General features: G+C 71.9%; 56 protein-coding genes and 1 pseudogene (2 of these 57 only partly in view). 22 read left to right on the forward strand and 35 right to left on the reverse strand.

What is annotated here, in order from left to right; translation table 11 throughout:
- Positions 1–10, reverse strand: partial view of a 3-methyl-2-oxobutanoate hydroxymethyltransferase gene (panB, locus tag B0I32_RS22375; RefSeq protein WP_106242513.1) — the start only. Its footprint begins 830 nt before the window's first position; 10 of the gene's 840 nt are visible here — the first part of the coding sequence; its start codon is at positions 8–10; the stop codon falls past the left edge of the window.
- Between the two features lie 144 nt (positions 11–154).
- On the opposite strand from panB, the gene B0I32_RS22380 reads away from it, so the two are divergent.
- The 3 genes from B0I32_RS22380 to B0I32_RS22390 all read left to right on the forward strand — a co-directional run bounded on the left by B0I32_RS22380 (position 155) and on the right by B0I32_RS22390 (position 4,320).
- Positions 155–1,489: an MFS transporter gene (locus B0I32_RS22380; RefSeq protein WP_106242516.1), complete on the forward strand. Its 1,335-nt coding sequence runs from the start codon at positions 155–157 to the stop codon at positions 1,487–1,489.
- A gap of 543 nt (positions 1,490–2,032) precedes the next feature.
- On the forward strand, positions 2,033–3,595 hold the full coding sequence (locus tag B0I32_RS22385) for an MFS transporter (protein WP_106242518.1): 1,563 nt from the start codon (positions 2,033–2,035) through the stop codon (positions 3,593–3,595).
- Between the two features lie 122 nt (positions 3,596–3,717).
- Positions 3,718–4,320, forward strand: a complete 603-nt coding sequence (locus tag B0I32_RS22390; protein ID WP_106242520.1) for a TetR/AcrR family transcriptional regulator — start codon at positions 3,718–3,720, stop codon at positions 4,318–4,320.
- Positions 4,321–4,416: 96 nt separating this feature from the next.
- Here the strand turns inward: B0I32_RS22390 and B0I32_RS22395 are convergent, their stop codons facing one another.
- Positions 4,417–5,271: an ABC transporter permease gene (locus B0I32_RS22395; RefSeq protein ID WP_245955957.1), complete on the reverse strand. Its 855-nt coding sequence runs from the start codon at positions 5,269–5,271 to the stop codon at positions 4,417–4,419.
- Entirely contained in the window at positions 5,268–6,218 is a 951-nt protein-coding gene (locus B0I32_RS22400) for an ATP-binding cassette domain-containing protein (protein WP_106242525.1), read from the reverse strand. Before B0I32_RS22400 ends, B0I32_RS22395 begins: the two co-directional genes overlap by 4 nt.
- 50 nt (positions 6,219–6,268) lie before the next feature.
- Between B0I32_RS22400 and B0I32_RS22405 the strand changes: the two genes are divergently transcribed.
- Positions 6,269–7,021 (forward strand): TetR/AcrR family transcriptional regulator, encoded by a 753-nt coding sequence (locus B0I32_RS22405; RefSeq protein ID WP_106242527.1) that lies wholly within the window; start codon positions 6,269–6,271, stop codon positions 7,019–7,021.
- 274 nt (positions 7,022–7,295) lie between these two features.
- On the opposite strand, the gene B0I32_RS22410 is transcribed toward B0I32_RS22405, so the two are convergent.
- Both B0I32_RS22410 and B0I32_RS22415 read right to left on the reverse strand, forming a co-directional pair.
- On the reverse strand, positions 7,296–7,655 hold the full coding sequence (locus tag B0I32_RS22410) for a hypothetical protein (protein ID WP_219911955.1): 360 nt from the start codon (positions 7,653–7,655) through the stop codon (positions 7,296–7,298).
- A gap of 75 nt (positions 7,656–7,730) precedes the next feature.
- Positions 7,731–8,129: a MerR family transcriptional regulator gene (locus B0I32_RS22415; RefSeq protein ID WP_106242531.1), complete on the reverse strand. Its 399-nt coding sequence runs from the start codon at positions 8,127–8,129 to the stop codon at positions 7,731–7,733.
- A 79-nt stretch (positions 8,130–8,208) separates the two neighbouring features.
- On the opposite strand from B0I32_RS22415, the gene B0I32_RS22420 reads away from it, so the two are divergent.
- A complete protein-coding gene (locus B0I32_RS22420; RefSeq protein ID WP_106242533.1) occupies positions 8,209–8,838 on the forward strand; it encodes an SDR family NAD(P)-dependent oxidoreductase in 630 nt (209 codons plus the stop codon).
- Between the two features lie 369 nt (positions 8,839–9,207).
- On the opposite strand, the gene B0I32_RS58930 is transcribed toward B0I32_RS22420, so the two are convergent.
- Positions 9,208–9,687 carry a GNAT family N-acetyltransferase gene (locus tag B0I32_RS58930; RefSeq protein WP_219911956.1) on the reverse strand — a complete coding sequence of 160 codons (480 nt, stop codon included), beginning with the start codon at positions 9,685–9,687 and terminating at the stop codon, positions 9,208–9,210.
- A 67-nt stretch (positions 9,688–9,754) separates the two neighbouring features.
- On the opposite strand from B0I32_RS58930, the gene B0I32_RS22430 reads away from it, so the two are divergent.
- Positions 9,755–10,378, forward strand: coding sequence for a hypothetical protein (locus B0I32_RS22430; protein WP_106242535.1), 624 nt, complete (start codon positions 9,755–9,757; stop codon positions 10,376–10,378).
- Here the strand turns inward: B0I32_RS22430 and B0I32_RS22435 are convergent, their stop codons facing one another.
- From B0I32_RS22435 to B0I32_RS22460, 6 genes are all read right to left on the reverse strand, one after another.
- The gene (locus tag B0I32_RS22435) at positions 10,379–11,467 is read right to left on the reverse strand and encodes a DNA alkylation repair protein (RefSeq protein ID WP_146178270.1); all 1,089 of its coding nucleotides are present in this window, start codon (positions 11,465–11,467) and stop codon (positions 10,379–10,381) included. It abuts the gene before it with no gap.
- Positions 11,468–11,666: 199 nt separating this feature from the next.
- Complete coding sequence (locus B0I32_RS22440; RefSeq protein ID WP_106242541.1) at positions 11,667–12,173, reverse strand: SRPBCC family protein; 507 nt, start codon at positions 12,171–12,173, stop codon at positions 11,667–11,669.
- Positions 12,170–12,568: a metalloregulator ArsR/SmtB family transcription factor gene (locus B0I32_RS22445; RefSeq protein WP_106242544.1), complete on the reverse strand. Its 399-nt coding sequence runs from the start codon at positions 12,566–12,568 to the stop codon at positions 12,170–12,172. The genes B0I32_RS22440 and B0I32_RS22445 overlap by 4 nt, the downstream gene beginning before the upstream one ends.
- A gap of 560 nt (positions 12,569–13,128) precedes the next feature.
- Positions 13,129–14,904, reverse strand: a complete 1,776-nt coding sequence (locus B0I32_RS22450; RefSeq protein ID WP_106242546.1) for an NAD+ synthase — start codon at positions 14,902–14,904, stop codon at positions 13,129–13,131.
- Positions 14,905–14,956: 52 nt separating this feature from the next.
- The gene (locus tag B0I32_RS61435) at positions 14,957–16,387 is read right to left on the reverse strand and encodes a BTAD domain-containing putative transcriptional regulator (RefSeq protein ID WP_106242548.1); all 1,431 of its coding nucleotides are present in this window, start codon (positions 16,385–16,387) and stop codon (positions 14,957–14,959) included.
- Between the two features lie 136 nt (positions 16,388–16,523).
- Complete coding sequence (locus B0I32_RS22460) at positions 16,524–17,717, reverse strand: MDR family MFS transporter (RefSeq protein ID WP_106242551.1); 1,194 nt, start codon at positions 17,715–17,717, stop codon at positions 16,524–16,526.
- Positions 17,718–17,776: 59 nt separating this feature from the next.
- Here B0I32_RS22460 and B0I32_RS22465 point away from each other — a divergent pair, with 59 nt between their 5' ends.
- On the forward strand, positions 17,777–18,739 hold the full coding sequence (locus B0I32_RS22465) for a DUF5937 family protein (RefSeq protein WP_106242554.1): 963 nt from the start codon (positions 17,777–17,779) through the stop codon (positions 18,737–18,739).
- A gap of 50 nt (positions 18,740–18,789) precedes the next feature.
- Here the strand turns inward: B0I32_RS22465 and B0I32_RS22470 are convergent, their stop codons facing one another.
- A complete protein-coding gene (locus tag B0I32_RS22470) occupies positions 18,790–19,971 on the reverse strand; it encodes a terpene synthase family protein (RefSeq protein ID WP_245955958.1) in 1,182 nt (393 codons plus the stop codon).
- 8 nt (positions 19,972–19,979) lie between these two features.
- On the reverse strand, positions 19,980–20,525 hold the full coding sequence (locus B0I32_RS22475; RefSeq protein WP_106242556.1) for an EF-hand domain-containing protein: 546 nt from the start codon (positions 20,523–20,525) through the stop codon (positions 19,980–19,982).
- Positions 20,526–20,681: 156 nt separating this feature from the next.
- Here B0I32_RS22475 and glnA (B0I32_RS22480) point away from each other — a divergent pair, with 156 nt between their 5' ends.
- Complete coding sequence (gene glnA / locus B0I32_RS22480; RefSeq protein ID WP_106242559.1) at positions 20,682–22,043, forward strand: type I glutamate--ammonia ligase; 1,362 nt, start codon at positions 20,682–20,684, stop codon at positions 22,041–22,043.
- Here glnA (B0I32_RS22480) and B0I32_RS22485 read toward each other — a convergent pair.
- A complete protein-coding gene (locus tag B0I32_RS22485; protein WP_146178271.1) occupies positions 22,025–22,732 on the reverse strand; it encodes an AAA family ATPase in 708 nt (235 codons plus the stop codon). The genes glnA (B0I32_RS22480) and B0I32_RS22485 overlap by 19 nt on opposite strands.
- A 491-nt stretch (positions 22,733–23,223) precedes the next feature.
- On the opposite strand from B0I32_RS22485, the gene B0I32_RS22490 reads away from it, so the two are divergent.
- Positions 23,224–23,937 (forward strand): PaaI family thioesterase, encoded by a 714-nt coding sequence (locus tag B0I32_RS22490; protein ID WP_106242561.1) that lies wholly within the window; start codon positions 23,224–23,226, stop codon positions 23,935–23,937.
- A 75-nt stretch (positions 23,938–24,012) separates the two neighbouring features.
- Here the strand turns inward: B0I32_RS22490 and B0I32_RS22495 are convergent, their stop codons facing one another.
- Positions 24,013–24,873, reverse strand: coding sequence for an alpha/beta fold hydrolase (locus B0I32_RS22495; protein WP_106242563.1), 861 nt, complete (start codon positions 24,871–24,873; stop codon positions 24,013–24,015).
- Positions 24,874–24,926: 53 nt separating this feature from the next.
- On the opposite strand from B0I32_RS22495, the gene B0I32_RS22500 reads away from it, so the two are divergent.
- On the forward strand, positions 24,927–25,610 hold the full coding sequence (locus B0I32_RS22500) for a type 1 glutamine amidotransferase (protein WP_106242565.1): 684 nt from the start codon (positions 24,927–24,929) through the stop codon (positions 25,608–25,610).
- Between the two features lie 25 nt (positions 25,611–25,635).
- Here B0I32_RS22500 and B0I32_RS58935 read toward each other — a convergent pair whose 3' ends face one another.
- The gene (locus B0I32_RS58935; RefSeq protein WP_219911957.1) at positions 25,636–25,953 is read right to left on the reverse strand and encodes an HXXEE domain-containing protein; all 318 of its coding nucleotides are present in this window, start codon (positions 25,951–25,953) and stop codon (positions 25,636–25,638) included.
- 91 nt (positions 25,954–26,044) lie between these two features.
- A pseudogene (locus B0I32_RS61715) lies at positions 26,045–26,221 on the reverse strand (HXXEE domain-containing protein); the annotation flags it as partial.
- Between the two features lie 87 nt (positions 26,222–26,308).
- On the opposite strand from B0I32_RS61715, the gene B0I32_RS22510 reads away from it, so the two are divergent.
- The gene (locus B0I32_RS22510) at positions 26,309–29,353 is read left to right on the forward strand and encodes a bifunctional [glutamine synthetase] adenylyltransferase/[glutamine synthetase]-adenylyl-L-tyrosine phosphorylase (RefSeq protein WP_106242568.1); all 3,045 of its coding nucleotides are present in this window, start codon (positions 26,309–26,311) and stop codon (positions 29,351–29,353) included.
- 54 nt (positions 29,354–29,407) lie between these two features.
- Complete coding sequence (locus tag B0I32_RS22515) at positions 29,408–30,415, forward strand: hypothetical protein (RefSeq protein ID WP_245955959.1); 1,008 nt, start codon at positions 29,408–29,410, stop codon at positions 30,413–30,415.
- A gap of 12 nt (positions 30,416–30,427) precedes the next feature.
- On the opposite strand, the gene B0I32_RS22520 is transcribed toward B0I32_RS22515, so the two are convergent.
- The gene (locus B0I32_RS22520) at positions 30,428–31,783 is read right to left on the reverse strand and encodes an aminotransferase-like domain-containing protein (protein WP_219911958.1); all 1,356 of its coding nucleotides are present in this window, start codon (positions 31,781–31,783) and stop codon (positions 30,428–30,430) included.
- A 155-nt stretch (positions 31,784–31,938) separates the two neighbouring features.
- On the opposite strand from B0I32_RS22520, the gene B0I32_RS22525 reads away from it, so the two are divergent.
- The 6 genes from B0I32_RS22525 to B0I32_RS22550 all read left to right on the forward strand — a co-directional run bounded on the left by B0I32_RS22525 (position 31,939) and on the right by B0I32_RS22550 (position 37,006).
- Positions 31,939–32,832, forward strand: coding sequence for a substrate-binding domain-containing protein (locus tag B0I32_RS22525; RefSeq protein ID WP_219911959.1), 894 nt, complete (start codon positions 31,939–31,941; stop codon positions 32,830–32,832).
- Positions 32,829–33,641: a deaminated glutathione amidase gene (locus tag B0I32_RS22530; protein ID WP_219911960.1), complete on the forward strand. Its 813-nt coding sequence runs from the start codon at positions 32,829–32,831 to the stop codon at positions 33,639–33,641. Before B0I32_RS22525 ends, B0I32_RS22530 begins: the two co-directional genes overlap by 4 nt.
- Positions 33,634–34,608, forward strand: coding sequence for an ABC transporter substrate-binding protein (locus tag B0I32_RS22535; protein ID WP_106242577.1), 975 nt, complete (start codon positions 33,634–33,636; stop codon positions 34,606–34,608). The genes B0I32_RS22530 and B0I32_RS22535 overlap by 8 nt, the downstream gene beginning before the upstream one ends.
- Positions 34,605–35,645 carry an amino acid ABC transporter permease gene (locus tag B0I32_RS22540; RefSeq protein WP_245955960.1) on the forward strand — a complete coding sequence of 347 codons (1,041 nt, stop codon included), beginning with the start codon at positions 34,605–34,607 and terminating at the stop codon, positions 35,643–35,645. The genes B0I32_RS22535 and B0I32_RS22540 overlap by 4 nt, the downstream gene beginning before the upstream one ends.
- A gap of 11 nt (positions 35,646–35,656) precedes the next feature.
- Positions 35,657–36,409, forward strand: a complete 753-nt coding sequence (locus B0I32_RS22545) for an amino acid ABC transporter ATP-binding protein (RefSeq protein ID WP_106242580.1) — start codon at positions 35,657–35,659, stop codon at positions 36,407–36,409.
- 69 nt (positions 36,410–36,478) lie between these two features.
- Positions 36,479–37,006 (forward strand): GNAT family N-acetyltransferase, encoded by a 528-nt coding sequence (locus B0I32_RS22550; RefSeq protein WP_106242582.1) that lies wholly within the window; start codon positions 36,479–36,481, stop codon positions 37,004–37,006.
- A 226-nt stretch (positions 37,007–37,232) separates the two neighbouring features.
- On the opposite strand, the gene B0I32_RS22555 is transcribed toward B0I32_RS22550, so the two are convergent.
- Positions 37,233–37,727, reverse strand: a complete 495-nt coding sequence (locus B0I32_RS22555; RefSeq protein ID WP_106242585.1) for a nitroreductase/quinone reductase family protein — start codon at positions 37,725–37,727, stop codon at positions 37,233–37,235.
- Between the two features lie 91 nt (positions 37,728–37,818).
- On the opposite strand from B0I32_RS22555, the gene B0I32_RS22560 reads away from it, so the two are divergent.
- A complete protein-coding gene (locus tag B0I32_RS22560) occupies positions 37,819–38,445 on the forward strand; it encodes a TetR/AcrR family transcriptional regulator (RefSeq protein WP_106242812.1) in 627 nt (208 codons plus the stop codon).
- A 23-nt stretch (positions 38,446–38,468) separates the two neighbouring features.
- On the opposite strand, the gene B0I32_RS22565 is transcribed toward B0I32_RS22560, so the two are convergent.
- Positions 38,469–38,867 carry a hypothetical protein gene (locus tag B0I32_RS22565; RefSeq protein ID WP_106242587.1) on the reverse strand — a complete coding sequence of 133 codons (399 nt, stop codon included), beginning with the start codon at positions 38,865–38,867 and terminating at the stop codon, positions 38,469–38,471.
- Positions 38,868–38,986: 119 nt separating this feature from the next.
- Positions 38,987–39,817, reverse strand: coding sequence for a LysR family transcriptional regulator (locus tag B0I32_RS22570; RefSeq protein WP_106242814.1), 831 nt, complete (start codon positions 39,815–39,817; stop codon positions 38,987–38,989).
- Positions 39,818–39,901: 84 nt separating this feature from the next.
- Between B0I32_RS22570 and B0I32_RS22575 the strand changes: the two genes are divergently transcribed.
- Positions 39,902–41,146 (forward strand): MFS transporter, encoded by a 1,245-nt coding sequence (locus B0I32_RS22575; RefSeq protein WP_106242589.1) that lies wholly within the window; start codon positions 39,902–39,904, stop codon positions 41,144–41,146.
- A gap of 39 nt (positions 41,147–41,185) precedes the next feature.
- Here B0I32_RS22575 and B0I32_RS22580 read toward each other — a convergent pair whose 3' ends face one another.
- The 4 genes from B0I32_RS22580 to B0I32_RS22595 all read right to left on the reverse strand — a co-directional run bounded on the left by B0I32_RS22580 (position 41,186) and on the right by B0I32_RS22595 (position 45,215).
- The gene (locus tag B0I32_RS22580) at positions 41,186–41,692 is read right to left on the reverse strand and encodes a ribonuclease FAU-1 family protein (protein ID WP_106242591.1); all 507 of its coding nucleotides are present in this window, start codon (positions 41,690–41,692) and stop codon (positions 41,186–41,188) included.
- Positions 41,693–41,747: 55 nt separating this feature from the next.
- A complete protein-coding gene (locus B0I32_RS22585) occupies positions 41,748–42,413 on the reverse strand; it encodes a hypothetical protein (protein ID WP_106242593.1) in 666 nt (221 codons plus the stop codon).
- Between the two features lie 236 nt (positions 42,414–42,649).
- Complete coding sequence (gene glnA, locus B0I32_RS22590; protein WP_106242596.1) at positions 42,650–44,074, reverse strand: type I glutamate--ammonia ligase; 1,425 nt, start codon at positions 44,072–44,074, stop codon at positions 42,650–42,652.
- 94 nt (positions 44,075–44,168) lie between these two features.
- Positions 44,169–45,215, reverse strand: a complete 1,047-nt coding sequence (locus B0I32_RS22595; RefSeq protein WP_146178272.1) for a hypothetical protein — start codon at positions 45,213–45,215, stop codon at positions 44,169–44,171.
- A 77-nt stretch (positions 45,216–45,292) separates the two neighbouring features.
- On the opposite strand from B0I32_RS22595, the gene B0I32_RS22600 reads away from it, so the two are divergent.
- Both B0I32_RS22600 and B0I32_RS22605 read left to right on the forward strand, forming a co-directional pair.
- The gene (locus tag B0I32_RS22600; protein ID WP_106242601.1) at positions 45,293–45,754 is read left to right on the forward strand and encodes an RDD family protein; all 462 of its coding nucleotides are present in this window, start codon (positions 45,293–45,295) and stop codon (positions 45,752–45,754) included.
- 62 nt (positions 45,755–45,816) lie between these two features.
- Positions 45,817–46,437, forward strand: a complete 621-nt coding sequence (locus tag B0I32_RS22605; RefSeq protein ID WP_245955961.1) for a TetR/AcrR family transcriptional regulator — start codon at positions 45,817–45,819, stop codon at positions 46,435–46,437.
- 13 nt (positions 46,438–46,450) lie between these two features.
- Here B0I32_RS22605 and B0I32_RS58940 read toward each other — a convergent pair whose 3' ends face one another.
- The 9 genes from B0I32_RS58940 to lipB all read right to left on the reverse strand — a co-directional run.
- The gene (locus B0I32_RS58940) at positions 46,451–46,786 is read right to left on the reverse strand and encodes a hypothetical protein (RefSeq protein ID WP_219911962.1); all 336 of its coding nucleotides are present in this window, start codon (positions 46,784–46,786) and stop codon (positions 46,451–46,453) included.
- Positions 46,787–47,372: 586 nt separating this feature from the next.
- Entirely contained in the window at positions 47,373–48,137 is a 765-nt protein-coding gene (locus B0I32_RS22615; protein WP_106242606.1) for a class I SAM-dependent methyltransferase, read from the reverse strand.
- A complete protein-coding gene (locus tag B0I32_RS22620) occupies positions 48,137–48,817 on the reverse strand; it encodes a DUF4191 domain-containing protein (RefSeq protein ID WP_106242608.1) in 681 nt (226 codons plus the stop codon). The genes B0I32_RS22615 and B0I32_RS22620 overlap by 1 nt, the downstream gene beginning before the upstream one ends.
- 358 nt (positions 48,818–49,175) lie before the next feature.
- On the reverse strand, positions 49,176–50,132 hold the full coding sequence (locus tag B0I32_RS22625; protein WP_146178273.1) for an alpha/beta fold hydrolase: 957 nt from the start codon (positions 50,130–50,132) through the stop codon (positions 49,176–49,178).
- Positions 50,108–50,494: a VOC family protein gene (locus B0I32_RS22630; protein ID WP_106242613.1), complete on the reverse strand. Its 387-nt coding sequence runs from the start codon at positions 50,492–50,494 to the stop codon at positions 50,108–50,110. Before B0I32_RS22630 ends, B0I32_RS22625 begins: the two co-directional genes overlap by 25 nt.
- A 226-nt stretch (positions 50,495–50,720) precedes the next feature.
- Positions 50,721–51,701, reverse strand: a complete 981-nt coding sequence (locus B0I32_RS22635) for an AraC-like ligand-binding domain-containing protein (protein ID WP_106242614.1) — start codon at positions 51,699–51,701, stop codon at positions 50,721–50,723.
- Positions 51,702–51,982: 281 nt separating this feature from the next.
- A complete protein-coding gene (gene lipA / locus B0I32_RS22640; RefSeq protein WP_106242817.1) occupies positions 51,983–52,912 on the reverse strand; it encodes a lipoyl synthase in 930 nt (309 codons plus the stop codon).
- Positions 52,913–52,995: 83 nt separating this feature from the next.
- Positions 52,996–53,988, reverse strand: coding sequence for a M48 family metalloprotease (locus B0I32_RS22645; RefSeq protein ID WP_106242617.1), 993 nt, complete (start codon positions 53,986–53,988; stop codon positions 52,996–52,998).
- Between the two features lie 246 nt (positions 53,989–54,234).
- Positions 54,235–54,735, reverse strand: the 3' portion of a protein-coding gene (lipB, locus tag B0I32_RS22650) for a lipoyl(octanoyl) transferase LipB (protein ID WP_106242620.1). It continues 192 nt past the right edge of the window; only the last 501 of its 693 coding nucleotides appear in the window; its start codon lies beyond the right edge, outside the window; it ends in the stop codon at positions 54,235–54,237.

Genomic DNA, 54,735 nt, shown 5'->3' on the forward strand with positions numbered 1-54,735 from the left:
AAGAGGACATGAGTAACCCTCCAGAACCGTCTCGAGGCGCCCCAGCGGCGTCCCCGGACACATTTCCGATGATGTCACGTGGGCTCACGGGCGAAAACCAGTGGCGAAACTGTCGGTGCCTCTTGCCAGAATCAGTGCGGAGGTAACAAACACCATGGCTCTCGCCCCTTACCGGCGCCTGTTCAACATTCCCGGCGTCCCCACGCTGCTCCTGGTGGGGCTGCTCGCCCGCGTGCCGGCCACGGCCACGGGCATGGCGCTGACCCTGCACGTGGCCGAGGTGATGGGCCTTCGCTACGGCCCGGCGGGGGTGGTCGCCATGGCCAGCACGATCGGCATGGCGATCGGCTCGCCGCTGGCGGGCAGGTTCGTCGACCGACACGGCCTGCGTCCCGTCCTGACGGTCACCACGGTGGCGCAGGCGGCCTTCTGGTCGTGCGCGTGGGCGCTGCCGTTCCCCGCCCTGGTGGCGGCGGCGGCGCTGGCCGGGCTGCTGGGGCTGCCCGTGTTCAGCGTGACCAGGCAGTGCCTGGCCGCCATGGTGCCGGTCGAGCAGCGGCGCACCGGGTTCGCGCTCGACTCGATGCTGGTCGAGCTGTCCTACATGGCCGGGCCCGCGCTCGCCGTGGCGGGCATCACGACGCTCGGCAGCGGCGTGACGATGACGGTCATCGGCGTCGGCATGTCCGCGGCCGGCCTGGCGCTGATCGTGCTCAACCCGCCTGTCCGCTCGGCCGAGGAGCTCGCGCAGGCCGGGGGCGGCAAGGCGCGGGTGCCGCGCCGTCAGTGGCTCACCCCCGCCTTCGTGGCGCTGCTCGGCACGGCGGCCGCGGCCACGTTCGTGCTCACCGCGACCGAGCTGTCCCTGGTCGCCACCATGAACCAGGCGGGCCAGACCGCGTGGGTGGGGCTGGCCGTGGCCATCTGGTGCGTCTTCTCGCTCATCGGCGGTTTCGTGTACGGCGGCCTGTCCAGAGGGCTGTCACCCCTGGGCCTGATCGCCGCGATGGGGCTGGCGACCGTTCCCGTGGCGCTGGTCGGAGGCGGATGGCACTGGCTGATCCTGGCCCTGCTGCCGGCTGGGCTGCTCTGCGCGCCGTCCCTGTCCGCCACGGTCGACGCGCTCACCCGATGGGTGCCCAGTCAGGCGAGGGGCGAGGCGATGGGCTTCCACGGCACCGCCCTGCTGATCGGCGGCGCGGCCTCGGCGCCGATCGCGGGCGCCGTCATCGACGGGATGGGGCCGGAGTGGGCGTTCGTCGTGGCCGGGCTGACCGGCGTGGCCATGGTCCTGGTCGCGCTCCCGTTCTGGCGCCGCCGCCCGGCCCCGGCCACCGTCATCGCTCCGCCCGCTGAGACCGCCGACGTGGTCGACGTGGCGGAAGCGGCCGAGCCGGTGGCCCACCCGGTGCCGGCGGTCCCGGCCGCCGGAGAAGCCGTCGCGGCGACCGCGGCGGCGTCAGCGGCGGTGCCGTCGCCGCGCGATTGACCGTCGTCGGGTCGTCGGGTCGTCGGGTCGCCGGGTCGTCGGGTTGTCAGGCGGGTCGTCGGGGTCGGCGAGTGGCTGTGGTCGGTGAGCGGCTCTGTGGTCCGACAGGTCCGACGAGTCCGCGGGTGCTCGGCCTGTCCAAGGTGCTCGTGCGGTCTGCGGTGACGATGTGGTCAACGTCACCCGAGAGTTGAGACGACTTTCGGCGTCGTCGTCGTTGGAGCACAGTGGGCCCGGCGCGGCTCGCTCTCAGACGCGCCGAGGCCGGGCGAGCTGACGGACGAACAGCCGTTCGCGGGTGCTGCCCGTGCGGCAGGTGCTGGTCGGCGGGGTCATCGGAGGCCTGGCCGCGCGGCGGGGGACACCGGCCACCGGAGACAGGGGAATGCGCCTGACCTGGGCGGATACAGGCTCACCTCAGGTGTCGGGCCCTGGACGGCGAGAGTTCACCCAGGGTTTACGAAACGAGACCGTTGCGTATCGGAATAGCTTGCGATACGGTGACGTTGCGAAACTTAGTCGTATCGAATTTAAGGACTCTCCATGGAAGTCAACACGGGGCATCCACGCCGATGGGGAATCCTCGGCGTGCTGGTGTTCAGCCTGCTGGCGGTCGTCCTGGACAACACGATCCTCAACGTCGCGATGAAGACCATCGCTGACAAGACGGTCGGTCTGGGCGCCACGCAGAGTGAGCTGGAATGGGCGATCAACTCCTACACGCTGGTGTTCGCCGGATTGCTGTTCACGTTCGGGGTGATCGGTGACAGGACCGGCCGCAAGCGCATGTTGTTCATCGGCATGGCGCTGTTCGGCCTGGCCTCACTGGCCAGTGCCTACTCTCAGGATCCGACGCAGCTGATCCTGGCCAGGGCGGCGATGGGCATCGGCGGTGCGGCGATCATGCCGGCCACGCTGGCGATCATCTCCAACGTCTTCCCGCCCGCTGAGCGGGGCAAGGCGATCGGGGTGTGGGCCGGTGGCGTCGGGATCGCGGTGGCGATCGGGCCGATCACCGGCGGGGTGCTGATCGAGCACTTCTGGTGGGGCTCGGTCTTCCTGGTGAACGTGCCGATCGTGGTGATCAGCATGATCCTCATCGCGACCGTCGTGCCCGAGTCGCGCGACCCGAAGCCGTCCAAGCTCGACCCGGTCGGCGTGGTGCTGTCGATCATCGGTCTGGTGGCCGTCGTGTACGGCATCATCCGCGGCGGCGAGCTGGCCACCGTGGCCAGCGCCGAGGTGCTGGTGCCCACCCTGTTCGGCCTGGCGGTGCTGGGTTTGTTCGTCTGGTGGGAGCGGCGCATCGACCACCCGGTCTTCGACGTGCGCAGCTTCGTCGACGCCCGGTTCAGCACGGCCATCGGCCTGATGGGCATCATGTTCTTCGCGATGATGGGCGGGATGTTCTTCCTCACGTTCTACCTGCAGATCGTGCTGGGGTTCACGCCGATCCAGGCGGGCGCGCTGATGATCCCGTTCGCCGCCGCTCAGCTGATCTTCGCGCCGCTCAGCCAGCGGGTGAACGAGCGCTTCGGCGCCAAGCTGTCGGCCGGCGTCAGCATGGGCGTGGTGGCGCTGGTGCTGGCCAGCTACGCGTTCATGGACCAGAACACGCCCGTAGTGCTGATCGAGGTCATCTTCTTCGTCCAGGGCGCCGCGATGGCCAACATCATGCCGCCCGCCACCACCGCCATCATGGAGTCGCTGCCCAGGGAGAAGGCCGGCGTCGGCTCGGCGATGAGCAACACCGTCCGCCAGGTGTCCGGAGCGCTCGGCGTGGCCGTGCTCGGCTCGGTGCTGTCGTCCAGCTACCGGGGCGGGATCGCGCCCGCGCTGGACGGGCTGCCCGCGGGCGTCCAGCACGCGGCCGGTGAGTCGATCATGGCGACGATGGGCGTCGCGCAGCAGCTGGGCGAACGGGGCCAGGCGCTGGTCCAGCCCGCGTTCCACGCCTTCGTCGAAGGCATGCACATCACGGCGGCGGTATCCGCGGTGATCGCGCTGATCGGCCTGGCCGTGGTGGTGCGGTGGATGCCCGGCAAGCCGCGCGCCGCCAAGCACGCCGAGCGGCGCGAACCGGTGCTGTCGTCCTCCTCCGGGTGAGAAGAAGCACCGGCCGATGCGGCGATCAGTCGCTCACGAGGGAGGCGGACGCGCGGAAGGCGCGTCACCTCCCCATGTCGGACCACAGCGCTCCCACGCTGTAGAGGTATGGTGAGGCCGCGATGTCGATCCAGGAATCCGCGACCGCCCGCCCGGCGGGCCGTCCGCGCAGCGAGAAGGCCGAGAAGGCGATCATCGAGGCGACCCTCGACCTGATCGCCGCTGGCATGGGCGTGTCCGAGCTGACCATCGAGGCGATCGCCGCGAAGGCGGGCGTCGGCAAGACCACCATCTACCGGCGCTGGTCCAACAAGGAAGACCTGATCGTGGACGCCCTGGCCACGCTCAAGGCGCCGATGCCCGAGCTGTCCGGCACGTCCGTACGCGACGACCTGATCAGCCTGGTCGAGGCGATGCGCAAGGAGTCGGGCGAGAAGCGCGGCCGGTGCGTGATGAACATCGCGATGAGCGAGGCCGACCGCTATCCCCGGCTGATGGAACGCTTCCTCAAGCGCGCCGTCGTGCCGCGCCGGGAGGCGATGCGCGCCGTGATCGAGCGCGGCGTCGCCACCGGCGAGCTCAGGCCCGACCTCGACGTCGACATGGGCATGGCGCTCATCTCCGGCGCCATGCTCTGGCACACCAAGTGGGGTCCCGCCGGCGCCCTCCCGCTCGACCTGGCCCAGCGCGTCGTGGACGCGGCCCTGGCCGGAATGGCGCCCTGAGGCCGCCGGTGGCCTGACGCGGTGGCCTGATGCGGTGGCCTGACGCAGCAGCCTGATGCGGAGGGTTGGTTCAGCGGTCTGGTTCGGCGGCCTTCTTCAGCGGCCTGATGAGGTCCTGCGGCGGAACAGCAGGGCCGCCGCGGGGAGGCAGACCGCGACGATGCCCGCGATCCAGACCGCGGCCACCGCCCCGGACGAGCCCATCGGCAGGTCCAGCAGCAGCGCCCGCATCGTCTCGATGATCGGCGTGAGCGGCTGGGCGTCGGCGAAGGCCCGCAGCGGCCCGGGCATGGTCTCGGCCGGGACGATGCCGTCCGACACGTACGGCAGGAACAGCACGACGAAGCTGAACGCCCCCGCGGCCTGGGAGGAGCTGACCAGCAGCCCCCAGACGGCCGCCAGCGCGGACATCGCCAGCACGTACCCCGTCACCAGGACGACCACGAGAGCCCAGTCGGCGGGGGTGGCGTCCGGGCGGAAGCCGAGCAGCAGCGCGGCGGCCAGCGCGATGGCCGAGGACGCCACGTTGCGGATCACCGAGGCCACGACATGGCCGGCGGGGACCACCCAGCCGCTGATGGGCAGGGTACGGAACCGGTCGAGCATGCCTCCCGTCATGTCCTCGGCGATGGTCACGGCGGTGAGGGCGGCGCCGTACCCGCCGGACATCAGCAGCACGGCGGGCACCACGAAGTCGATGTAGTCCAGGCCGCTGGACCCGGTCGTGATCGCGCCGCCGAACACGTACACGAACAGAATCATGATCATCACGGGCAGGGCCGTGTTGACGATGAGGGCGTCCAGGACGCGCGTCTCCCGGCGCAGATCCCGGACGACGAGACGGCGCAGGTCGCGCGCGGCGGTGACGGGGATGCTCATGCCGGGGCCGCCTTGTGCTCGGACGCCGGCGTTCGTGTCGAGGTCGCCGGGTGCTCGGACGTGGGTGTTCATGCCGCGACCGCCGTCAGCTCGAAGAAGACGTCGTCCAGGGTGGGGGTGCGCAGTTCGACGTGGGCGACGGCGATGCCCGCCGCGTGCAGGGAGTCCAGTGCGCGGCGCAGGTGGTCGGGGTCCTGGACGGCCAGCGTGAGCTCCCCCTTCTCCGTGTCGAGGTGGGCGCCGTACGTGGCCAGCGCGGCGGCGGCCGCGGGCAGGTCGGCGGGCCGGGCCGGACGTACGGCCAGGCGTTCCGAACCGACCTGGCGTTTCAGCACGGCAGGGGAGTCGTCGGCGACCACCCGCCCGCCGTCGATCACCACGACGCGGTCGGCGAGGTGGTCGGCCTCCTCCAGGTACTGCGTGGTGAGCAGGATGGTGGTGCCGGTGGCGAGCAGTTCGCGGATGACCGACCACAGCTCGGCGCGGCTGCGCGGGTCGAGCCCGGTCGTCGGCTCGTCGAGGAACAGGATGGGCGGCTCGGACACCATGCTGACCGCCAGGTCCAGCCGCCGTCGCATGCCGCCCGAGTACGTGCCGGCCAGGCGGCCCGCGGCGTCGGTCAGGCCGAAGCGTTCCAGCAGCTCTTGCGCCCGCGCGCGGGCCCGCCGGCCGCCGAGGTGGTTCAGGCCGGCGAAGAGCTCGAGGTTCTCCCGCCCGGTGAGCAGGTCGTCGACGGTGGCCTGCTGCGAGGTCAGCCCGATGGCCCGGCGCACCGCCACGCCCTCGCGCGTCACGTCATGCCCGGCCACCGTGGCGGTGCCGCCGTCGGGGGCGAGCAACGTGGTCAGGATGCGCACGGTCGTCGTCTTTCCCGAGCCGTTCGGCCCGAGCAGCGCGACGAGCGAGCCGGTGGGCACGGTCAGGTCGATTCCACTCAGCACCGGCGTGGCCCCGTACGACTTGGTGAGACCCCGTGCCACGATGGAATCTGTGAATGACTTACTGTGTATGACGTTCATAGTTTCAACATAGTGCAGAATCCCAGGGAGTGAGTCAAGGAGGACTTTCGATGGCGGACGGACGGTCACTGCCCCCCGTGCTGCAGCGGATGTGGGGCCGCGAGCCCGCGCCGCGCAGGGGGCCGCGGCCACGGCTCGACCTGACCATGATCACCGCCGCCGCCGTCGAGATCGCCGACGCGGACGGGCTGGCCGGCGTCTCCATGAGCAGCGTGGCCGGGCGGGTCGGGGTCGCGACCACCGCCCTCTACCGCTACGTGGCCAGCAAGGACGACCTGCTCACGTCGATGGCCGACGGCGTGGTGCCCGCCCCGCCCGACCCGGCGGGCCTGCCCTGGCGCGACTACCTCGCCGTGTGGACCAGAGCCCAGCGCGACATCGTGCTCGATCACCCCTGGCTGCTGGCCGTCACCCGCTTCGCACCGCCCCTGGGCCCGCGCCGGCTGCTCTGGCTGGACCGGGCACTGACCGCGCTCGACGGCACGGGCCTCGACGACGGCGAGAAGATCAACGTGGCGAGCAGCCTGACCGGCTACGCGCTGACCGACGCGGCACTCACGCACACGCTCGCCTCGGGCTCTCCCGAGCTGGTGGACAGCGGGATCGAGGGCGCCACCGCGTACGGGGAGGTGCTGGCCGAGGTGCTCGACCCGGAGACCTATCCCGCCCTGTCGGCGGCCATGCGCTCGGGCGTCATGGGCGGCGCCGAGGGCTGGACGGACGCCGACGACTTCCGCTTCGGCCTCGACCTGCTGCTCGACGGCATCGAGCAACTGATCGCACGGCGCGCCTCGGGCCGGTGACGCCGGAGGGGCGTAGTTGCTCGGTGAGCAGACGGCGGACCCGCTCGGGGCCGATCCTGCCCGGTGAGACGTCAGCCCCTGAGCGCCCCGGTCCGGAGGTGCGTGCCCTCTGGGGCGCCTGTTTCTATGACGCTGTCCAGGAGCTCTGGGGGCGGCCCGAGGAGACGTGGGCGTCGCCGGGGTCGATGGACGAGCAGCGCGGGGACGTTCCCCTGAGACCTTTGCCGGCGATGGCAGGGGTCAGGCGTCGGACGGGTGCCGGCGATGGTGGGGGTCAGGCGTCGGACGGGTCGCGGAGGGCGAGGGCCTCGGCGTCGGTCAGTCCCTTGCGGGCGGCCACTCGCCGGCGCGCCCGTACCTGCGCGCTCGTGCGAGGGCGGAACTTGGGCTCCTGGCCGCATCCGCACGGCTCGAACCCCTCGTACCGCAGCCCGGCCGCCAGCACGGCGGCCACGGCCCGCCAGCCGCGCTCGTCACCCCGGCGCGGCGCGGCGAAGTCGTGACCGGCGAAGAGCATCGGCTTTCGGCAGCGGACACAGCGGCTCTCACCCGAGCGCCACGGCTGCTTGCAACTGCGGCGACAGGGGACGCACACGTAGTGGACCTTGTAGTGGACCTCGGCGTAGGTGCACATGAACGCCAGGCTACCGGCCGGACGATCACGACCGCAGGCCGTTTTCCGGCACCCGGCCGCTCCCATGGGCCGGCGTCATGACCGGTTCGACGCCGGTGTGGAGTGGGGATCGCGCTGGCGCAAGGCGGAGGTGAGCATGGTGTCGAGCGCCTGCTGGGACGTCCGCAGGCGGTCGATCTCGGCGGCGATGCGCTGCTGTTCATGCCGCAGGTCGGTGACCATCCCGGGGCAGCCGGTCGGGACCATCCGTTCGCCGTCGTCGTCGTGCACGCAGTCCAGCAGGCGGGCGATGACGGCGGTCGGCAGGCCGGCGGCGAGCATCGCGCGGATGTGGCGCACGCCGGCCACGTCCGCCTCCGTGTACTCGCGGTAGCCGTTGGGCAGCCGCCGGGGCCGCAGCAACCCCTGCTCCTCGTAGTAGCGCAACAACCGCCTGCTCACCCCGGTCTCGCGCGCCAGGTCGCCGATCTTCATGCGTTCGCCTTGACCTTCACATCGATGTGACGCCTTACCGTCCCGACTGTCAGTCGCAACAACGTCAAGGAGGAGATCGATGCCGGGAGCGGTCATCATCGGGGCGGGTCCGGGAATCGGGCGGTCCGTCGCCCGCCGGTTCGCGAAGGAAGGACTGCGGGTGGCTCTCGTCTCCCGTACCGGCGGCACCCTCGGCCTGGAGGGGGCGCTCGCGTACCGGGCCGACAGCGCGAACGAGGACGAACTGCGCGCCGCACTCGACGCGGCGGCGGGGGAGCTCGGGACGCCGGACGTCGTGGTCTACAACGCCGCGATCATCCGCCGCGACTCGCCGGCGGAGGCGAGCGCCCGCGTGCAGCTCGACGCGTGGGCGGTCAACGTGGTCGGCGCGCTGGTCACGGCCGCGCACGTGGCCCCCGCGATGGCCACACGGGGCGGCGGCACGTTCATCGTGACGGGCGGCATGCCCGAGCCCAAGGCCGGCTACGTCAGCCTCTCCCTCGGCAAGGCGGGCGTGCGCACGCTGGTGGCCTTGCTGGACGAGGAGTACGGACCATCCGGCGTCCACGCGGCCAGCGTCACCGTCGCCGGCCCCGTCGGCCCCGGCACGGACTTCGACCCCGACGACATCGCCGAGCACTACTGGCGCCTGCACACGCAGCCGCGCGAACGGTGGGAACGGGAAGTCCTCCACGACGGCACCACGTAGGAGCGGAACGGCTGGCTGGGGGTTGTTCGGTGAGTGGTGTGTACGTGGTCTGGGCGATTCGCGGGTCCACCTGCTGGGCGATCCGGTTCCCAGCGGGGGCTGCGACCACAGGCGGGCCGGCTCCGCCGAGGCGTAGCGGCCGGCCAGGTTCGGTGGTGCACATGGCCAACGGCTGGACGACTGACCGGAGACCGGTAGAGCAGGGTGCCGCCTTGCGGACGTGGCTGTCTTCGAGCGGGTTCAGCGGCCGGCGGGGGGCTTGGTGGTTCGTGTGGCCAGCCGCTGGACGACTGACGGGAGACCGGTAGAACAGCGCGCCGCCTTGCGGGCGCGGTTGTTCTGAAGCGGTTTCTGCGGCCGGTGGTGGGGTCAGGTGGTGAGTTTCCAGAACCAGCCGAGGGGACGCAGGCCCAGTCGTTGTGCCACTCGCTGGGAGGAGTGGTTGTCGGCGCTCGTGCTGTAGAACAACCGGAGTCCGGGCAGCATCCCGGCCCAGACGGCGGTGGTGGCGGCGGCGTAGCCTCGGCCCCGGTACGCGGGTGCGGTCCAGGTGCCGGCCTCGGCTCCGGCCGGGGTCAGGCGGGCGGTGTGGCAGAGGGCCGCCACCTCGCCGTCCTCGACGATCATCGCCCAGGGTGCGCCCTCGCCGCCGCTGACGAGTTCGTCCCACTCGTCGGGGTCCCAGCCCTCGGCCCGCAGCGGACGTACGAGTGCGGCGTGCGCGGGCTCGTCCGACCTGAGCACGTCCACGGGGACGTCGTAGCGGACGGGTGGCGTCACCAGATAGCTCGGCCCGCCCGACACCGCCACCCCGTCGCCGCCCAGCAATGCCCGGCAAGCCTCCAGCACGCCAGGCACCGCCCCGAATGCCGCTGTCCCGGACGCCGCCTTGATCGTTGTCTTGCGCTCCGCCCCGATGGCTGTACCGGGCGTCGTCCCCGTGGCCGTTCCGATGGCCGTACTGGGTGTCGTTCTGATGGTTGTCCCGGGCGTTGTATCGATTGCCGTCTCGGATGTCGCCCCGAAGGCCGTCTCGGGCGCTGTCCCGGCGGCTGCCTCGGACGCCGTCCCGATGGCTGCACGGGATGCCCTTCCCAGGGCTGCTCCGGGCGTCGTCCCCGAGGTTGTCTCGGGCGCATCTCCGGAGACTGCCTCGTCCGCTGTCTCGTTGGCCGTCTCAGACGCTGGCCCTGAGGTTGCCTCGGAGGTCGTCTTGCTGGCTGCTCCGAGTGGCGTCTTGGGCGTGGCTCTGGAGTTTGACTCGGGTGCTGTGCCAGAGGGTGTTTCGAGTATGGCCTCGTCAGGTGGCTGGGGTGTTGGTGTGGTGGCGAGGGTCAGGAGGGCTTGGGCGAGGGGGGCGGGTAGCTGGCGGGAGACGGCGGCGGTCAGGCCGTCGGCTGCCACGGCTATCACCATGGACTCCGGGCCGGGGAGGCGGCCCTGCTCGTCGAGTTGCCAGATGACGCCCAGCTCGATCCGGAGGAGGTCGGTGTCTGATGGGTTGTCGGGCGGCGGAGTCGTGGACACCTCAGGCATCTGATCAGCTTAGGAAATCGGTGGCGGCGACCAGGGTGAAGGGGATGGTGGCGGCCACCCGGCCGTTGACGATCACGTCGAGCTCTCTGGCGCCCGGTGGCTCGTCGCGGGTCGTGACCGGGCGGAAGGAGTGGCTCTTGCGTACGGTGAACGTGTCGCCCGGGCCGGCCGCCTCCCGCTGGCCCAGGTGGAAGACGCGGCGCGAGCCCGTGCGTCTGACGGCGTATTTCAGCAGCACCGGCCCGGCCGCGCCCGCCGTGACCGTGACGGTGAAGCCCAGTTTCCCGCCCACGGGCACGGTGTCGGCCTCCAGGACCAGCCCCTCGACCGCGCCGCTGCCCGGCGTGGCTCCCACCAGGGTCAGCGCCTCGGGGTGGCCGGAGCGCAGCAGGCCGCGTACCGCATGGCGAAGGACCTTCTCCACGTGGGAGCCGCCGTCGGAGCGCCAGCGCGCCAGCAGCCGGATCGCCGCCTCCGGGTGGTCCTTGGCCAGGTCGTTGACGTGGTTGGCGACCGAGCGGCGGACGTATTCGCTCGGGTCGTCGCGCAGCCGGTCGAGCAGGGGCAGGGTCGGCCCAGGCGTCATCAGCCAGCCGACCCGCCCGGCCCAGGGCAGCCGGGGACGCGAGCCCTCGGACGCCAGCCGTCTCAGGTGCTCGTCCGGTGACTCCGCCCAGCCGTACATGATCTTCAACGCGTCGTCGCGATAACGCTCCAGATAGGGGCGTACGGCGAACTCGCCCGTGGCGTGAGGGGTCAGCACGGCCAGCGTGTCCATCGCCTCGTGCAGGTGGTCGAGGCCCCTGCCCGCCGTGTGCTCGGTGGCGGGCCAGCCGCTCCACATGTCCAGCCGCGGCCCCGACCGGACGCACTCGCGGACCAGCTCGGCCGCCTCCGGATAGGGGAGGGGCAGGGCGTCGTGGAGCGCCGTGGCGACGTGGGTGACGCGCGCCTTGAGCTCCAGCCCGTCGAGCCCGGCCAGGGCCTGCTCGACGAACCGGTCGCGGGGGAAGCGGCCCCAGGCCGCGGCCAGCCCGTCGGCCAGCACCGACACGGACTGGAGGTTGATCATTTCTTTCAGAGGTTGAGCCACGCGGCAACTGTGCCAGGCGGCACCGACAATTCATCGACCTGATCGATCTGATTGATCTGGCTGCGGCCGGGGCCGGCGCATCGCTGTCGTCGTCGATCCTCAGGAGCCGTTTGGCAACCGGTGCTCACTCGCCGTCGATCAGCGGGTGCTGTCCACTGCCGGTGATCAGTCGTCGTCGCCGGTGATCGGCGGGCGTCGGTCAGGCGTCGTCGCGCAGGCGGGTGAAGTAGTCCTGCATGGACGGGTAGTAGGCGTCGAAGCCGGGAGCGGGTGAGCCGTCGCGGGAGGCGACGAGGAGGTCCAGGTAGTACTCCCAGCCGGGGCCGATGTCGCCGATCCCGTCCTCCGATTCCAGGTGCTGGACGAAGCGCAGCTCGGTCACGCCCTCCTGCTCGGTCAGCAGCAGTTCGAGGTGCCAGGCGCCGGCGTCGTCGAGCGAGGAGATCGCCAGCCGGCGCGGTGGCTCGCACGCGTCGATGCGCATGTCGTACCAGGGCATCTGTTCCTCGTAACGCAGCTGCACCTTGATCGTGTTGCCGGGCGCCGCGTCGCCCTCCCACGGGCCGAACCAGCGGGCCGTGCGGTCGGACTCGGTGATGCTGGCCCACACGTCCTCGGCGGGCGCGCGGAAGGTCCTGGTGAGGACGAGGTCGCTGCCTTCCTCCGTGCGGAACAGTCTGCCTGTGGGGATGGGGCTCGGGCTCATGCCGAGTGTTCCTCTCTGTCGGTCGTGCCACTTGTGCTGCTCGGACTGCTGGTCCTGCTCGTGCCGGCGGTGTCGCGGCGTTCGCGGCGGGTCCGGTAGACCTCGGTCTCCAGCGCGTCGAAGCGGTGCTCCCAGCCGGACGGGCGCACGAACGCCGCCAGCCAGGCGACGAGCTCGGTGAACGGCTCCGGGTCGAGCGTGTAGAAGCGCTGCCTGCCGACGAGCTCGTCGCGGACCAGCCCGCTCTCCCGCAGCACCCGAAGGTGGCGGCTCACGGCGGGTCTGCTGATCGCGAACTGCCCGGCGAGTTCGCCCGCGGTGAGCCGTCCGTCTCTGAGCAGTACGAGGATCCGCCGCCGCACCGGATCCGCGATCGCTCCCGCTACCTCGTCCACCCGGAAAGCGTAACTCACTGGTTACGCTTTCCGCCAGAGGATATCCAGGCATTCGGTCGGTACGCGACAAGTCACGCCAAGGCGGGCACCTCGCGTCGGAGCTTGTCGGGCCAGGGAAGAGCGCCATGACGTCGCGGGGCACACGGGTGGCTCATGGGTGGGGGCGGCCAGGCCCCGCAAGGGGGCTGCTCGAAGCCGGGCGGCACTTCGGCGCGTCGCGATGGACCACACGAAGACGGCACGCGGCGACGGGTCGGACAACACGGCGGGTGGCGAGGGTATGTGTGCCGCTTCGTCGCGAGCCGACGGGCCCGGGCGGCGGTAGGCGAGGGCGGGGCGTGCGGCGGTGGGGCAGTGGCGGGGCGTGCGGCGGGCAGGGCGCGGTGCGGAGCGGGCGCGGTCGTCAGGGACGTCCGCGCCCTCGCGTTCCGCACCGGCGACGGTCCCGTCCCGTTGCCGGTCCAGGACCATCGCCGGTCCAGGACCGTCGCCGGTTCCGCGCCTTCGCCTGCCGGTCCCGTCGCCGCGCCGGCCCTCGCCGCCGCGCGGTGGGCCGAGCCTCAGCCGGTGGTCTCCCGCCAGCGGTTGGTGATGGGCAGACGGCGGTCGCGGCCGAAGTTCTTCGGGGTGATCTTCGGGCCGGGCGGATACTGGCGGCGCTTGTACTCGGCCACGTCCACCAGCCGGATCACCCGCGTGACCAGGTCGGGATCGTGGCCGGCCGCGATGAGCTCCTGGGAGCCCATGTCCTTCTCGACGTAGTCGTCGAGCAGCCGGTCCAGCACCTCGTACGGCGGCAGCGAGTCGGTGTCGCGCTGGTCCGGCCGCAGCTCGGCGCTGGGCTCCTTGGTGATCGAGTTCTCCGGGATCGGCCGGTCGACGGCCAGCAGGAAGCCCTCGTCGGAGTGGGCGTTGCGCCACCTGGACAGCTCCCACACCATGGTCTTCGGCACGTCCTTGATCGGGGCGAAGCCGCCGGCCGAGTCGCCGTAGAGGGTGGAGTAGCCGGTGGCCAGCTCGCTCTTGTTGCCGGTCGTGAGCACCAGGTGGCCGTGCTCGTTGGACAGGCCCATGAGGATCATGCCGCGTACCCTGGCCTGGAGGTTCTCGGCGGCCAGGCCGGACAGCTCGATCTCCTTCTCGAACGCGCTGACGATGTCGGCGATCGGCGCCACCCGCGACGTGACGCCCTGCCTGCGCACCAGCTCCTCGGCGTCGGCCAGCGAGTGGTCGGAGGAGTAGCGGGAGGGCATGAGCACCACGTTGACCCGCGAGGGCCCGATGGCGTCGGCGGCGATGGTGGCGGTCAGGGCGGAGTCGATGCCGCCCGACAGGCCGAGGATGACCGACTCGAAGCCGTTCTTGGCCACGTAGTCGCGGACCGCGAGCACGAGCGCGGAGTAGACCTCGGCGTGCAGGTCGAGCCGTTCGGCGACGCGGCGGGGCTCCGGCTCGTAGGGCGCGAGGGGCTCGGAGGAGAGGATCAGCCGCTCGACGGTGATGGTGGAGCCGTCGCCCGCGTCGTACGGGTAGGCCCCGGGCTCGGCGTCCGCGACCGGCAGGCCGTCGAGGTCGACGACCAGCAGTTCCTCCTTGAACTGGCTGGCCCGCGCCACCGGCTCTCCCGTGGCGTCCACCACGATCGAGTCGCCGTCGAAGACGAGCTCGTCCTGCCCGCCGATCTGGTTGACGTAGGCGAGGGCGCACCCCGCCTCGCGGGCCCGCCGCGCGCACAGCTCCAGCCGTACGTCGTCCTTCTCCTTCTCGTACGGCGACGCGTTCGGCGCCACCAGCAGCCCGGCCCCGGCCTGCCCCACGACGGACACGGGACCCCCCTCCTGCCAGAGGTCCTCGCACACCGCGATGGCGACGTCGACCCCGTGCAGCCGGAAGATCGGCAGCCGATCACCCCGCACGAAGTAGCGGTATTCGTCGAACACCCCGTAGTTGGGCAGGTGATGCTTGGCCGTGCGGGTCACCACCTCCCCTCGGTGGAGGAGGGCGGCGGCGTCGAGCGGGGCGCCCTTGGGCTGCCCGACCCTGGGCGCCAGGCCGGCCCGGTCGACGTAGCCGACGACCACGGGCAGGTCGCCCAGGCCCTCCCGCTCCAGGCGGCGGGCCACCTCCTCCAGCGTGTCGATACTGGCGTCCACGAAGGACGTGCGCAGCACGAGGTCCTCGACCGGATAGCCGGTCAGGAACATCTCGGTGAAGACGACGAGGTGAGCTCCACGCTCGGCGGCGTCGCGGGTCCACGCGACCAGCCGGTCCGCGTTGGCGCTCAGGTCGCCTACGGTCGGGTTCGTCTGTGCCAGGGCAATGCGCAGTTGTGCCACGTGAACAGCCTAGTATGCCGCCTTTTTTATCGTCAAAGCGACGAAAAGCGGCTCATTTGGCTCCCGGTGTGACCAGCCCCGACTCGTACGCCGCCATCACGAGCTGTGCCCGGTCGAACAGCCCGAGATGTTCCAGCAGCCCCTTGACCACGAGACCCACCTCCTCCTCGGCCAGCGCGAGCGTCTGACCGATCTGCCGGTCGGTCAGGCCTCTCGCCACGAGTTTGAGCACGTCGAGCCGGTCGTCGGAGAGCCCGGCCAGCGCCGGGGGAGAGGCCGGGTCGGTGCGCCCGGCGAACGCCGCGATCAGCCGCGTGGTGACCGCGGGGTCGATCAGCGCGTCGCCCGCCGCCGCGGCCCTGATCGCGGCCAGGAACTGCTCGGGCGCCGACGTCTTCAGCACGAACCCGCTCACCCCGGCCCGCAGCGCCGCGTACAGGTTCTCGTCGCTGCCGAACGTGGTCATCATCACGACCTTCGGCGGCCGTTCGCCGGCCAGGATCCTGCGGGCCGCGGCCAGGCCGTCGAGGCGCGGCATCTGGATGTCGAGCAGCACCACGTCGGGCCGCTGCTCGCGCGCGGCCGCGATCGCCGCCTCGCCGTCGGCCGCCTCGCCGGCCGGCTCCACGCCCGCCTCGCTCTCCAGCATGGCCCGCAGCCCGGCCCGTACCAGCGCCTGGTCATCGGCGACGAGCACACGCAGCACGCCGGATTCATGAACGATTGCCGGGGCCTGGGGTTCGTCCAGGCGCTGGGCCAGCATGTCGGCCTCCAGGCTCTTGAGCCCGGCCGACAGGTCGAGGCCCAGTTCCTCCCGCCACACCGCGCGCGCCCTGCGCAGCGCCGCCAGCGCGTCGCCCTGGCGGCCCGTCCGGTAGAGCGCCACGGCCAGCAGCCGCCAGGCCTCCTCACGCAGCGGGTACGCCGACGCGTGCGCCTCCAGGTCCGCCACCAGCGACGTCGCCCGCCCCAGCGCCAGCCCGGCGCCGGCCCGCCGTTCGACGGCGATCAGCCGCAGCTCCTCCAGCCGGCTCGCCTCGGTCGCGGCCCAGCTCAGCTCCCCGAACTCGGCCAGCGCCGGCCCGCGCCACAGCCCCAGCGCGCTCTCCATGGCGGCCCACACCTGCGCGGGCGTGCCGTCGGTCCGCATCAGCGCCTCGAAGTGCCAGGCGTCCACCTCCTCGGTACGGGCGCGCAGGGCGTACCCGGGAGAGGCGGAGACCAGCACCCCGGCCTCCTCGCGGGGCGCGCGGCCGGGTTCGAGGGCGCGGCGCAGCCGTGAGACGTACCCCTGGATGGTGGACAGCGCCTGCGCCGGCGGGCTGCCCGGCCAGAGCTCGTCGATGAGGGTGTTGACGGGGACGGCCCGGCCACCGGCCACGAGCAGGCGCGCGAGCACCGCCCGCTGCCGCTGGCCGCCGAGGTCGAGAGGGGCGCCGTCGGCCCAGGCCTGGAACGGTCCGAGAGCGGTGAAGGTCAGCATGTCAGGCGTAACTGTAGAGGGGACAGCGGGTCCGGGTACATGCCGACATTTCACCATCGGTCCCGCAGCGCATCCGGGGCCGGCCGAACGCCGCCCCCGGCCCGCCCAGCAGCGGGCGCCGGGCCGTCGGGCTGGGTCAGCGGCGTCTGATGGCCGGGCCGAGCAGGAGCATGCCGATCGCCGCGGCGAAGCCGACCCCGCCGATCGTGAACCACAGCGCCCGCGACCCCAGCTCCAGCAGCGGCCCGCCGAGCAGCGGCGCCAGCACCGCCGCCAGCGACCAGGCGAACCCGAACAGCCCCGCGTACCGTCCCCGCAGCTCGGGTGGCGCCAGCCGGGCCACGACGGCGCCGGCGATGCCCGCCGTCATGATCTCGCCCGCCGTCCACACGGCGATCGTCACCGTCAGACCCAGCGTGGTGGTCACGTACGCGGTCATCGCGAACCCGACCCCCATCACGGCCAGCCCCGTCGCGAGCGTCCTGGCCGGGTCCCTGCGGCCCAGCCACCCCGACGCCAGCGGCTGCACGAGCACGATGAGCACCCCGTTGAGCGCCATGGCCGTGCCGAACTGGCCGGCCGTGAGCTTCACCACCTTGGTCATCGCGACCGGCAGCATGGTCATCGTCTGCGAGTAGACCAGCGCGTTGCCCAGCGCCACCAGCGTGAACCCGACCATGACCCGGTCGCGCAGCACCATCAGGAACCCGCCCGCCGAGTGGCTGCCCTCGGGCCTGGTCTCGGGCACCGCCCGCCACACCAGCACGGCGAAGACCACGCCCGACAGCGCGTCGATCCAGAACAGCCAGATGAACCCGATCCCGGCCAGCCAGCCGCCCGCCGTCATGCCGACCGAGTAGCCGAGGTTGATGCCCCAGAACAGCAGCCCGTACGCCCTGGGCCGCTCCTCGGGCGAGACCAGGTCGGCGACGAGGGCGTTCGAGGCGGGCCGGTAGACGTCGATCACCAGGCCGAGCACGAACATCGAGGCCAGGATCGCCGGCAGCGACGTGCTGTAGCCGAGCGCCAGCATGGCCGCGGAGGTGGCCAGCATGCCGCCGGACAGGGTGGCCCGGCGCCCGATCCGGTCGGTGAGCACGCCCGCGACGACCTGCGACACCAGTGACCCCGCGCCGAACACGCCCATCACCAGGCCCGCCGCGACGACGGACAGGCCGCGGCTCTGGGTCAGGTAGACGCCGGTGAACGGCATGACCATGGTGCCCAGCCGGTTCACCAGGGTTCCGCCCCACAGGGCCCAGAAGGGGCGAGGCAGGCCGCCCAATTGCGCCCGCAGGAAAGGCGGCCGCTCCACTGTTGCTCTAGACACGGGAGCAAGCGTTATATGTCGGCATTAGGAGGGCGAACGATTTAGTGCACACTAAAAGGATGACCGTCACGTGGACCCTCAAGCCGGAGGACGTCGCGCGCATCCGGTTCGCCTTCTCGCCGATGTGGGAGCTGGTGGCCAGCCTGCGCACCCTCCAGCAGCCGGCCAGGCAGTCCATCCACCTGCCCTGGCTCAAGGCCGTCCGCGCCAAGGTGGACGGGCTCGACCTGTCGGAGCTGCTCGCGCTCGTGCCGCCGTCCGGCTACCTGGCCGACTTCATCACCCCGCCGCCCGACACGCCGATGCCCGACTTCCCGGCCGAGCTCGACCGGGTCAGGCAGGCGGACCCGGCGCGGGCCGCGGAGGAGGCCGCGAAGGTGCGCGGCACCGACGCCGCCGTGATCGCCCGGTTCACGGCCGACCCGGCGGCGGGCGTGGCCAGGGTCGCCGACGCGCTGCAGACGTACTGGGACGAGTGCTTCGCCGAGTTCTGGCCCCGTGTGTACGCCCTGCTCGAACGCGACGTGCTGCGCCGCTCGCGGCAACTGGCCCAGGGCGGGGCGCGCGAGCTGTTCGCCGGCCTCGACCAGGCCGTGGTGTGGACGGGGGAGCGGCTGGTCATCGAGCGGCCCTGGTGCGAGTCGGGCGAGCTGCACGGCGACGGGCTCGTGCTGGTGCCCAGCGCCTTCTACTGGCCGGCCGTGGCGGTGATGACGGCGCCGTACCAGTCGACGCTCGTCTATCCGGTACGCGGCGTCGGGACGCTGTGGGAGCAGGGCCCGCCGCCCGCGCCGGGCGCGCTGGCCGCGCTGATCGGCAGGAGCAGGGCCCAGATCCTGCTCGCGCTCGCCGAGCCCGCCACCACCTCCGCGCTCGCCGGCCGCATGGCCCTCACGCCGGGCGCGATCAGCCAGCACCTCGGCGTGCTGAGCGGAGGCGGGCTCGCGGTGGGGATGCGGCTCGGCAAGCAGGTCGTCTACCGCCGCACCCCCACCGGTGACGCGCTCGCCGGCCAGGCGTGACGCCTTCGGCTCCAGCGCGCACCGATCAGGCGACTCCAGCGCTCACCCGGTCAGGCGTAACGCTTCGACTCCAGCAGCCAGTCCAGGTGGGCGCGCGGCGCCGCCAGGTAGGCGCAGGCCACCTTGCTGACGTCTCTGGCCGCCTTGGGCTCCAGGTCGTCCAGCGGCAGCCGCCTGGCCGCCTCGCTCATGTCCTGGCAGCGCGCCGCGATGCGATCGAGCACCCACGCCGTCGCCGCCCGCTCGCCCAGCCCGAGCTGGCGCATCGCCAGCACGACGAAGTTGTGCACGTCGCCGTGCTCCTTCGGCCGCGAGGCCACGTCGTTGCACCACGCGGTGACGTCGCTGCAGGCGTCCACCAGCCGCTGCCACGGCTCCGACTCGTGCAGCCAGCCCGGCACCTCCACCCGCAGGCACGGCTCCACCAGGTCGTACAGGTAGGGGCCCACCGTGCCCCTGCGCAGCGCCGGGTACTCCTCCAGCGTCGGCATCCGCCCGGCAGCCCGGTTCTCCGCCTCCGTACGGCAGGCGTCGTACTGGCGCTGCAGCCCCACCGCGAACCTGGCCCGCCACCGGTCGCTCATCCGCGCGCTCGTCACCCGCCACAGGTCGGCGAAGGCCGCCTCCAGCGGATGGCGCGAGGCGCCCTTGAGCATGCCGTGGAAGACCTCCAGCGGGCCCGACCGCTCGTCCAGCTCGTCGTCCAGGTGGAAGAGCCAGGTCAGCCACTGTGCGAACAGCGCCGCCGCGGCCGCGTCGAACTCGGCGAACGCCCGGCCCGCCATGCGGTGGTAGCCCACGTCGGGGTCGGCGCGCAGGCCGGTCCGCCTGGCCCAGTCGATCACCGCGGCCTCGATGGCGTACACGGCCGGATGCATCCGGCACGGCGCCGCCATGGCGGGCACCCGCTCGGTCAGCGGCAGCAGCGCCTGGGCGGCCGGGCCGCCCCTGCGCGGCAGCGGCAGCATGGACGCCAGGGCGGAGCGCAGGGCGGTGCGCACGGTGGCCAGCACGGTGGTGGTCATCGTGCCCGTCGTGCCGCCGCCCGTGCCGCCCGTGCCGCCGGTGTTGCCCGTGGTGGTGCTCGTCGTGGAGGTCATCGTCGTGCTCACAGCCGCCTTCACCGGACTCTCCGCCGGACTCGTCCCCGGGCTCTCGCCCTGGCTCTTGGCCGGGTCCTGCTCCCGGTCCTGCTCCCGGCTCTGCTCCGGGCTCTGCGCTCGGCTTTTCACGGGGTGCTTCACAGGGGCCCGTAGAGCCAGTTGCCCGCGGCGTTGGGGTCGTCGCTGCGGTAGTAGTCGGCGGCGGCCAGGACCAGCTCGTCCACGGTGAGCGCGCCCCTGCCCGCCCGGTCGAGCCGGTCGAACGCCTCGTCCACGTCGTCGTAGGCGACGCCGAACGCGCACAGCATCGTCCGGAACTCGGCCGGCCCGATCCGCCCGTCGCCGTCGGCGTCGCACAACTCCGCCACCGCCAGCGTGGCCGGCTTGAACACCGGGTCGTAGCGGTCGCCCGTGACGAACGCCGCCGTCATCCCCCGCAGGAAGTCCGGGCGCGTGATGCCGGAGTCGCCGTCGCGCTCCAGCGCCTCCGACAGGGTGGCCCAGATGCCGTCGAAGCTGTCCACGAGGCTCGCCCCGGTGACCGAAGTGGGGGACTCCCCGAAGCCCACCAGGATGCGCGCGCCCAGCCCCAGCAGATCCTCACGCTCGACGACGCCGTTTCCGGTCGCGTCGATGTGGTCGAACGCCCGATCGAGCTTGTGATTGAGCAGGTCGATAGCCACCAATGCCTCCCCCGAGACTGACTGCGTGATCACAGTAAGTCGGGGCGGGGGGCTTTGTCAGCGAGGCTCGCACCGGCGCCCCCCGTAACGTGTGCGAAACACGGGCACGGCATGCTGGTATATAGCCTGTACTGTCAGTTCAAACGAGGGGATGCTGTGGACCGCCAGCAGGAGTTCGTGCTCCGCACGCTCGAGGAACGCGACATCCGGTTCATCCGGCTGTGGTTCACTGACGTGCTCGGCTTCCTCAAGTCCGTGGCCATCGCGCCGGCCGAGCTCGAGGGGGCCTTCGCCGAGGGGATCGGGTTCGACGGCTCCGCGATCGAGGGGTTCGCCCGCGTCTACGAGTCCGACATGCTGGCCAAGCCCGATCCGGCCACGTTCCAGATCCTGCCCTGGCGCAGTGAGACGCCGGGCGCCGCGCGCATCTTCTGCGACATCCTCATGCCCGACGGCTCGCCGTCGCACGCCGACCCGCGCTGGGTGCTCAAGCGCACGCTCGCCAAGTGCGCCGACATGGGCTTCACCTTCTACACCCACCCCGAGATCGAGTTCTTCCTGCTGAAGAACCGGCCGGAGGCCGGCCAGCGGCCCGAGCCGATCGACTCCGGCGGCTACTTCGACCACACGCCCCACAGCTCCGGCCACGACTTCCGCCGCCAGGCGATCATGATGCTGGAGTCGATGGGCATCTCCGTCGAGTTCAGCCACCATGAGGGCGCGCCCGGCCAGCAGGAGATCGACCTGCGTTACGCCGACGCGCTCACCACGGCCGACAACATCATGACCTTCCGCCTGGTCATGAAGGAGGTCGCGCTGGAGCAGGGCATCTGGGCCTCGTTCATGCCGAAGCCGTTCACCGAGCACCCCGGCTCCGGCATGCACACGCACATGTCGCTGTTCGAGGGCGACCGCAACGCCTTCTACGAGGCCGGCTCCGACTACCGGCTGTCCAAGATCGGGCGCTCCTTCATCGCCGGGCTGCTGCGGCACGCCGCCGAGATCACGGCCATCACCAACCAGTGGGTCAACTCCTACAAGCGGCTCTGGGGCGGCGCCGAGGCCATCGCGGGCCAGGGCGGCGAGGCCCCCTCCTACGTGTGCTGGGGCCACAACAACCGCTCCGCGCTGGTCAGGGTGCCGATGTACAAGCCGCACAAGGGCGGCTCGACCCGCATCGAGTTCCGCTCCCTCGACTCGGCCTGCAACCCCTACCTGGCCTTCGCGCTGATCCTGGCGGCCGGGCTCAAGGGCATCGAGGAGAGCTACGAGCTGCCCGCCGCCGCCGAGGACAACGTCTGGACGCTGACCAGCGCCGAACGCCGGGCCCTAGGCATCCAGCCGCTGCCCGGCTCGCTCAACGACGCGATCGAGGTCATGGAGCGCAGCGAACTGGTGGCCGAGACGCTGGGCGAGCACGTCTTCGACTTCTTCCTGCGCAACAAGCGGTCCGAGTGGCGCGAATACCGCCGCCACGTGACCGAGTTCGAGCTGGGCCGCTACCTGCCGGTGCTCTGAGGCCGGTGCTCCGAGGCCCTGTGCTCCGATGCACGGGGCTCTGAGGCACGGGGCTCCGGAGGCCGGGTCTCCGAGATACGGGTCTCTGAGGTACGGGGCCGGGCGGGCTCGGCGGAGGCCGGCTCGAAGACGATGGCCCGCAGCAGGGCGGCCTGCGTCCGGTCGACGACGCGGACGCCCGCCGCGGGCGCCGGGTCGCCGCCTCTGACGCGCGTCATCAGCAGCTCCCAGCTGCGCTGATGGCGTGCGAACGTGCGCGGCGCCACCACGCGGCCGCGCTCCCGCTGGCCCGCGAGCGCCGCCTCCGGCGGCGCGTCCAGGAGCAGCAGGTGGAAGTCCGCGCCGTGCCTGCGCGCCAGCCAGGCGAAGCCCCGCAGCACGTACGCCCCGCAGCCCCGGTTGTGCGCGACGACCGAGTGACCCGCGAGCAGGGCCCGCCTGATGCGCCCGACGTGGGTGACGAACACCACGGCGCGGCGCAGCGGGTTGGGAGCCCAGGCGAGCCGGCCGTGCCAGTGCCGCTTCGACTGCGTGGAGTCGATCACCGCGACCGTGCCGGCCATGAGGGGGACGCTCTCCGCGCCGTGCAGCCCGTACAGGCGGCGCAGCAGCGTCGTCTTCCCCGCGCCCGGCAGCCCGGTCAGGATGACCAGGGATCCGGGCGGGAACCGCAACCTCGGCCCTGGCACAGACTCACCCCCGCAACTCGCCGTCTCGTCCGCCACGCCGCGTCAGCATAGGGCGTGTGCGGTTCCAGCCTCCCCGAGGAGGGCCGGGAACGCGCGCGGAAGCGGATATTCGACCGTTCCGTTCCGGTCACGGACCCTCCGGCCCACCGCCGTGGCGATCGGGGCGGGGGAATCGGGGGATTGGTCGCGAGACGTGGGAAACCCCGTTAAGGTACTGCCAACGCCTTGATCGGCCTCACTCCCCGAGCGGTTCGGAGTGAGGCCGATTTTCGTTGCTTCTGACCCCCGAGTCACATCCCAGCGATGTGCGACGCCTAGCGTCTGGATGCCCGGGTGGGGGAAGTTCCGAGCACCTTCGAGGCGTTATGGAGCTGTACGGAGCGACCGCCGGACCCCCACGCCTCTGGTAACCGGGCGTCCAGTAAAATCGGTCTGCTCTTTATGATATTTCCGGACTTTTCGCCGTGTGTGGCGATATAGGAGGGTGTGGCATGACGACGGCTGCCCTGCAGACCGTGTTGACCGTTCCCGAGCGCTACCGTGGTCCCGTGGGTCTCGCCAACGGCGGATGGATCGCGGGAACCATGGCCGAGGCGCTGAACGGTGGTCGATCAGCCGTCGAGGTCACGCTGCACGCCCCCACGCCGCTGGAGACCGAGTTGCGGCTGGGACACGTGGCCAACACCGTGTCCCTGACCCACGGCGACAAGCTGCTGGTCGAGGCGATCCCGGTGGCCGAGGACCTGGAGGGTCCCGCGTTCGTGCCGTTCAACGACGCGGCCCGCGCCGAGGCCGGATTCGCCGGGCTGAAGGCGCACCCGTTCGCCGAGTGCTTCGCCTGCGGCCTGCGCGAGCCGGGCGACGGCCTGCGCATCTTCCCGGGCCCCGTGGAGGGCACCGACCTGGTCGCGGCCGGATGGCGGGTGCCGCACACGGTGACGGGCGAGGACGGCGTGCCCGCCTCGATCGTCGGCGCGGTGCTCGACTGCATCTCCGGCTGGGCCCACTTCGGCCCGGGCGAGAGCGCCCTGCTCGGCCGGCTGGCCGTGCAGATCCACCGCCCGGTCCTGCCCGGCGGACGCTACTCCGTGGTCGCCCGCCCGACCGGCCGCGACGGCCGCAAGATGTTCGCCCAGAGCGCCATTTACGAGGCTGACGGCACCCTGGTCGCCGCCGCGCGCGCCACCTGGATCGCTCCACGCTAGACCGGAGTCACGAAGGTTCCCGGCCGTCAGGGCGGGGGCCTTCGTCATTCCTCGACGGCGAGTCCCCGCACGGGGTCACTCCGCGGCGGTGAGGTGGTTCACGACGGTCGTGACGCAGCGTTCGTCGAACAGGATCGTGTAGTGGTTGCAGTCCGGCACCAGCTCGTCCCGCAGCCCCGGCAGCCGGGCGGCCCACGGCAGGGCCAGGTCGTCGGGCAGCAGGCCGGTGTCCTGGTTCAGCAGCCCGCGCGGGGCCCGCAGCAGGCGCAGCGGCGAGGTGATCGCCTCCAGCGCGGCGGCGATCCGGTCCGGCTCCAGGCGCAGCCAGCGCCCGTCCTCCAGCACCGCCTCCCCGGCCGCCCGCGAGCGCAGGGCTCCGTCCGGCCCGGTCAGGTCGTAGCGCACGTACGCCTCCACGTCGGCGTTCCAGTTCCCGGCGAAGGCCGGATGCGCCTTGAAGAAGTCCACGTACGCCTCCGCCGACGGGTACGTGCGCCGCAGCCGCTCCAGCGCCGGGCCCAGCGTGGCCTCCGTGGCCGCGTCGGCGTCCATCCCCTCGGGCAGCGGCGGCAGCGGCAGGCCGCCGTCCACCAGCACGATCCGGGCGAAGTCGCGTCGCGCGCCGGCCAGCGCCGCCACGTACGCGCCCATCGAGTGCCCCGTCAGCACCGCGTCCCGGCCCGCCTTGACGTGCTCGGCCACCCGCAGCACGTCCTCGGCGTGCCGGTCGAGCCCGTACGGGCCGGGCAGGGAGGCGCTGTGGCCGCGCCCGCGCAGGTCCATCGCGACCAGCGACCAGCCGTCGGGCAGCCGCCGGCCGACCGCGCCCCAGGCCATCAGCGAGGCGGTGATCCCGTGCACGGCGATGATCTTGCGTGGCCCGCTGCCGAAGGTGGCGATCCGCAGGCCGCCGGCCTCATCGAATTCGACGCTCATGGTCGGAGCTTAGGTGCAGCTCAGCTGGGACGAATAGCCGGATAATGGGTGATATGCGGATCACCGTCATCGAACACGAGGCCGAGGCCGGTCTTGGGTACCTGGCCGGCTGGCTGGGACTGGCCTGCGAGGTCGTGCGGCCGTACCTGGGGGAGGAGGTGCCCGGCCGGGCGGCGGACGGGCTGATCGTGCTCGGGGGCGCCGCCGCGGCCTGGGAGGACGAGCGCAGCCCCTGGCAGCCGGCCACCCGCGACCTGCTGCGCCGGGCCGTGGACGACGGCACGCCCACGCTGGCCGTCTGCTTGGGCGCGCAACTGCTCACCATGGCCTGCGGCGGCACGGTGGAGCGCGGTGCGCACGGCGTGGAGGTGGGCCTGCGCGAGGTCGCCGCCCTGCCCGCCGCCGCCTCCGACCGGCTGCTGTCCGGTGTCGGCCGGGCCGTGGCGATCCAGTACCACCAGGACGCCATCACCCGGCTGCCCGACGGCGCGGTGCCGCTGATGACCGGCGATCCGTACCCGAACCAGGCCTACCGGCTGGGCGCGGCGGCCTGGGCGGTGCAGTTCCACCCGGAGGCCACGCCCGAGATCTTCGCCTCGTGGACGGCCGATCCGCCCCTGGAGGCGGGCGAGAAGCTGAACGCCGAGGTCGAGGCCGCCGAGAGCGCGCTGGTGTCGACCTGGCGACCGGTGGCACAGGCCTTCGCCGACGTCGTCAGAACCACCGCCCGCACCTGAGCTCGCGCGGAAGCCGCCCCTGCCCTCACTGGCGTCCGGTCCGGCGTCCGCGCCAGGCTGCGACCCCGCGGCCCCGCTCGCGCCCGTCCTTCTGGCGGCGGTTGACGAGGGTGTGGGCCAGGGCGTGCACGCCGGCCAGGACCAGCGGGAGCGCCAGCACGCCGCCGTAGCCGGGCCGCACAGGGACCCCGGACGCCCGCAGCCGCCGCCACGCCCACACCGAGTACGGGAGCACGACGAGAGGCGCGGTCGCCACCCCGGGCGTGTAGCCGCGGAACAGCGCCGCCTGCGCCAGGTGCATCACCCCGTGCGCCCCGAAGCCGGCCAGTGCCGCCTGGAACACGGCGCCGCGCCCGCCCGTGCGCGCCCCCAGCGGCCGCCGCCCCCGCCACCACCCCGCCCATCAGCCCGATGGCCACGTTCACGTGCCGCTGCGAGACCTCCAGCCGCTCCCACGGCACGCCGGGGAGACGTTCCTCCAGGCGGGGCCGGGCCGCGCGGGTCCAGCGCGCCATCGTCGCCAGCTCCTCGGCGTCGTGCACGGCCCACGCGCCCAGCAGCCCCCACGCGACCGCCGCCGGCACCCGTCCGCCCGTTTTCCGGTCCTTCATCGGGTTCCTCTCGCCCTTCGCGAAACGCAACGCAACGTTGTGTTGTCATGCTACGGCCGGGCGGGCGCGAGCTGTCAAGATGGAGGGGTGCCCAGGATCGAATCCACCGCCGCGCGGCTCGCCAAGCTCGGCTTCGCCGACGGCGCCAGGGCCGCCCAGCTCGTCCGCCAGTCCCCGGTCGATCTCGACGACGTCCTCGACCAGCTCGTCGACGTCGCCGATCCCGATCTGGCGCTGGCCTCCCTGACCCGGCTCGCCGAGCGCGATCCCGCCGTGCTCGGCACCCTGCGCGCCGACGACGGGCTCAGGCGCAGGCTCCTCGCCGTGCTCGGCGTCAGCGCCGCGCTCGGCGAGCATCTCGTACGCCACCCCGCCCAGGTCGCGCTCCTGGCCGAGCCGCGACTCGGCGACCCCGGCCCCGAGCTGCTCCGCGCCGTCGGCGCCGTACCGGATGGAGACGCTCGGAAAGCGGGCGCACGGGATGGAGACGCGCGGGAAGCGGGCGCTCCGGCGGAAGACGCACCAGAGGCGGGCGAGCCGGAGAAAAGCGCATCAGGAGGCGAGCCGCGGGCTACGACGCTTCCGGCGTCCGAGGCGCTGGTGGCGTTGCGGGTGGCCTACCGGGGCAGGCTGGCCCACCTGGCCGCCCGCGACCTCACCGGCCAGGCGACACTGGCCGAGGTCACCTCCGAGCTGTCCGACCTGGCCGGCGCCGCCCTGGAGGCCGCCCTGGCCATCGCGCGGGCCGAGGTCGGGAGCGACGACGTCCGCCTCGCGGTCGTGGGCATGGGCAAGTGCGGCGCCAGGGAGCTCAACTACATCAGCGACGTCGACGTGATCTTCGTGGCCGAGCCGAAGGAGGGCGCCGACGAGGCCAAGGCGCTGCGGGCCGCCACCCGCCTGGCCCAGGCGATGATGCGGGCCTGCACCGCGACCACCCCCGAGGGCTCACTGTGGGAGGTGGACGCCGGGCTGCGCCCCGAGGGCCGCTCGGGGCCGCTGGTGCGCACGCTGGCCAGCCATCTCGCCTACTACCGGCGCTGGGCCAAGACCTGGGAGTTCCAGGCGCTGCTCAAGGCGCGGCCGGTGGCGGGCGACCTGGAGCTGGGTGAGGCGTACGTCGAGGCGGTCAACGAGATGGTGTGGGCGGCGGCCACCCGAGAGCACTTCGTCGAGGACGTGCAGGCGATGCGCCGCCGGGTCGAGGCCCACGTGCGCGCCGAGGGCGAACGCCAGCTCAAGCTGGGCCCGGGCGGGCTGCGCGACATCGAGTTCGCGGTGCAGCTGCTGCAGCTCGTGCACGGCAGGCTCGATCCGCTGCTGCGCCGCAGGGCCACGCTGCCCGCGCTGGCCGCGCTGTCGCGGGGCGGCTACGTGGGGCGCGAGGACTCCAAGGGGCTGGCGGAGGCGTACACGTTCCTGCGCCAGGTCGAGCACCTGCTCCAGCTGCACCGGCTGCGGCGCACCCACGTCGTGCCCACCGACGACGACGACCTGCGCCGGCTCGGCCGGGCGCTCGGCATGCAGGCCGACCCGGTGGGGGAGTTCACGGCCCGGTGGCGGCGGCACGCGATGGAGGCGCGGCGGCTGCACGAGAAGCTGTTCTACCGGCCACTGCTGCAGGCCGTGGCGCGGCTGCCGGAGTCGGAGGCGAGGCTGTCCACCACGGCGGCGGCGGCCCGGCTGGAGGCGCTCGGCTACGTCGACCCCACGGGCGCGCTGCGCCACATCGCCGGCCTCGCCTCGGGCGTCTCCCGGCGGGCCTCGATCCAGCGCACGCTGCTGCCCGTCATGCTCGGCTGGTTCGCCGACACGCCCGACCCGGACGCCGCGCTGCTGGGGTTCCGGCAGGTCAGCGACAAGCTCGGCACCACGCCGTGGTATCTGCGGCTGCTGCGCGACGAGACGGCCGTGGCCGCCAGGATGGCCCGCGTGCTCGGCACCAGCCGCTACGCCACCGGCCTGCTCATGCACGCGCCCGACGCGGTCGCGATCCTCGGCTCGGACGCCGACCTCGCCGTACGCACCCCGCAATCGCTGCTCGGCGAGGCGTCGGCCGCGGTCACCAGGCACGAGGGCGCGCCGGAGACCGCCGTCGCCGCGGTGCGGGCGCTGCGGCGCAGGGAGCTGTTCCGCACGGCGGTGGCCGACATCTCCGGCCTCATCGACATCGAGGCCGTCGGCTGCGCGCTCTCGCAGATCGCCGACGTGACCCTCCAGGCCGCGCTGGACGCCGCCCTGGGAGGCGCGCTCGGCCGGGCGGCCGGCGTCACCTCGTTCGCGATCGTCGCCATGGGCCGGCTCGGCGGCATGGAGTGCTCCTACGCCAGCGACGCCGACGTCATGTTCGTGCACTCGCCGCTGCCCGGCGTGGACGAGCGCGAGGCCACCGACGCCGCCTTCGCCGTGGCGAACGAGGTGCGCCGGCTGCTGTCGCTGCCCGCCCCCGACCCGCCCCTGATCATCGACCCCGACCTGCGGCCGGAGGGCCGGCAGGGGCCGCTGGTGCGCACGCTGGCCTCCTACCGCGCCTACTATGCGCGCTGGTCGGCGCCGTGGGAGGCGCAGGCGCTGCTGCGGGCCAGGTTCTCGGCCGGTGACGCGCGGCTGGGGGCGGAGTTCACCTCCATGATCGACGAGCTGCGTTACCCGCGGCACGGGCTGCCCGGCGACGCCGTCAGGGAGATCAGGCGGCTCAAGGCCCGGATGGAGGCCGAGCGCCTGCCGCGCGGCGCCGACCCCGCGCTGCACACCAAGCTCGGCCCCGGCGGGCTGTCCGACGTGGAATGGGTGGCCCAGCTGCTGCAGCTGCGCTACGCCGGCACACGGCCGTCCCTGCGCACCACCCGCACGCTGGAGGCGCTGCGCGCGGCCGTGACGGAGGAGCTGCTCGATCCGGCCGACGAGAGCGTGCTGGCCGAGGCCTGGACCTTCGCCTCCCGCGTACGTGACGCGATCATGCTGGTCAAGGGGCGGCCCGGCGACAGCGTGCCGGCCGACTCGGGGGAGCGCAGGCGCATCGCCCAGACGCTCGGCTATCCGCCCGACGGCTCCGAGGACTTCCTCGACGACTACCGCCGGGTGACGCGGCGGGCCAGGAAGGTCGTGGACAGGGTGTTCTACGGCGCCTGAACATTGCGGCGCCACGCCGCGTGGGTGTATGAATGCGCGGTGTTATCCGTATATGTGGATCTGGCCCTCGGGCTGGTGGTGGCGTTCCTGCTGCTGTCGCTGCTGGTGAGCGGGCTCAACGAGGCTTTCGTGCGGGTGCTCGCCATCCGCAGCAAGTTCCTGTGGGCCTACCTCAGGGACACCATGGACGGCGCCGACAAGAAGAGCGGGTCGTGGTTGCCGGCCAGCGCGGCCGGCGTGTTCGGCGTGCTGCCGTTCCTGCGCGACCCCCGCCCGGCGCACAGCGGCGACCCGGCGCCGGCCAAGGCCGGCGAGATGCCCGCGGCCAGGACCTCGCAGTCCATGATGAACCTGCTCTACGAGCGGGTCCGCGAGATCGACCACGCCAAGCGCGGAAAGACCAGCATCGCGGACATCCCGCCCGCGCGCTTCGCGATGGCCATCATGGAGCTGGCCGCCGCGGGGGACCGCGACATGAGAGCGTTCCTGGACGGCCTGCGGAAGATCGACAGCCCCCTGTACGGGCACCTCAACGGCGTGTGGGAGAGCGCCCAGGGCGACCTCGACCGGTTCAGGCAGGGCGTGGAGAGCTGGTTCGACGGGGAGATGCAGCGGCTGTCCCTGCTGTACAAGCGTTACGTCAAGTGGGTGGTGGCGGCGCTCGGCATCGTGGTGACGCTGCTGTTCAGCATGGACGGGCTGGAGTACGCCAAGACGCTGCTGCGCGACAACGCCTACCGCGCCTCGGTGACGGCCGTGGCGGGGCCGGAGGCGTACGACCAGTTGCAGGCGAAGTGCCAGGGCGGCGATCCGGTGCCGTGCGTCACCGAGGTGCTCAGCGAGCCCGCCCTGGTCAAGCTGATGGGCCAGGCCGTGGTCAGCGTGTCGATCCCGGCCGAGGGCGACCCGAGCGTGCACGCGAACTTCGCCGCCTGGTGGGAGCGGATCATGACGCCGAGCCACTGGCCAGGCTTCCTGCTGACGTACGTGGCGCTGCTGTTCGGGGCACCGTTCTGGTGGGACGTGTTCCGGCGCATCACGGGCATCAAGGCGAAGCGCTGAGGGTCGTGAAGCTCAGGGGGACGGGCTGATCCGGCCGCCGCCCGTGGCGGCCAGCGCGATCACGTCGGCCAGCGCGGACAGCTCGTCCGGGTCGTCGGTGAGCCGGGCGGTGGCCAGCCGCAGGTGGTGGCGGGGCGCGGGGCCGATCACGTAGCGGCTGCCGGGCGCGACCGAGATCCCGTGGGCGGCCAGCGTGACCAGGGCGGCGGGCTCGTCGCGTACCGGCACCCACAGCGCCAGCCCGTCCCGGCCGCCGGTGCGCACACCGCGCGCCGCCAGCTCGGCGGCCAGGCGGGCGCGGCGGCGCGCGTACACCTCGCGGGCGTGCGCCACCCGCTCGCGCACGCCCGCGTCGCCGAGCAGGTGGGCCAGCGTGTCCTGGAGGATCCTGCTGGTCCAGCCGGTGCCGAAGCTGCGCAGCACGCGGACCCGCTCCACCGCGTCCGCCGCCCCGCCGACGACCGCGATGCGCAGGTCGGGGCCGTGCGACTTGGAGTAGGAGCGGACCAGCACCGTACGGTCGGGGAACCGCGCGCCCAGGCTCACCATCGGCGAGACCGACAGCTCGCCGATCCCGTCGTCCTCGACGATGAGCGTCTTGGCCGGCTCCAGCAGCGCCGCCAGCTCCGCCGAGCGCTCCTCCGTCACCGCGTGACCGCACGGCGACTGGCCGCGCGGCTGGTAGACGAACGCCACCGGCCTGGCACGCAGGGCCTGCTCCAGTGCGGCCGGGAGCGGGCCGTGCTCGTCGCAGGCGACCGGGATGATCTGCGCGCCGGTCCGCTCCAGGATGTCCAGCAGTCTGGCCCCGGTGGGCTCCTCGATCGCGATCCGGTCGCCCGGCAGGGCCGTGGTCTGGCAGAGCAGCTGGACGCCCTCGTACCCGCCGCCGACGGCCAGCCAGCCGCGCGCCGGGAAGGGCCAGCCGGGCTCGACGGCGGCGCGCAGGCCGGGCGTGATCGTCTCGCGGGCGTAGTCGTTGAGGCCCTGGGCGCCGGCCGCCGCCGCCAGCGCGGCCTCCAGCGGCGGCAGCAACGCCGTGTCGGGGGAGGCGATGGTCAGGTCGATGGCCAGGCGGTCGCCCCAGTGGCCGAGGCGCTCGTACCGGATCGGGCGGGGCACGTCGGGCGGGCCGAGCACGACCGTGCCGCGCCGCCGGTCCGTGCGGATCATGCCGTGGCGGCGCAGCTCCGACCAGGCCTCGGCCACCGTACCCGAGCTGACGCCGAGCTCCCTGGCCAGGCCGCGGACCGTCGGCAGGCGGGTCTGGGCCGTCACCGTGCCCTCCCTGATCAGGTCGGTGAGCGCGGCGGCGATGCCGCGCGCGCTCGGGTCGCCGATCTGTCGCGCCAGCCAAGCGACGTCCACTTTGTCCCCCTGTAAATCTTTGTTCAGCAACAAAGATCTTCTTGTGCGGCTTGCGACCCTGAACATATGGTTTCTGGCAATTAACGGCAACTAAAGTCCGTTTGGGGGATTTTGTGGCGACGATTCGCCTTGCCTTGCGAGATTGGGACCATCTCGTGCCGGTCGTGACCGGGGCCGTCCGGCCCGAGGGGTTCGAGCTGGACATCGACTCCCGCGCCGTCACGCCGGACGTGCTCCAGGAGCCCGGTCTCGACGGGGGCGAGACGTCCTTCAGCCGGTACGTGCTCGGCCGCGCCTCGGGCGACGACCGGCTCGTGGGGCTGCCCGTCTTCGTGATGCGCGGCTTCCGGCACCGGTGCGTCCTGGTCCGGAGCGACAGCGAGCTGACCTCGCTGGAGGAGCTCAAGGGCGCCAGGATCGGGCTCACCGGCTGGCCCGACTCGGGCAACACCTGGACCCGGGCGCTGCTGCGCGAGGCGGGCGTCGACCTGGCCGGCATCACGTGGACGGTCGGCCCCCTGGTGGCGGGCGAGACCGGCAAGGACAGGACGGGGCCGGTGCCGTTCCCCGACAACGTCTCCCTGACCGGCGACGGCCTGGCCGAAGGGCTCGCGGACGGCCGCTACGACGCGATCATGACGCCGTTCATGCCGGAGGAGTTCTTCACCCCCGGCAGCCGCTTCCGCCCCCTGCTGCCCGACCACCGCGCCGCCGAGCGGGCCTACTACGAGCGGACCGGCTTCGTGCCCGGCATCCACCTGGTGACGCTCAAGGGGGAGAGCGTCGAGCGCCACCCGTGGCTGCCGCAGGCCGTGACGGAGCTGTTCGAGCGCTCCAAGCGGCACTGGGTGCTGCGCCGGCGCCTGCTCGCCGACACCACGCCGTGGCTGCTCGCCGAGCTCGCCGACACCGCCGAGACTTTCGGCCGGGACTGGATGCCGTACGGCGCCGCCCAGAACGCCCCCATGGTCGCCGCCTTCTGCGCGGAACTGCACGCCCAGGGGATCTCCCACCGCCTGATCGGAGCCGAGGAGGCCTTCGCCGCATGAAGTCCCAGCTGAGGATCGCCGTAGGACAGTTCGCCTCCGCGGAGGACTGGAGCGGCAACCTCAAGACCTGCCACGAGCTCATCGACGCGGCCGCGGCCGGCGGGGCCGACCTGCTGGTCCTGCCGGAAGGCTCGCTCTCCCTCTTCGTGGACGAGCCCGCCCGCATCCGCGAGGCCGCCCAGCCGCTGGACGGGCCGTTCGTCAGGGGCCTGGTCGAGCGCACGCGCGGCTCCTCGACCACCGTGATCGCCGGCGTGCACGTGCCGGAGGCGGACGGCCGGGTGGCGAACGTCCTCGTCGCCGCCAGGGACGGCGAGGTCGTCGCCACGTACGTGAAGCTGCACCTGTACGACGCCTTCGGCCGCCGCGAGTCCGACAACGTCGTCCCCGGCACGAACGCGCCCGTCGTCATCGACTGCGCCGGCTGGAAGGTCGGCCTGATGACCTGCTACGACGTACGTTTCCCCGAGATGGCCAGGCTCCTGGCCGACCAGGGCGCCCAGGTGCTCGCGCTGCCTTCCGCGTGGGTGCGCGGCCCCGCCAAGGAATGGCACTGGGAGGTCATGGTCACCGCCCGCGCCCTGGAGAACACCTGCTACGTGGCCGCCTCGGGCGAGTGCGGCCGGCGCAACATCGGCGCCAGCATGGTCGTCGACCCGCTCGGCATCACCCGCGCCCGCCTGGGCGACGCGCCGGGGCTGCTCTGGGCCGACGCCGACGCGGACGAGCTCGCGAGCGCCCGCCGCACCCTGCCCGTCCTCGACAACCGGCGCTTCGCCGTGGACCCGCGATTGGAGCGACATGCCTGATCACGACCTGCTTCAGCACGCCCCGCGCGGAAGGGCGATCTCGACGAGAGCCCTGGCCGTCGCCCTGTCCGCCGCTGTGCTCGCGCTGGCCGGATGCGGCGCCAACCCGGAGGAGGCCGAGGGGGTGCTGAACTCCCAGGAGCCGGCCAGCCCCGGCGCCGCCGCCCAGAGCAAGGACCAGAGCCTGCACGACCGGTTGCCCGCCAAGGTCAAGCAGGCCGGCAAGCTGATCTCGGTCAACAACGGCTCGTTCCCGCCGTACGAGATCGCCGGGGCCGACGGCAGGTCGCTGACCGGCGCCGCCGCCGACATGTCCGAGGCGCTCGGCCAGGTGCTCGGCGTCAAGATCGAGCACGTCACCGTGGATGGCCTGCCCAGCTCGCTCACCGGCATCGCCTCCGGCCGCTACGACTTCGCCATCGGCCCCGTGGGCGACTTCAAGGACCGGCAGAAGCCCAACGACTTCGTCGACTGGGTCAAGGAGTACGTCGTCTTCGCCGTGCCCGCCGGCAATCCGGACAAGATCGGCTCGGTCGCGGACACGTGCGGGCTGAAGATCTCGGTCATGGCCGGCGGCTCCGCCGAGAGCGTGATCAAGAACCAGTCCGCCACGTGCGAGAAGGCAGGCAAGCCGAAGATCACCGTGCAGTCGTACAAGGACCAGCCGACCTCGGTGCTGGCGGTCAGCTCGGGCCGGGCCGACGCGTTCTTCTCCTCCCAGGCGCCGCTCACGTATTTCGTCGAGCAGGCCGGCGGCAAGCTGGAGCTGGCCGGCAAGGGGCAGGCCAACGGGTTCGACGACCTCTACCAGGGGGCCGTGGTGGCCAAGGACTCGCCGCTGCGCGACGTGCTCAAGGACGGCTTCCAGAAGCTCATCGAGAACGGCACGTACGAAAAGATCATGTCCAAGTGGGGCACCTCCGACAACAAGCTGGACCAGGCCGGCGTGAACCTGGCCGGGTCATGACCGGCGCCCACCGTCCGGCCGAGGCGGGCAGGACGGCCGGCACCGAGACGACCGGCACCGACGAGACGACCGGCACCGAGACGACCGGCACCGACGAGATGACCGGCACCGGCCGCGCGACCGGCGCCGGCGGGCTGCCCGAGATCGACGTGGCGGGCGCCGCGCGCACCCGGCACCCGCTGCGCTGGGTCGCCTCGATCGTGCTGCTCGTGCTGGCCGCGCAGCTCGTCAGCCTGCTGGTCACCAACCCCAACTTCCAGTGGGACGTGGTCGGCCGCTACGTCAACGCGCAGCTCATCGGCCAGGGCATCGCCACCACGCTGCTGCTCACCGTGATCGCCATGGCGGTGGGGGTCGTGCTGGGGGTGCTGCTGGCCGTCGGCCGGCTGTCGGAGAACCCGGTGGCGCGCGGCGCCTGCGGGCTCTACGTCTGGTTCTTCCGGGGCACGCCGGTGCTGGTGCAGCTCGTGCTCTGGTACAACCTGTCGTACCTGCTGCCGGAGATCTCCTTCGGTGTCCCGTTCGGCCCCGAGTTCGTCACCGCCGACACCAACGCGCTCATCACCCCGCTGCTCGCGGCCATCCTCGGCCTCGGGCTCAACGAGGGCGCGTACATGGCGGAGATCATCCGCGGCGGCCTGATGTCGGTGGACCCGGGCCAGAGCGAGGCCGCGGCGGCGCTCGGCATGAGCGACGCGCGCACCTTCCGCAGGATCGTGCTGCCGCAGGCGATGCGCTTCATCATCCCGCCGACCGGCAGCCAGGTCATCAGCATGCTGAAGGCCACGTCGCTGGTCAGCGTCATCGCGCTGGCCGACCTGCTCTACACCGTGCAGTCCATCTACAACCGCACCTTCCAGACCATCCCGCTGCTCATCGTGGCGTGCGTCTGGTACCTGGTGATCACCTCGATCCTGTACGTCGGCCAGTCGTTCATCGAGCGCCACTACGCCCGCGGCGCGACCAGGAACGCCCCGCAGGGCTTCTGGGCGTTCGCGGCCCTGCGCCGGCGCCGTTCCACGGAGGTGACCTCGTGAGCAGCGTCCCCATGGTGCACGCCCGCGCCGTGCGCAAGCACTTCGGCCACCTGGAGGTGCTCAAGGGCATCGACCTGGACGTCGGGGCCGGGGAGGTCGTGGTCGTCCTCGGTCCTTCCGGGTCGGGCAAGTCGACGTTCCTGCGCTGTGTGAACCACCTGGAGACCATCGACGGCGGAGCCATCCACGTGGACGGCGAGCTGATCGGGTTCCAGGCGTCCGGCGGCAAGGTCAGGCACCTGCGCAAGAAGGAGATCACCCGGCAGCGCGGGGAGATCGGCATGGTCTTCCAGCAGTTCAACCTGTTCCCGCACATGACCGTGCTGCAGAACGTCATCGAGGCGCCCGTCGGCGTGCGGGGCGAGCCGCGCGAGCAGGTGCGCGAGCGCGCGCACGCCCTGCTGCGCCGCGTGGGCCTGGCGGACAAGGCGGGCAGCTATCCGCGCCGGCTGTCCGGCGGGCAGCAGCAGCGGGTGGCCATCGCCAGGGCGCTGGCGATGCGGCCCAAGCTCATGCTCTTCGACGAGCCCACCAGCGCGCTGGACCCCGAGCTCGTCGGCGAGGTGCTGGCCACCATGAAGGGCCTGGCCGAGGACGGGCTGACCATGATCGTGGTGACTCACGAGATCGGGTTCGCGCGGGAGGTGGCAGACCGGGTCGTCTTCATGGACGAGGGCGTGGTGGTCGAGTCGGGGACGCCGGCCGACGTGCTGGACAACCCGAGCAGCCCGCGGACGAAGGCGTTCCTGAGCCGCGTCCTGTAGCGACGGGCGCGTTCCTGAGCCGCGTGCTCCAGCGGCGAAGGCGGTCCTCAGCCGCGTACTGTAGCTCGGATGGACACAGAGCGGCTCATCATGCGCAGGTGGCGCGAAGAGGACAGAGAGCCCTTCGCGGCCATGAACGCCGACCCCGAGGTCATGGAACACTTCCCCGCGCCGCTCAGCAGGCAGGAGAGCGACGTCCTGGTGGACAAGATCGAGGCCCAGTTCGACCGGCTGGGCTACTCGCTGTGGGCGCTGGAGGTGCGGGCGAGCGGGCAGTTCATCGGCTTCGCCGGGCTGGCCCTGCAGACGTTCGACGCGCCGTTCCTGCCCGCCGTGGAGATCGGCTGGCGGCTGGCGCGGCCCGCGTGGGGGCAGGGGTACGCGACCGAGGCGGCCAGGCGGGCCGTCACGTACGCGTTCGACGAGGCCGGCCTCGACGCGATCATCTCCATGACGGCCGCGAGCAACCTGCGCTCCCAGGCTGTGATGCGGCGCCTGGGCCTGACCAGGGACCCGGCCGAGGACTTCGCCCACCCCCTGCTCCCGGCGGGCCACCCGCTGTCCCCGCACGTGCTGTACCGCCTGCGCCGCCCGTAGCCGCGCGCCGTCCACGCGGTCCGGCGGAGGAACGCGCCGGACGTCAAGGCCGGGTAGCCCGCCGATCGGCGGGCTACCCGACGGACGTCAAGTCCGGGCGGTCCGCCGATCGTCGCGGTCGATCGGCGGGCTACCCGACGGACGTCAAGTCCGGGCGGTCCGCCGATCGTCGCGGTCGATCGGCGGGCTACCCGACGGACGTCAAGTCCGGGCACCCCGCCCATCGTCACGGTCGATCGGCGGGCTCCAGCACCACGACGGGAACCTGCCGGCCGGAGGCCGCCTCGAACTCGGCGAACCTCGGGACGAGCGCGACCTCCTTGGCCCAGAGCCGCTCCCGCTCCACACCCTCCGCGAGCCGGGCCGTCACCTCGACCCGCTCCGCGCCCACCTCGGCCGTGGTCCGCGGATTCGCCATGAGGTTGTGGTACCAGACCGGATGTCTCGGGCTGCCGCCGTTGGTGCCGAAGACCGCCCAGCCGTCGCCGACGGGCTGAAAGAACAGCGGACTGATCCGCTCACGCCCCGTCTTGGCCCCGATGTGGTGCACCAGGATGAGCGGCAGCCCCCGCTCCTCGAACCCGGGCAGCCGCGGCGGCACAGGCCGCCCCGCGGCGAACTCCTCCTCGCTGCTCCACCGCACGTACCCGGCGTTCGCCCGGAACTCCGCGATGATCCGCTCGTTCCACCCACCAGCTGCAGGACCTTCGGCCTCGGTCATGGCGTCCCTTTCTTTATCCGGAGCACTTGCTCCTGTTAAAAGTAACACAGAGCGGAGCACGTGCTCCGGATAAGCGGCTATGCTCGACCTCATGGCAGAGGCCGAACCCTTGAACCCCGCCCGCCGCCGCGCGCCGCGCGCCGACGCGGTCCGCAACCGGGAGGCGATCGTCGAGGCCGCCGCCGAAGTCCTGGCCGAACAGGGCGCCGCGGTGGACGTACGCGAGATCGCCCGGCGCAGCGGGGTGGGCATGGGCACCCTCTACCGCCACTTCCCGAAGAAGGAAGACCTCGTCCGCACGGTCCTGCGCAGAGACTTCTCGCAGTGGGCGGAATCAGCGCGCTTGGCGGCCGTCGACGCCGAGGACCCCTGGGCGGCCCTGGCCGACTTCTACCAGCAGGCCCTGACCGGCTACGCCCGCCACCGCGCGATCGTGGAGAACTTGGCCCTGACCTGGGCCGAACCCGACCTGGAGGGCATCCAGCAACTCCGCCGCGTCATCGAGCGGTTGTGCGCCCGCGCCACCGCCGCCGGCCTGCTCCGCCCCGGCGTCACCACCGACGACCTGCTGCTCCTGCTGATCTCCCTGGGCCACGCCGTCCAGCTCACCGACGAGTGCCGCCCGCACCTGTGGACGAGACTCCTCCACATCTCCCTCGACGGCCTCCGCCCCGGCCACCGCGCCCCCCTTCCGGCCGACCCGGACCAGCCCCGCTAGCCGCGAGCCGTAGGCCAGGGCGGTCAGCAGAGCAGGCGGCGGGCGGATTCGACGGTGCCCATGGGGGTTCTGGCGATGGTGTAGTAGTTGCCGCGGCCCGACCGGCTGCAGTACGCGTACGCCGTGACCGGGCTGGTTCCCCTCGGGCAGCAGCCGACCCGCTTGTCGAGCCCGCCCGAGACGTCGATCCAGACCTCGACCGTGATGGTCTGGCTGCCGCACGACCCGATACCCGTGATCACGTCGCCGTTCCGTCCCGGCGCGTAAGCGTGCGGCTCGTAGCCGTTGCAGTGGCCGGCCGCCTGCGCGGCGGGCGCCGCCCGGGCGGCCGGGGCCGCGGACGCGGCCGGCGAGCCCGCGATGAGCCCGGCCAGGACGGTGAGCGCGGTGACGAGGGTTGCCAGTGCTCGCTTGAGAGGCATGGAACACTCCATTACTCGATGTGGTCCGGATGGACACAAGGAGTATCGAATCCCCGCGGGGTACCGGACCAGGGCGACGTCAGGACATCCGCCGGACATTCGCCCACCGGAACCCGCGCTCAGGCGGCGCTGAGGGCGTACAAAACCTCGCGCAGGGACGGCTCCCGCTCGCGCAGCCAGATCAGCCGCAACGCCAGCGGGGGCGCGGCGAAGTCGAGCTCCACCAGCGCGCCCGACTCCACATCCGTCCCCAGGGCGAAGTCCGGCAGCAGCGCCGCCCCGAGCCCCTGCCTGGACCACTCGCGGGCGGTGGCGATGCTGGTCAGCTCCCTGCGGGTCACCCCCGTGCCGAACAACTGGTCGGCCGCCAGCCGGATCGAGCACCCCGGCGGGCTCACCAGCAGCGGCTCCCGGTCGCCTGCCGGCGCCGCGACCAGCGACAGCCGGACCTCGCCCACGTCCAGGTGGTCCATCCCGGCGGGCCGGGCGAACCCCAGCCCGCCGACCCGGTCGCCCAGGTCCAGCAGCAGGGCCGCGTCCAGCCGGCCGCCCGCCACCGCGTCGAGCAGCGGCTGCCTGGTGAGCGACTCGACGCTCACGTCCAGATCGGGGCGGCGCCGCGACAGGCGGCGGATCACGGCCGGGAGCTTGGCCGCGGCCAGCATCTCCAGGGCTCCGATCCGCACGCGGGGGCGGGCGCCCGTCACGGCCCTGCGTACCTCGTCGGCGTGGTCGAGCAGGCCCTGGGCCCGCGCCAGCAGCGTGCTGCCCGCCTCGGTCAGCCGCATGCCTCGCGGCGTGCGCTCGAAGAGCGTGACGCCGAGGCCGGCCTCCAGCCTGCGCACCTGCTCCGACACCGACGCCGGCGCCCGGCCCAGGCTGTCGGCGGCCGCCGTGACGGTCCCCGACCCGGCAACCGCTACAAAGCTCCTCAACTGCCGCAAATCCACGGCCTTCAGCATACGGCTTTCCCGAACGCCCCCGCAGGGTGTGCCTGTTGAGCCGCCGCACCACGTTTCAGCAGGCTGAGCGGCATGTTCGGTTTCTCCCTCGCCTACTTCCTGGTGATCCTCGACACCACCGCCCTGACGATCGCGCTGCCCGACCTGCGCGCCTCGCTCGGCGGCTCGCTGGCCGGCCAGCAGTGGGCGGTGAACGCCTACACCGTCGCCTTCGCCGCCTGCCTGCTCGCCGGGGGCGCGGTCGCCGACCGGTACGGCGCGGCGCGGATCTTCAAGCTCGGCGTGACCGCCTTCGGGGTGATCTCCCTGCTCAGCGCCGCCGCGCCCGGCCTGGTCCCGCTGATCGGCCTGCGTGCGCTGCTCGGAGTGGCGGCCGCGCTCTGTACCGGTGGCTCGCTCGGCCTGCTCGCCGAGATGTTCCCCGAGCCCGCCGCCCGGGCCCGCGCCACCGGCCTGTGGGCCGCCATCACCGGCACCGCACTCGCCGCCGGGCCGCTGCTCGGCGGGATCCTCGTCGACCTGTACGGCTGGCGCGCCGTCTTCCTGCTCAACCCGCCCATCGCGCTGATCAGCCTGCTCGCCATGCGCGGGGCCGCCTCGCCGCGCGGCCACCGGCTGATCGACTGGCGGGTCCAGGTCCTCGCCTGCGCCTTCCTGGGCCTGGTCGCCGAGGCCCTCATCGACGCCGCGCCCGTGGCCGGCCTGGCAGCCGCCGCCGTCCTCGCCGTCCTGGTGCTCGCGGAGCGGCGCAGCCACGCCCCCGCTCTGCCCGGCGGCCTGCTCGCCGCCACCTGGCCCCAACTGCTGGCGGGCACGGTGGCGAACTTCGCCTTCTCCGGCGCCCTGTTCGTGCTGACGCTGCTGCTGCAGGAGACCCGCCACCTGAGCCCCATGGCCGCCGGGCTGGCGTTCCTGCCGCTCACGCTGCCCATGACGGTCAACCCGCTGCTCACCGGCCGGCTGGTGGCCCGCTACGGTCCCCGCCCGCCCATTCTCGCCGGCCTCGCCCTCATCGCCGCCGGCCTGACCGGCGCGGCGCTCACCGGCCCACCGGCGCCGTGGCTCGTCGTCATGGGCTTCGGCCTGTCGTTCGTCCTGCCTGCCCTGATGGCCGGAATCATCGGCAGCGCGCCGCCCGGCACGGCCGGCACCGCGGGCGGCGTGCTGAACGCCTTCCGCCAGGTCGGCGCCACCCTGGGGGTGGCGGTCATGGGCGTCGCCGGACGTCCCCTGCTGCTCGCGGCCGTCCTGACGGCACTGACCTGTGCCGCGTACGCCCTGTCCACCCGCCGCTCCCGCACGCCCGCGGCCACCTGACCCCACCAGGCGGCCGATCGCCCCCGCCGGGGGACCGTCTCATCGAGCCCGCTTCAGCCACTCCCAGCCCGCGAGGACGACCGGCTCGCCAGCCGCAGCGAGCCTGGCCCGAAGCCCGGACGCCTCGGCTCGGGCCGCGGCGACGACGGCCTGCGGCACCTGGCAATCCCTCACGGTCCGCTCGAACTCCTCCTCATCGACCAGCAGGACGGTGCCGTCAGCGAACCGTGCCAGGTCCAGTTCGAGGTCCGTGTAACTCCACCCCGACACGCCCAGGGCCGGCGGCGTGCAGATGTCGACGCCGATCCAGTGGTCGTCACTCCACCACCACGCCGCCCACCAGCCGGTACGGGGAAGCAACTGCACACCGTCGCAGGGAAGCACCACCGCCGCGCCGTCGGCCTTGCGATGAACCTCACCCGCTCGGCTGAACAACCACGTGCCGAACTCGTCGGCGCCCAGCACCAGAGCGTCCCACTCCGCCGCCGCCCTGGGCGCGTCCATGCCCGGCAGCGGCCACTTGCCCTTTCGCACGCCGACTCGCATTCCGGTCCCGTCCTCCTCGCAGGTGAGGATACGTCGGCTGAACGCGTAGAGCCGGTCATGGTCGCTTTTTCCACATCTCTTCTCTGACGTATCCGAGGAAGAACAGGATGGCTGCAGACCCGAATGCGAGCTCGACGACAAAGCTCGTCGATGAGGTCAGCTGGACATCTTGAATCAGCCTCAGCCCCACTACCGCCCCGAGCGCCACGCCGCTGAACGACAAATAGGCCGCGCCGAGCACATGAGCTGCGAATACGCCCGAGTGTTTCCGGTAGAAGTCGCTTTCGCGAGTGAAGGCGGTGCTGGTGGGTGGCAACTCCAGCAGACTTCTCAGCTCCGACTCCAGTTCTCCCAGATACGCGTAGAGGGCTTTGAGGTATCTGGTTCGCTGGTAGACAAGGAACACCAGCATGGCTATGACGCCCAGGAACACTCCATTGACCAGGGCGATGGGAAGGCTGTCCTGGAGTGCGGCCATCTGGTCGCCTTCGCCTTGGACGCCTAACGCGTTCGCTATGCCGATGACCAGAAGACTGCCCGCCTCCGATCGAGTGCTCGTCAGTGCCGTGAAGCCGAGCATGCCGAGCATCGCCACGAACAGCCTGTTTCTTTCCCGCCAGTACTTGTAGGCGAGTTCGAAGGTGTACTGGTAGTGCTCTGCGATCAGTGTCGCGCTCGTGTCGTTTCCGATGTCCTGGTGATGAAGTCTGATCGTAGGCACATTCAGTCCTCTCAGAGCTCGTGACCCTTGAAGGATGACCTCGTAACCGTTCGAGCACGCGAAGGCCGTGGCACGAACGTCCCCTATGATCCTTCCCGCCACAGGGCGGGTTGTCCCGGATCGACCGCATGAGAAAGGCCATCGACCGTGTCCTCATCGGGACGGCAGATGGCCTTTCTCAGTGTGCGAGTGCCCTCGGGCGGACGTGCGACCGCCCTGGTCACCGCACTACGGGATCACACGTCGTAGTAGAGCTCGAACTCGTGCGGGTGCGGGCGCAGCCGGATCGGGTCGACCTCGTTCTCCCGCTTGTACGCGATCCACGTCTCGATCAGGTCGGGCGTGAACACGCCGCCCTCGAGGAGGTAGTCGTGGTCGGCCTCGAGCGCGTTGAGCACGTCGGTGAGCGAGCCGGGGACCTGCGGGACCTGGCGGGCCTCCTCCGGCGGAAGCTCGTAGAGGTCCTTGTCGACCGGCTCCGGCGGCTCGATCTTGTTGCGGATGCCGTCGATGCCGGCCATCAGCATCGCCGAGAACGCGAAGTACGGGTTGCACGACGGGTCCGGGACGCGGAACTCGATGCGCTTGGCCTTCGGGTTGGAGCCCGTGATCGGGATGCGGACGCACGCCGAGCGGTTGCGCTGGGAGTAGACCAGGTTGACCGGGGCCTCGTAGCCGGGGACCAGGCGGTGGTAGCTGTTGACCGTCGGGTTGGTGAAGGCCAGCAGCGACGGGGCGTGCTTGAGCAGGCCGCCGATGTAGTAGCGGGCCGTGTCGGACAGGCCCGCGTAGCCGACCTCGTCGTAGAAGAGCGGCGAGCCGTCCTTCCACAGCGACTGGTGGCAGTGCATGCCGGAGCCGTTGTCACCGAAGATCGGCTTGGGCATGAACGTGACCGTGTGGCCGTATTCGAGCGCCGTGCTCTTGATGACGTATTTGTACAGCATCAGGTTGTCGGCGGTCTTGAGCAGCGTGCCGAACTTGAAGTCGATCTCGGCCTGCCCGGCCGTGCCGACCTCGTGGTGCTGCATCTCGACCTCGATGCCGGCCTCGATGAGGTTGCGCACCATCTCCGAGCGCAGGTCGGTGAAGTGGTCCATCGGCGGGACCGGGAAGTAGCCGCCCTTGTAGCGCGGCTTGTAGCCCAGGTTGCCGCCCTCGGTCGCCTTGCCGGTGTTCCAGGCGCCCTCGATGGAGTCGATGTAGTAGTAGCCGGCGTTCTGCTTCGTCTCGAAGCGCACGTCGTCGAAGATGTAGAACTCGGCCTCGGGGCCGAAGTAGACCGTGTCGGCGATGCCCGTGCCCTTGAGGTATTCCTCGGCCTTGCGGGCGACGTTGCGCGGGTCGCGGCTGTAGGCCTCGCCGGTCAGCGGGTCGTGCACGAAGAAGTTGATGTTGAGCGTCTTGTGCTGACGGAACGGATCGACCACGGCGCTCGTCGGGTCGGGCAGCAGGAGCATGTCGGACTCGTGGATCGCCTGGAATCCGCGGATCGACGAGCCGTCGAACATGAGTCCGTCGGTGAAGACGCTCGCGCTGAAGTTCTCTACCGGGAAGGTGAAGTGGTGCGTCGTCCCCGGCAGGTCGGTGAACCTGACATCGACGAACTGCACCCCTTCGTCACTGATGAACTTCAGGACGTCGTCGGCGGAGTTGAACACTCTCGAACCTCCCTGGGGACTGGCCATCATGCCGACGCTAGGACGTGGCCGTTTCCGTATGGTGTCTCGATTGTTTCGCACGTGTTACGCGGCGTCACGTGGGGTCCGTCGTCGTGCACTCGTCCGATTCCGGCTGGTCGAGCGCGTACGGGTCCTTGGGCTTCCCCGTGGCCTTGACCGCGTCGGGCGCGGAATCGTCGAAATAGGGATGGACGAAACCGTCGTCCGTGTCGCAGCGCGCCGGGGCGGTGGCGGCGCCCAGATCCTCCACCCAGGTGACGAGCCGGCCCTCCTGGCGGAACAGCTGGATCTCGCCGGTCACGTGCGCGACGACCCTCATCATGGTGAGCGGCCGGCCGGGCTGGTGCACCGCGTAGACGACGAGGTAGTTGAGCTTGACGCTCGCCCCGCGCAGTTCCTTCTCCTTGAACGTGCCCAGGGTGGCCCGGCCGTTCACCTTGATCACGTCGGTGGTGAGCTCGACGGTGCCGGGGGCGAAGCTGTGCACCATGTAGCGGGTGGCGTACTTCTTGTCCGTCAGGTTCTCGCGGAACCAGCCGCGCTGGTCGCGGTGCAGCAGCTTGGCGAAGGCCTCCGGCTTGCCGCCCAGTACGGTCTTCTTGTCGAGGTAGGCCGCGGCCAGCAGTTCACGCGCGCGATCGAGCCCCGCGGCGACGTCCCTCTTCGTCAGCCCGCCGATCGCCTTGGCCTCGGGCAGCGTGAAACCGGCCGCTCCGTCGGCGTACTTCTCCGCGGGCGATCCGGCGAACGGGCGCGTCACGTCCACCGGCGCCAGCTCGAACGTGTCGCCGGGCAGCGGACCCGAGGGCGCGAACAAATCGGGCCGCATGGTGACGACAACGGCGGCGGCGGCCAGCGTCACCGTGATGGCGGCCCCCGCCAGCCAGGCCCGCCCGGCCCTGCGGCGTCGTGGCGGCGGTGGCGTCGCGTCCCAGCCGGCCCGCCCGGCGTCGCGGCGGAGCCGGCCCGCCTCGCGTAAGCGTTCCTTGTCCTCGTTCGAGGCGCTACGCGCGCTCTTGGCGTCTTTCTTGGCCGACGAGCGCATCCGTCGCTGTTCGTCGGCGTCCATCTGCGAGACCAGATCGTTGAAGCGCTGGTCAAGATCATCCCCGTGTGGCATGGCGTATATTCTGGCGGCGTCGTGACGCGGTTGGGTCACGATCCGGACCGGGTTCCCGGCCGGATACCGTTGAGGGCATGAGCGGCAATGAGCCTCGGTGGACGCAGACCTGGCTGGGCGGAGTGCGCGCCGCCGGGGTCGATCTCGGATACCCGGGCGAGCGCCTGGGGCTGCCCCAGGAGGGCAGCGGATCGGTGGCGGGCTGGGGGCGCCGCATCGGCGCGCTCGTCATCGACTGGATGATCTGTACGTGGGTGGTCGTGCAGCTGCTGCTGAGGATCAACCCGGCCGAGTCGCCGTGGGCGCCGGTGGCCGTCTTCGCCGTGCAATACCTGCTGCTCGTCGCGTTCATGGGCCAGACGTTCGGCCATCGGCTGATGGGCATCAGGGTCGCCGCGATGGACGGCGGTGATCCGCGGCTGCTGCCCGTGCTCGTGCGTACGGTGCTGCTGTGCCTGGCCGTGCCCGCCCTGATCTGGGACCGCGATCACCGCGGGGTGCACGATCGTGTGTCCAACACGATGGTCGTCCGCATGTGACCCTCACCTAGGAAAACCATACCGGGTTCAAAAATGTACCCGGTATGGTTTATGCTGTCCGCATGATGATGGCAGGGCTCAGGGAGCGGAAGAAGGAGCAGACCAGGCGGCGGATCGCCGAGGTGGCGCTGCGGCTGTTCGGCGAGCGCGGCTACGACGCTGTGACCGTCAACGAGGTCGCCGAGGCGGCGGGGGTCGCCAAGGTCACGCTGTTCGCGTACTTCCCGTCCAAGGACTCCCTGGTGCTCGACGGGGTCAAGGAGGACACGGCCGCGATCGTGGCCGGGCGCGGCGACCGCCCGCCGCTCCAGGCCCTGCGCGAGCACTACCGGCTGATGGGCCGGCAGGACCAGGGCGAGATGGACGTCGAAGGGCTGCTCACCAGGATCCGGGTGATCTCGTCCAGTCCCGCGCTGCTCGCGGGGGTCCAGCAGACGCACATGAGCCAGCGCGAGGAGCTGGCGTGCGCGCTCGCCGAGGCGCTGCAGGAGCGCGGCCTGGCGCCCCGGCTCATGGCCGCGCAGATCACCGCCGCCGTCACCACGCTGCAGGAGGCGTTCTTCCACCGGCTCGCCACGGGCGTCCCGCTGGAGGAGGCCGGGCGGCTGCTCGGCGATGAGGTCGAGCTGGCCTTCGACCTCCTTGAGTACGGCTTTTCCATGCTTAAGGGAGAAATATCGTGAAAAAGGGGATCAACTATGACGTCGGGATCCTGCCGGGGGAGGACAACTCCCGCAAGGTCTTCGACCCGGACACCGTCGCCCGCGAGATGCGGCTGATCGCCACCGAACTCCACTGCGACACCGTCAGGATCTCCGGCGACGACCCCGCCCGCATCACCGTGGCCGCCGAGCACGCCGCCGCCCAGGGGCTGGAGGTGTGGTTCGCCCCGTTCCCCGTCGACCTCACCGAGGACGAGGCGCTGGCGGTCTTCGCCGACTCCGCCGGCCGCGCCGAGGCTCTGCGCCGCTCCGGTGCCGAGGTCGTGCTGGTCACCGGCTGCGAGCTCACCGCGTTCTGCCGGGGGTTCATCGAAGGCGAGGGCTACCGCGACCGGCTCCAGGCGATGGTGTCGGGCGACATGGCGTGGTGGACCACGCTCATGCAGGTCATGCCGCGCTTCAGCGGCTACATGGCGCGGGTGGCCGAGAGCGTGCGGCCGCTGTTCGGCGGGCGGCTGACCTACGCCTCCGGCCCGTGGGAGCCGATCGACTGGGCCCCGTACGACATCGTCGGCGTCGACGCCTACTGCGCCGCCCACAACGCCCACGACTTCACCGACGAGCTGCGCGCCCAGTTCAAGCACGGCAAGCCGGTCGCCGTCACCGAGTTCGGCACCTGCGCCTACCAGGGCGCGGGGGAGCGGGGCGGCATGGCGTGGGCGGTGCCCGACGGCGCCGTGCGCGACGAGGACGAGCAGGTCCGCTACTTCACCGAGCTGATGGACGTCTTCGAGCGGGAGGGCGTCGCGACCGCCCTGTGGTTCACCTTCGCGGCCTACAACCGCACCGGCGCGGCCGACCTCGGCTCGTACGGCGTGATCAAGCTGGACGACGACGGCGCCTGGACGCCGACGACGGCGCCTGGACGCCGAAGAAGGTCTTCGGCACCATGGCCGCTAGGTATTCGCGCAGCTGAAGATGGCCGTGCCCGGCAGGTGACGGCCGCGCAGCGGGCTCCACCCGCCCCACACCCCCTCATGGCCCTCGGGCCACTCGGGCTCCAGCAGCCCGGTGATCGTCAGGCCCGACGCCGCCAGCAGCCCCACCCAGTCGCCCATCGTGCGATGGTGCTCGACGTAGGTCAGCGTGCCGTGCTCGTCGCGCTCCTCGTACGGGCCGCGATCGAAGTAGGAACGGTCGGAGGTCAGCCCGCGCGGCCCGGGATCGTCGGGGAAGGCCCACCGGATCGGATGACTCACCGAGAACACGAACCGGCCCCCCGGCCGCAGCACCCTGCGCACCTCGCGGAAGACGGCCAGCGGATCGGCCACGAACGGCAGCGCGCCGTACGCGGAGCAGGCCACGTCGAAGCTCGCCGCCCCGAACGGCAGCGACTCGGCGTCGGCCTGCACCACCGGGACCCGCAGGCCGGTCGCGTCGTCGAGACGCTGGGAGTGACGCAGCTGGCGGTGGGAGATGTCGAACGCCGCCACCCGCGCCCCCCGCGACACCAGCCACCGCGCGCATTGGGCCGCGCCGCAGCCGATCTCCAGCACCCGCTGCCCGCGCACCTCGCCGAGCAGGCCCGCCGCGGCCTCGTCGAGGCCCTCGGGACCCCAGACGAAGCCGCTGTCACGCAGGAAACCACCGTGCTCGACCTGGTAGTCGTCGGCGTTGCCGTCCCACCAGCCGCGGTTGGCCCGCGACGAGGGCGACAGCACTAGCGCATCTTGGGGCCGCGCGGCATGCGGGCGCCCTTGGGCATCGGGCCCTTGGGCATCGGCATGTTGCGCGGCAGCGAACGCAGCCGGTCCTTCACCTCGTTGACCGACGGCTTCTTCAGGTTGCGCGGCAGCTTCATGATGTGCCGCTGCAGCTTGCCGAGCGGCACCTGCCCCTCGCCGTCGCCGCACTGGATGTCGTAGATCTCGATGCCCAGCGCCACCCGCGAGATGCGCTTCTTCTCGGCCGTCAGCATTTTCGCCACCCGGTTGCCCGGCCCCTCCGACACCAGCACCACACCGGGATAGCCGACCACGAGGTGGACGATGTCCTGGTCACGGTTGACCGCGATGGCCGGGGTGACCTGCCAGTTGCCGCGCATGCCCTGCAGCACGGCCGCCGCCGCGCCGGTCTGACCGTGCAGGATCGAGTATTGGGCCTTCTGCGCCAGCTGCCCGAACACCACCAGGCCGACCGTGAACGCGGCCAGCACGCCGATGAACACCGAATACCACAGGTAGTCCGTGACCAAGCCGATCACGACGACCACAGCCAGCGTGCCCACCGCCGAAAGGAAGACGATCGGCATCCCCTTGGGGTTGGCCTGCTTGATGATCTGCGCGACCATGCGGAGCTGCTTGAGACGCCCCGGCTTCTCTGGATCCTCGGACTTTGCCATGCTCAGAAGGATACAAACCAACTGGTGCAGGAGGGAAAACGCGGCCCGGCCGTTTTGCCCGTTGTGATTACATCTTCACCATTGCTGCCCGCCGAAGACCGTTCGCTCTCCGCGATGGGCCGGTGCAGGGCCCCGGACGGCGCTCGCGCCGCACCCCCGACGGGCCGGCGCAGGGTCGCGGACGGGGCCCGCGCCGCACCCCCGATGGGCGCGCGCAGGGTCGTGGACGGGACCCGGGCCGCACCCCCGATGGGCCCGCGCGCGGACGGCGCCCGCGCCGCGTTTCCGACGGGCGCGCGCAGGATCGTGGATAAGCCCCGCACCGCGGCACCGCGCCCACGATGGCGCCGTGGCACCGTCACGCCGCCACGAAGAACTCCAGGACCTCCGGCACCAGTGCCTCGGGGGCCACGTTGTGCGCCTGGCCCTCCAGCACCCGCCGTACGGCGCCCGGGATCGCCCCGGCCACCGCCGCGCCCGCGTTCGCCATCCAGCGCGGGCTCAGTGCCCCGTTGAGCACCAGCGTGGGTCGCCTGATCCCGGCCAGCCGCGCGGCCGGCAGCGCGTTGCCCGGGCCGAGCACCTCGGCCTCGTAGACCAGCGTCCGGGCCATGGCCTCGGCCTGTGCCCAGAACGCGTGCGAGCGCATCGCGGCCACGTCGGCGGGCGGCACCTCGGCCGCGTCCACCATGAACCGCTCCACCGCCTCGCCGCGCCTGCCCGCACCGACCAGCGCGTCGAGCCGCCGCGCGAAGTCGAGCGGAAGCGCGGGCGCGCCGTCGTCCACGTGGTACGGCGGCTCCCACACGGCCAGCTTGGCGATCGCCGGATTGACCACCGCCGCCTCAAGCGCCAGCGCCGCCCCCGACGACCCCCCGAACACCATGACCGACCCACCGGTCCCATCCGCAGAGCCGCCCGCAGAGCCGCCCGCGGAGCCGCCCGCGGAGCCGCCCAAGGAGTCGCCCCCAGCGTCGCCCGTGGAGTCGCTGGCAGCGCCGTCCGTGGAGGGGGCCGCGAGACCGCACGGCGCTTGGTCGGGTGCGCCGATCGCCGCGTCGATGACCGCCGCGAGGTCCTCGATCTCCCGCTCCACCGCGTACGGCGCGGTGTCACCGCTGTCCCCGCGCCCTCGCCGGTCGTAGGAGTACACCGTGAACCACCGGGCAAGGCCGTCCGCGATCGCGGTCATCAGCGGATGCCGCCGGTCCGCGAACGCCCCCTGCACCAGCACCACCGCCGGCCCCTCGCCGCGGCGGTCGAACGCGAGGACGGTGCCGTCCGCCGACTTCACCCGGCCGGCTGAACCAGGCACAGCGCCTCCCAGTGGTGACCGTCGAGGTCGGCGAAGCCGCGTTGGTAGCGGAAGCCCGCCTCCTGCTTGACGCCCGCCGGAGTGGCCCCGGCCGCCAGCGCCTTGTCCACCAGCTCGTCCACCTGCGCCGGGTTCTCCAGCCCCAGCACCAGGATCGCCTCCGTGCTGCTGCCCGAGTCGGCGACCTGCTTGGTGGTGTACGTGGCGAACGTCTGTTCGGCGAGCAGCATCACCTGCGTCTCGTCGCTGATGACCACCGAGGCCATGTCGTCGGCCATGCCGAACAGGGTGAAGCCCAGCTCGGTGAAGAACTTCTTCGACCGGTCGAGGTCCTTGACCGGCAGGTTGACGAAGAGCTGCATCTCCGGATCCCTTCTCGTCTGCGGAACACCTCCAGTCTCCTGCGCACGGCCCCCACCGGTCTTGCACCTGAGCGCCAGGGCGATTGACGTTCAGCGCACGCGTCGAGCGCATGGGGATCAGGGCACGGGTCGAGCGCACAGGGTCGAGCGCACAGGGCGGGCGCACGGGGTCGAGCGCACAGGGCCGGGCGCACGGAGCCGGGCGCACCGGGCCGGGCGCATGGGATCAGCGCATCAGGCCGGCGGGCTCGTGGGGTGCCGCGTGCGTGCGCCGGAACTCGGCGGGTGGCATCCCGTACGCCCGCCGGAACAACCTGCTGAAATGCGCCGAATCCGGTAACCCCCACCGAGCCCCCACCGCACTGACGGACTGGCCGCCGCCCGCCATCAGGTCGGCCCGGCAGCGTTCGAGCCGGCGCTGCCGGATCCATCCGGCCACCGTCGTGTCCTCCGACTCGAACAGCCGGTGCAGGTAACGCACGGAGATGTGATGGGCGGCCGCGATCACCGCCGGATCGAGGTCGGCCTCGCCCAGGCGCTGCTCGATGAAGGCACGCACCCGCAGCAACAAGGTGCGCTGCCGGGAGTCGTCCGGCAGGGCGCGCTCCTGGTCGAGCCGCTCGGCGACGGCCGCGCCGACCACGTCCGTCACCACGGTGGACAGCCGGGCCGCGCTGGCGGAGCGGTAGGTCTCGTGGTCGAGCGCCACCCGGCGCAGCAGCGGCACGGCCAGCGCGGTGGCGCCCGTCTCGGCCCCGATCGGCAGCGCGGCGAGCTCGGCCACCGCGTCGATCGGCAGGGCGAGCTGGTCGCGCGGGAAGCTGAACACCGCCAGCCGCACCTCGGCGTCGTAGCCCAGCTCGTAGGGGCGGGTGAAGTCGTAGATCGCGAACTCGCCCCGGCCGAGCACCGTCCTGCGGCCGTCCTGCTCAAGGCGCGGGCTGCCGTCGAGGGCGAGCACCACCCGGTAGTGGTCGGGGTTGTCGCGGCGGATCAGGCCGGGGGTGCGGTGCACGCTGTGCGGGGTGGAGGTGTGGATCCGGCCGACGCCCACGGCGCCGAGCCGGCCGAACCCGATCTCGCCACGGAGCGGCGCGTCGGCGTCGATGCGCAGGTCGAGCGGGCCGAGTGTGTCGCAGACGATGCTCCGCCAGGCGTCGTGCCGACGCTCGGCGGGCAGGTCACTCGTGCGGATCAGAACGGCCATCGCGCGCGCCCTCCGTCGGCTGGGCTGCCCATGCTAACGACGCCCCCCGACACTCCGGTACGGCTAAACCCGCCGCACTCCGGAGACCGTCCGCCCGCCGCAACGAGACCCGCGACGTCCGGGAACGCCGACGTCCGGGAACGCCGACGTCCGGGAACGCCGACGTCCGGGAACGCCGACGCCTGGGAACGCCGACACCCCGGTACGCCCGCCGTACACGGGGAAAGCCCGCAGGCACGAAGAAGCCCCGGGGAACCGGCCCCGGGGCTGTTCGTGTGCGGTCAGGCGGTCTGGCGGGCCTCGATGGCCTGCTGGTAGAGCCGCCCGGCCCGGTAGGACGAGCGCACCAGCGGCCCGGACAGGACCCCGGCGAACCCGATGGCCTCGGCCTCGGCCTGCAGCTCGACGAACTCCTCCGGCTTGACCCACCGCTCCACCGGGTGGTGGCGCGGCGTCGGCCGCAGGTATTGCGTGATCGTCAGCAGGTCGGTGCCGGCCTCGTGGAGGTCGCGCATGGCCTCGGAGATCTCTTCGCGCGTCTCGCCCATGCCCAGGATCAGGTTGGACTTGGTGACCAGCCCGGCCTCGCGGGCCGTGGTGATCACACCGAGCGAGCGCTCGTAGCGGAACGCGGGCCGGATCCGCTTGAAGATCCGCGGCACGGTCTCGACGTTGTGCGCGAACACCTCGGGCTTGCTGGAGAAGACCTCCTCCAGCTGGTCGCGGTTGCCGTTGAAGTCGGGCACCAGCAGCTCGACGCCGCAGCCGGGCAGCAGCGCGTGGATCTGGCGCGCGGTCTCGGCGTAGAGCCAGGCCCCGCCGTCGGGCAGGTCGTCGCGCGCCACGCCGGTCACGGTCGCGTACTTCAGGCCCATCTGCTGGACGGACTCGGCCACCCGGCGCGGCTCGTCGCGGTCGTATTCCTTCGGCTTGCCCGTGTCGATCTGGCAGAAGTCGCAGCGGCGGGTGCACTGGTCACCGCCGATGAGGAAGGTCGCCTCGCGATCTTCCCAGCACTCGTAGATATTCGGACAGCCCGCCTCTTCACAGACCGTGTGCAGGCCCTCCCGGCGCACGAGCGATTTCAGCTCGGTGTATTCGGGGCCCGTCTTCAGCTTGGTCTTGATCCACGGGGGCTTGCGCTCGATCGGGGTTTCGGCGTTACGCACCTCCAGGCGGAGGAGCTTTCGGCCTTCAGGGGCAACGGTCACCTTCACAGCTTACGTCTCCTGAGGCGGCGGCCGGATCCAGGGTCGGAATTCACCCTTTCATCCGACCTTTTCTTGGCCCGGCGTCACAGGGATCCGATGAGGCCGAAGCCGCCGATCGCCCGGGTGTAGTGGGCCAGCAGCTCCTCGTCGATCCGCCCGGAGTCGCGGGTGCCGAGCAGCTCGGAGTCCGGGGGAGAGTCGAGCACGCCGTCGTCGGTGAGCCGGAACCTGGCCAGCGCGCTCTGCCTGATCGACGTCACGCTCTCGCCGCGCAGCGCCGCCGCCTGCATGGGCGCCAGATAGCCGGCGCCCGCCGCCAGCTCCTCCAGCTCGTCCAGATCCCGCTCGGAGACGGCGCGCAGGGCCCTCGCCCGCTGCCTGGCCAGCGTACGGGCTTCGCCTGCCTTGACCAGGCGGGTCAGCGCGTACCGGATCAGCAGCACCGGGCCGCCGAGCACCCGCCCGATCAGGCGGCCGAACGCGCCCGCCACCTCGTACGTGGTGCCGGGATGGTCCATGGCCCCCAGCGACGAGGCCGCGATCTTCGTCTGCGCCTCGTCCCTGGCCCGCAGCGGCCCTGAGGACCCCAGCAGCGCGTCCCGCCAGGACTCCAGCGTGGCCAGCGCCTCGCTCACCACCCGCTCGCCGCCCGTCGGCAGCCGCGCGTACGCCGCCGCCAGCAGCGCCACCCGCTGCTTCGGCGGCAGCGCCAGCCACAACGGCAGCCCGATGACGAGGACGGGGGTGCGCGCCAGCCCGACACGGTCGTAGGCGGTCCGCGTGGCCAGGTCCCTGACCGCCACCTTCACGGGCCGCGGGACCCCGATCCGTTCGGCGACCCGGTCCGCGACCGCGTACAGCTGCCCGGCCGCCGCGCGGTCGAGCACCTCGGTGTCGGCGGGCAGCGCGCCCAGGCGCGGCCGCAGCGCCCAGCCGATCGCCAGGCAGGCGCCGCCGAACAGCCACGACCAGATGAAGCCGGGCGCCCGCGCGATGGCCCACGCGCCCAGCGCGACGAACGCCAGCGTCAGCAGGTGCACCACGAGCGCGAGGATGAGAGCGAGGCCCCGCTTCACGAGCGCGAACGGGTCACGGACGCGATGGGCGCCACCGACGGTCCCACGCGGGGCCTGACGGGCGGTCCCACACGGGGCCTGACGGGGCGGTCCCACGCGAGGTCCGGCGGTCCCACGCGAGGTCTGAGGAGCGGTCTCAGGCAGGGTGTGACGAACGGCCTCACGGGTGGTTCTACGGGGGGTGTCACGGGCGCGATGGTAAGGCGGAGACGGTCCAGTTTCCGCTGCGATCAGGTGCCGATTCGGTCACCTGCGCAGCAGATCCTCCTCGTGCAGGTCGAACGGCTGCTTGCCGAGCGCCTCGGCCAGCCGTTTCTCCGCGATCGGCATGACCTCCTCGACCACGATGCGCCGGCCCGTCTCGGCCGACAGCGAGGAGACGCCGACGCCGGGGATGCCGCACGGGGTGATGCGGTTGAACCAGCGGGGGTCGTTGGCGCAGTTGAGCGCGAACCCGTGCATCGTCACGCCGCGCGCGACGCGCAGCCCCACCGCGCCGAGCTGGCGGTCGGGCAGCCCGATCACCGGGTCGCCGGCCGCCCAGACGCCGGCCCGGCCGGGCACCCGCCGGGCCGTGACGCCGAAGTCGGCGCACACCTGGATCATCGTCTCCTCGAGACGGCAGGCGTAGGCGACCACGTCGGTGATCGCGACGATCGGGTACGCGACGAGCTGGCCGGGGCCGTGCCAGGTCAGGCGCCCGCCCCGGTCGACGTCGACGACGGGGGTGCCGTCGGACGGCCGCTC

The sequence above is a fragment of the Nonomuraea fuscirosea genome (genome assembly GCF_003001935.1).
Lineage (GTDB): Bacteria > Actinomycetota > Actinomycetes > Streptosporangiales > Streptosporangiaceae > Nonomuraea > Nonomuraea fuscirosea.

What these genes read in the sequence shown, in the direction of transcription:
- B0I32_RS22550 (WP_106242582.1), top strand. Translation starts at nt 36,479, where the DNA reads ATGGACACAGAGCGGCTCATCATGCGCAGGTGGCGCGAAGAGGACAGA.
- B0I32_RS22580 (WP_106242591.1), bottom strand. Translation starts at nt 41,692, where the DNA reads ATGCGAGTCGGCGTGCGAAAGGGCAAGTGGCCGCTGCCGGGCATGGAC.
- B0I32_RS22430 (WP_106242535.1), top strand. Translation starts at nt 9,755, where the DNA reads ATGGCTGTACCGGGCGTCGTCCCCGTGGCCGTTCCGATGGCCGTACTG.
- B0I32_RS22595 (WP_146178272.1), bottom strand. Translation starts at nt 45,215, where the DNA reads ATGCCACACGGGGATGATCTTGACCAGCGCTTCAACGATCTGGTCTCG.
- B0I32_RS22385 (WP_106242518.1), top strand. Translation starts at nt 2,033, where the DNA reads ATGGAAGTCAACACGGGGCATCCACGCCGATGGGGAATCCTCGGCGTG.
- B0I32_RS22535 (WP_106242577.1), top strand. Translation starts at nt 33,634, where the DNA reads ATGCCTGATCACGACCTGCTTCAGCACGCCCCGCGCGGAAGGGCGATC.
- B0I32_RS22415 (WP_106242531.1), bottom strand. Translation starts at nt 8,129, where the DNA reads ATGAAGATCGGCGACCTGGCGCGCGAGACCGGGGTGAGCAGGCGGTTG.
- B0I32_RS61435 (WP_106242548.1), bottom strand. Translation starts at nt 16,387, where the DNA reads ATGCTGACCTTCACCGCTCTCGGACCGTTCCAGGCCTGGGCCGACGGC.
- B0I32_RS22400 (WP_106242525.1), bottom strand. Translation starts at nt 6,218, where the DNA reads ATGAACGTCATACACAGTAAGTCATTCACAGATTCCATCGTGGCACGG.
- B0I32_RS22605 (WP_245955961.1), top strand. Translation starts at nt 45,817, where the DNA reads ATGATGATGGCAGGGCTCAGGGAGCGGAAGAAGGAGCAGACCAGGCGG.
- B0I32_RS22540 (WP_245955960.1), top strand. Translation starts at nt 34,605, where the DNA reads ATGACCGGCGCCCACCGTCCGGCCGAGGCGGGCAGGACGGCCGGCACC.
- B0I32_RS22395 (WP_245955957.1), bottom strand. Translation starts at nt 5,271, where the DNA reads ATGAACACCCACGTCCGAGCACCCGGCGACCTCGACACGAACGCCGGC.
- B0I32_RS22555 (WP_106242585.1), bottom strand. Translation starts at nt 37,727, where the DNA reads ATGACCGAGGCCGAAGGTCCTGCAGCTGGTGGGTGGAACGAGCGGATC.
- B0I32_RS22530 (WP_219911960.1), top strand. Translation starts at nt 32,829, where the DNA reads ATGAAGTCCCAGCTGAGGATCGCCGTAGGACAGTTCGCCTCCGCGGAG.
- B0I32_RS22410 (WP_219911955.1), bottom strand. Translation starts at nt 7,655, where the DNA reads ATGTGCACCTACGCCGAGGTCCACTACAAGGTCCACTACGTGTGCGTC.
- B0I32_RS22635 (WP_106242614.1), bottom strand. Translation starts at nt 51,701, where the DNA reads ATGGCCGTTCTGATCCGCACGAGTGACCTGCCCGCCGAGCGTCGGCAC.
- B0I32_RS22390 (WP_106242520.1), top strand. Translation starts at nt 3,718, where the DNA reads ATGTCGATCCAGGAATCCGCGACCGCCCGCCCGGCGGGCCGTCCGCGC.
- B0I32_RS22600 (WP_106242601.1), top strand. Translation starts at nt 45,293, where the DNA reads ATGAGCGGCAATGAGCCTCGGTGGACGCAGACCTGGCTGGGCGGAGTG.
- B0I32_RS22500 (WP_106242565.1), top strand. Translation starts at nt 24,927, where the DNA reads ATGCGGATCACCGTCATCGAACACGAGGCCGAGGCCGGTCTTGGGTAC.
- B0I32_RS22565 (WP_106242587.1), bottom strand. Translation starts at nt 38,867, where the DNA reads ATGCCTCTCAAGCGAGCACTGGCAACCCTCGTCACCGCGCTCACCGTC.
- B0I32_RS22545 (WP_106242580.1), top strand. Translation starts at nt 35,657, where the DNA reads ATGGTGCACGCCCGCGCCGTGCGCAAGCACTTCGGCCACCTGGAGGTG.
- B0I32_RS22405 (WP_106242527.1), top strand. Translation starts at nt 6,269, where the DNA reads ATGGCGGACGGACGGTCACTGCCCCCCGTGCTGCAGCGGATGTGGGGC.
- B0I32_RS22490 (WP_106242561.1), top strand. Translation starts at nt 23,224, where the DNA reads ATGACGACGGCTGCCCTGCAGACCGTGTTGACCGTTCCCGAGCGCTAC.
- B0I32_RS22575 (WP_106242589.1), top strand. Translation starts at nt 39,902, where the DNA reads ATGTTCGGTTTCTCCCTCGCCTACTTCCTGGTGATCCTCGACACCACC.
- B0I32_RS22465 (WP_106242554.1), top strand. Translation starts at nt 17,777, where the DNA reads ATGACCGTCACGTGGACCCTCAAGCCGGAGGACGTCGCGCGCATCCGG.
- B0I32_RS22380 (WP_106242516.1), top strand. Translation starts at nt 155, where the DNA reads ATGGCTCTCGCCCCTTACCGGCGCCTGTTCAACATTCCCGGCGTCCCC.
- B0I32_RS22560 (WP_106242812.1), top strand. Translation starts at nt 37,819, where the DNA reads ATGGCAGAGGCCGAACCCTTGAACCCCGCCCGCCGCCGCGCGCCGCGC.
- B0I32_RS22630 (WP_106242613.1), bottom strand. Translation starts at nt 50,494, where the DNA reads ATGCAGCTCTTCGTCAACCTGCCGGTCAAGGACCTCGACCGGTCGAAG.
- B0I32_RS22620 (WP_106242608.1), bottom strand. Translation starts at nt 48,817, where the DNA reads ATGGCAAAGTCCGAGGATCCAGAGAAGCCGGGGCGTCTCAAGCAGCTC.
- B0I32_RS22440 (WP_106242541.1), bottom strand. Translation starts at nt 12,173, where the DNA reads ATGAGCCCGAGCCCCATCCCCACAGGCAGACTGTTCCGCACGGAGGAA.
- B0I32_RS58940 (WP_219911962.1), bottom strand. Translation starts at nt 46,786, where the DNA reads ATGAACCCCCGGCAGAACGCGGTGAGCTCGCAGCCGGTGACCAGCACG.
- B0I32_RS22495 (WP_106242563.1), bottom strand. Translation starts at nt 24,873, where the DNA reads ATGAGCGTCGAATTCGATGAGGCCGGCGGCCTGCGGATCGCCACCTTC.
- B0I32_RS22420 (WP_106242533.1), top strand. Translation starts at nt 8,209, where the DNA reads ATGCCGGGAGCGGTCATCATCGGGGCGGGTCCGGGAATCGGGCGGTCC.